Annotated in this window: 54 protein-coding genes (1 of these 54 cut by a window edge); 28 read left to right on the top strand and 26 right to left on the bottom strand. The window is 71.5% G+C overall.

The genetic code is table 11. The features are described 5' to 3' along the window. Together ligD (AC1DX8_RS14430) and ligD (AC1DX8_RS14425) are read right to left on the bottom strand one after the other, a co-directional pair. Positions 1-764 carry the 5' portion of a non-homologous end-joining DNA ligase gene (ligD, locus tag AC1DX8_RS14430; protein ID WP_477630623.1) on the bottom strand. The gene continues 118 nt to the left of window position 1, outside the view, so 764 of the gene's 882 nt are visible here — the first part of the coding sequence; the start codon lies at positions 762-764; the stop codon falls past the left edge of the window. Beyond that, positions 757-1,701: a non-homologous end-joining DNA ligase gene (ligD, locus tag AC1DX8_RS14425; RefSeq protein WP_477630622.1), complete on the bottom strand. Its 945-nt coding sequence runs from the start codon at positions 1,699-1,701 to the stop codon at positions 757-759. Before ligD (AC1DX8_RS14425) ends, ligD (AC1DX8_RS14430) begins: the two co-directional genes overlap by 8 nt. Before the next feature lie 104 nt (positions 1,702-1,805). On the opposite strand from ligD (AC1DX8_RS14425), the gene ku reads away from it, so the two are divergent. Then, positions 1,806-2,702 carry a non-homologous end joining protein Ku gene (gene ku, locus AC1DX8_RS14420; protein WP_477630621.1) on the top strand — a complete coding sequence of 299 codons (897 nt, stop codon included), beginning with the start codon at positions 1,806-1,808 and terminating at the stop codon, positions 2,700-2,702. A 60-nt stretch (positions 2,703-2,762) separates the two neighbouring features. On the opposite strand, the gene AC1DX8_RS14415 is transcribed toward ku, so the two are convergent. The 3 genes from AC1DX8_RS14415 to AC1DX8_RS14405 form a co-directional block, all read right to left on the bottom strand. Further along, positions 2,763-3,518: an ABC transporter permease gene (locus AC1DX8_RS14415; RefSeq protein ID WP_477630620.1), complete on the bottom strand. Its 756-nt coding sequence runs from the start codon at positions 3,516-3,518 to the stop codon at positions 2,763-2,765. Between the two features lies 1 nt (position 3,519). Next, the gene (locus tag AC1DX8_RS14410; protein ID WP_477630619.1) at positions 3,520-4,536 is read right to left on the bottom strand and encodes an ATP-binding cassette domain-containing protein; all 1,017 of its coding nucleotides are present in this window, start codon (positions 4,534-4,536) and stop codon (positions 3,520-3,522) included. Between the two features lie 171 nt (positions 4,537-4,707). Then, positions 4,708-5,352, bottom strand: a complete 645-nt coding sequence (locus AC1DX8_RS14405; RefSeq protein ID WP_477630618.1) for a PadR family transcriptional regulator — start codon at positions 5,350-5,352, stop codon at positions 4,708-4,710. Between the two features lie 50 nt (positions 5,353-5,402). Here AC1DX8_RS14405 and AC1DX8_RS14400 point away from each other — a divergent pair, with 50 nt between their 5' ends. Then, the gene (locus AC1DX8_RS14400) at positions 5,403-6,230 is read left to right on the top strand and encodes an Fpg/Nei family DNA glycosylase (protein WP_477630617.1); all 828 of its coding nucleotides are present in this window, start codon (positions 5,403-5,405) and stop codon (positions 6,228-6,230) included. Positions 6,231-6,235: 5 nt separating this feature from the next. Here the strand turns inward: AC1DX8_RS14400 and AC1DX8_RS14395 are convergent, their stop codons facing one another. The 5 genes from AC1DX8_RS14395 to AC1DX8_RS14375 all read right to left on the bottom strand — a co-directional run bounded on the left by AC1DX8_RS14395 (position 6,236) and on the right by AC1DX8_RS14375 (position 11,253). Beyond that, the gene (locus AC1DX8_RS14395; RefSeq protein WP_477630616.1) at positions 6,236-7,372 is read right to left on the bottom strand and encodes a VWA domain-containing protein; all 1,137 of its coding nucleotides are present in this window, start codon (positions 7,370-7,372) and stop codon (positions 6,236-6,238) included. Positions 7,373-7,374: 2 nt separating this feature from the next. Next, on the bottom strand, positions 7,375-8,361 hold the full coding sequence (locus AC1DX8_RS14390) for a vWA domain-containing protein (RefSeq protein WP_477630615.1): 987 nt from the start codon (positions 8,359-8,361) through the stop codon (positions 7,375-7,377). Then, positions 8,358-9,284: a DUF58 domain-containing protein gene (locus AC1DX8_RS14385; RefSeq protein WP_477630614.1), complete on the bottom strand. Its 927-nt coding sequence runs from the start codon at positions 9,282-9,284 to the stop codon at positions 8,358-8,360. The genes AC1DX8_RS14390 and AC1DX8_RS14385 overlap by 4 nt, the downstream gene beginning before the upstream one ends. After that, the gene (locus AC1DX8_RS14380; RefSeq protein WP_477630613.1) at positions 9,263-10,300 is read right to left on the bottom strand and encodes an AAA family ATPase; all 1,038 of its coding nucleotides are present in this window, start codon (positions 10,298-10,300) and stop codon (positions 9,263-9,265) included. The genes AC1DX8_RS14385 and AC1DX8_RS14380 overlap by 22 nt, the downstream gene beginning before the upstream one ends. An 80-nt stretch (positions 10,301-10,380) precedes the next feature. Beyond that, positions 10,381-11,253, bottom strand: a complete 873-nt coding sequence (locus AC1DX8_RS14375) for a S1C family serine protease (RefSeq protein ID WP_477630612.1) — start codon at positions 11,251-11,253, stop codon at positions 10,381-10,383. 198 nt (positions 11,254-11,451) lie between these two features. Between AC1DX8_RS14375 and paaK the strand changes: the two genes are divergently transcribed. From paaK to AC1DX8_RS14350, 5 genes are all read left to right on the top strand, one after another. Continuing rightward, positions 11,452-12,729, top strand: coding sequence for a phenylacetate--CoA ligase PaaK (gene paaK / locus AC1DX8_RS14370; RefSeq protein WP_477630611.1), 1,278 nt, complete (start codon positions 11,452-11,454; stop codon positions 12,727-12,729). A gap of 80 nt (positions 12,730-12,809) precedes the next feature. Then, positions 12,810-13,322, top strand: a complete 513-nt coding sequence (locus AC1DX8_RS14365; RefSeq protein WP_477630610.1) for a hypothetical protein — start codon at positions 12,810-12,812, stop codon at positions 13,320-13,322. Positions 13,323-13,607: 285 nt separating this feature from the next. Beyond that, positions 13,608-16,130, top strand: coding sequence for an ATP-dependent Clp protease ATP-binding subunit (locus tag AC1DX8_RS14360; protein WP_477630609.1), 2,523 nt, complete (start codon positions 13,608-13,610; stop codon positions 16,128-16,130). A 186-nt stretch (positions 16,131-16,316) separates the two neighbouring features. Further along, positions 16,317-17,489: an LCP family protein gene (locus AC1DX8_RS14355; RefSeq protein WP_477630608.1), complete on the top strand. Its 1,173-nt coding sequence runs from the start codon at positions 16,317-16,319 to the stop codon at positions 17,487-17,489. A gap of 91 nt (positions 17,490-17,580) precedes the next feature. Then, complete coding sequence (locus AC1DX8_RS14350) at positions 17,581-18,072, top strand: amino-acid N-acetyltransferase (protein ID WP_477630668.1); 492 nt, start codon at positions 17,581-17,583, stop codon at positions 18,070-18,072. 51 nt (positions 18,073-18,123) lie between these two features. Here the strand turns inward: AC1DX8_RS14350 and AC1DX8_RS14345 are convergent, their stop codons facing one another. From AC1DX8_RS14345 to AC1DX8_RS14300, 10 genes are all read right to left on the bottom strand, one after another. After that, on the bottom strand, positions 18,124-19,650 hold the full coding sequence (locus AC1DX8_RS14345) for an MFS transporter (protein WP_477630607.1): 1,527 nt from the start codon (positions 19,648-19,650) through the stop codon (positions 18,124-18,126). Positions 19,651-19,657: 7 nt separating this feature from the next. After that, entirely contained in the window at positions 19,658-20,560 is a 903-nt protein-coding gene (locus AC1DX8_RS14340; RefSeq protein ID WP_477630606.1) for an HhH-GPD family protein, read from the bottom strand. Continuing rightward, positions 20,557-21,633 carry a DNA integrity scanning diadenylate cyclase DisA gene (disA, locus tag AC1DX8_RS14335; RefSeq protein WP_477630605.1) on the bottom strand — a complete coding sequence of 359 codons (1,077 nt, stop codon included), beginning with the start codon at positions 21,631-21,633 and terminating at the stop codon, positions 20,557-20,559. Before disA ends, AC1DX8_RS14340 begins: the two co-directional genes overlap by 4 nt. A 43-nt stretch (positions 21,634-21,676) precedes the next feature. Beyond that, a complete protein-coding gene (gene radA / locus AC1DX8_RS14330; protein WP_477630604.1) occupies positions 21,677-23,062 on the bottom strand; it encodes a DNA repair protein RadA in 1,386 nt (461 codons plus the stop codon). Between the two features lie 130 nt (positions 23,063-23,192). Further along, the gene (locus tag AC1DX8_RS14325; protein WP_477630603.1) at positions 23,193-23,621 is read right to left on the bottom strand and encodes an SRPBCC family protein; all 429 of its coding nucleotides are present in this window, start codon (positions 23,619-23,621) and stop codon (positions 23,193-23,195) included. Positions 23,622-23,726: 105 nt separating this feature from the next. Then, positions 23,727-24,434, bottom strand: coding sequence for a class I SAM-dependent methyltransferase (locus AC1DX8_RS14320; protein WP_477630602.1), 708 nt, complete (start codon positions 24,432-24,434; stop codon positions 23,727-23,729). Next, the gene (locus AC1DX8_RS14315) at positions 24,431-25,231 is read right to left on the bottom strand and encodes a DUF3109 family protein (protein ID WP_477630601.1); all 801 of its coding nucleotides are present in this window, start codon (positions 25,229-25,231) and stop codon (positions 24,431-24,433) included. The genes AC1DX8_RS14320 and AC1DX8_RS14315 overlap by 4 nt, the downstream gene beginning before the upstream one ends. Before the next feature lie 177 nt (positions 25,232-25,408). After that, positions 25,409-26,449, bottom strand: a complete 1,041-nt coding sequence (locus AC1DX8_RS14310) for a hypothetical protein (protein WP_477630600.1) — start codon at positions 26,447-26,449, stop codon at positions 25,409-25,411. 8 nt (positions 26,450-26,457) lie between these two features. Next, on the bottom strand, positions 26,458-27,126 hold the full coding sequence (locus tag AC1DX8_RS14305) for a matrixin family metalloprotease (protein WP_477630599.1): 669 nt from the start codon (positions 27,124-27,126) through the stop codon (positions 26,458-26,460). 3 nt (positions 27,127-27,129) lie between these two features. Beyond that, positions 27,130-27,651 (bottom strand): hypothetical protein, encoded by a 522-nt coding sequence (locus AC1DX8_RS14300; protein ID WP_477630598.1) that lies wholly within the window; start codon positions 27,649-27,651, stop codon positions 27,130-27,132. A gap of 117 nt (positions 27,652-27,768) precedes the next feature. On the opposite strand from AC1DX8_RS14300, the gene AC1DX8_RS14295 reads away from it, so the two are divergent. The 10 genes from AC1DX8_RS14295 to AC1DX8_RS14250 all read left to right on the top strand — a co-directional run bounded on the left by AC1DX8_RS14295 (position 27,769) and on the right by AC1DX8_RS14250 (position 38,366). After that, the gene (locus AC1DX8_RS14295; protein WP_477630597.1) at positions 27,769-28,695 is read left to right on the top strand and encodes a Ppx/GppA phosphatase family protein; all 927 of its coding nucleotides are present in this window, start codon (positions 27,769-27,771) and stop codon (positions 28,693-28,695) included. 23 nt (positions 28,696-28,718) lie between these two features. After that, on the top strand, positions 28,719-29,537 hold the full coding sequence (locus AC1DX8_RS14290) for a sugar phosphate isomerase/epimerase family protein (RefSeq protein ID WP_477630596.1): 819 nt from the start codon (positions 28,719-28,721) through the stop codon (positions 29,535-29,537). Further along, entirely contained in the window at positions 29,534-30,127 is a 594-nt protein-coding gene (locus tag AC1DX8_RS14285; RefSeq protein ID WP_477630595.1) for a TetR/AcrR family transcriptional regulator, read from the top strand. Before AC1DX8_RS14290 ends, AC1DX8_RS14285 begins: the two co-directional genes overlap by 4 nt. Before the next feature lie 243 nt (positions 30,128-30,370). Next, positions 30,371-31,096 carry an ABC transporter ATP-binding protein gene (locus AC1DX8_RS14280; RefSeq protein ID WP_477630594.1) on the top strand — a complete coding sequence of 242 codons (726 nt, stop codon included), beginning with the start codon at positions 30,371-30,373 and terminating at the stop codon, positions 31,094-31,096. After that, positions 31,093-31,827 (top strand): ABC transporter permease, encoded by a 735-nt coding sequence (locus AC1DX8_RS14275; RefSeq protein ID WP_477630593.1) that lies wholly within the window; start codon positions 31,093-31,095, stop codon positions 31,825-31,827. Before AC1DX8_RS14280 ends, AC1DX8_RS14275 begins: the two co-directional genes overlap by 4 nt. A gap of 264 nt (positions 31,828-32,091) precedes the next feature. Next, on the top strand, positions 32,092-35,352 hold the full coding sequence (locus AC1DX8_RS14270) for a PKD domain-containing protein (protein WP_477630592.1): 3,261 nt from the start codon (positions 32,092-32,094) through the stop codon (positions 35,350-35,352). Between the two features lie 81 nt (positions 35,353-35,433). Beyond that, on the top strand, positions 35,434-36,384 hold the full coding sequence (locus AC1DX8_RS14265; protein WP_477630591.1) for a proline dehydrogenase family protein: 951 nt from the start codon (positions 35,434-35,436) through the stop codon (positions 36,382-36,384). Positions 36,385-36,440: 56 nt separating this feature from the next. After that, positions 36,441-37,247, top strand: a complete 807-nt coding sequence (proC, locus tag AC1DX8_RS14260; RefSeq protein ID WP_477630590.1) for a pyrroline-5-carboxylate reductase — start codon at positions 36,441-36,443, stop codon at positions 37,245-37,247. Further along, positions 37,240-37,776: a GNAT family N-acetyltransferase gene (locus AC1DX8_RS14255; protein ID WP_477630589.1), complete on the top strand. Its 537-nt coding sequence runs from the start codon at positions 37,240-37,242 to the stop codon at positions 37,774-37,776. Before proC ends, AC1DX8_RS14255 begins: the two co-directional genes overlap by 8 nt. Before the next feature lie 53 nt (positions 37,777-37,829). After that, positions 37,830-38,366 carry an N-acetyltransferase family protein gene (locus AC1DX8_RS14250; protein ID WP_477630588.1) on the top strand — a complete coding sequence of 179 codons (537 nt, stop codon included), beginning with the start codon at positions 37,830-37,832 and terminating at the stop codon, positions 38,364-38,366. Between the two features lie 118 nt (positions 38,367-38,484). Here the strand turns inward: AC1DX8_RS14250 and AC1DX8_RS14245 are convergent, their stop codons facing one another. After that, positions 38,485-39,168, bottom strand: coding sequence for a potassium channel family protein (locus AC1DX8_RS14245; RefSeq protein ID WP_477630587.1), 684 nt, complete (start codon positions 39,166-39,168; stop codon positions 38,485-38,487). A gap of 89 nt (positions 39,169-39,257) precedes the next feature. Here AC1DX8_RS14245 and AC1DX8_RS14240 point away from each other — a divergent pair, with 89 nt between their 5' ends. Both AC1DX8_RS14240 and AC1DX8_RS14235 read left to right on the top strand, forming a co-directional pair. Then, positions 39,258-40,454, top strand: coding sequence for an acetoin utilization protein AcuC (locus AC1DX8_RS14240; protein WP_477630586.1), 1,197 nt, complete (start codon positions 39,258-39,260; stop codon positions 40,452-40,454). 195 nt (positions 40,455-40,649) lie between these two features. After that, the gene (locus AC1DX8_RS14235; RefSeq protein WP_056915613.1) at positions 40,650-40,850 is read left to right on the top strand and encodes a helix-turn-helix domain-containing protein; all 201 of its coding nucleotides are present in this window, start codon (positions 40,650-40,652) and stop codon (positions 40,848-40,850) included. A gap of 107 nt (positions 40,851-40,957) precedes the next feature. Here AC1DX8_RS14235 and AC1DX8_RS14230 read toward each other — a convergent pair whose 3' ends face one another. Next, positions 40,958-44,194, bottom strand: coding sequence for a M36 family metallopeptidase (locus tag AC1DX8_RS14230; protein WP_477630585.1), 3,237 nt, complete (start codon positions 44,192-44,194; stop codon positions 40,958-40,960). A gap of 304 nt (positions 44,195-44,498) precedes the next feature. Here AC1DX8_RS14230 and AC1DX8_RS14225 point away from each other — a divergent pair, with 304 nt between their 5' ends. The 3 genes from AC1DX8_RS14225 (at position 44,499) to AC1DX8_RS14215 (ending at position 47,209) form a co-directional block, all read left to right on the top strand. Beyond that, positions 44,499-44,597 (top strand): 30S ribosomal protein bS22, encoded by a 99-nt coding sequence (locus tag AC1DX8_RS14225; RefSeq protein ID WP_003792170.1) that lies wholly within the window; start codon positions 44,499-44,501, stop codon positions 44,595-44,597. A gap of 123 nt (positions 44,598-44,720) precedes the next feature. Beyond that, positions 44,721-45,770, top strand: a complete 1,050-nt coding sequence (locus AC1DX8_RS14220; protein WP_477630584.1) for an NAD-dependent epimerase/dehydratase family protein — start codon at positions 44,721-44,723, stop codon at positions 45,768-45,770. After that, on the top strand, positions 45,770-47,209 hold the full coding sequence (locus AC1DX8_RS14215) for a lysophospholipid acyltransferase family protein (protein WP_477630583.1): 1,440 nt from the start codon (positions 45,770-45,772) through the stop codon (positions 47,207-47,209). Before AC1DX8_RS14220 ends, AC1DX8_RS14215 begins: the two co-directional genes overlap by 1 nt. 104 nt (positions 47,210-47,313) lie before the next feature. Here the strand turns inward: AC1DX8_RS14215 and AC1DX8_RS14210 are convergent, their stop codons facing one another. From AC1DX8_RS14210 to AC1DX8_RS14195, 4 genes are all read right to left on the bottom strand, one after another. Next, a complete protein-coding gene (locus tag AC1DX8_RS14210; RefSeq protein ID WP_477630582.1) occupies positions 47,314-48,477 on the bottom strand; it encodes a DUF5667 domain-containing protein in 1,164 nt (387 codons plus the stop codon). Beyond that, positions 48,465-48,737 (bottom strand): hypothetical protein, encoded by a 273-nt coding sequence (locus AC1DX8_RS14205; RefSeq protein WP_477630581.1) that lies wholly within the window; start codon positions 48,735-48,737, stop codon positions 48,465-48,467. The genes AC1DX8_RS14210 and AC1DX8_RS14205 overlap by 13 nt, the downstream gene beginning before the upstream one ends. Then, positions 48,724-49,503 carry an RNA polymerase sigma factor gene (locus tag AC1DX8_RS14200; RefSeq protein WP_477630580.1) on the bottom strand — a complete coding sequence of 260 codons (780 nt, stop codon included), beginning with the start codon at positions 49,501-49,503 and terminating at the stop codon, positions 48,724-48,726. Before AC1DX8_RS14200 ends, AC1DX8_RS14205 begins: the two co-directional genes overlap by 14 nt. A gap of 129 nt (positions 49,504-49,632) precedes the next feature. Then, positions 49,633-50,442, bottom strand: a complete 810-nt coding sequence (locus tag AC1DX8_RS14195) for an HAD family hydrolase (protein WP_477630579.1) — start codon at positions 50,440-50,442, stop codon at positions 49,633-49,635. Positions 50,443-50,610: 168 nt separating this feature from the next. On the opposite strand from AC1DX8_RS14195, the gene AC1DX8_RS14190 reads away from it, so the two are divergent. From AC1DX8_RS14190 to hemB, 6 genes are all read left to right on the top strand, one after another. Then, positions 50,611-50,874: a glutaredoxin family protein gene (locus AC1DX8_RS14190; RefSeq protein ID WP_477630578.1), complete on the top strand. Its 264-nt coding sequence runs from the start codon at positions 50,611-50,613 to the stop codon at positions 50,872-50,874. A gap of 133 nt (positions 50,875-51,007) precedes the next feature. Next, positions 51,008-51,730, top strand: a complete 723-nt coding sequence (locus AC1DX8_RS14185; protein ID WP_477630577.1) for a redox-sensing transcriptional repressor Rex — start codon at positions 51,008-51,010, stop codon at positions 51,728-51,730. Then, positions 51,727-53,037: a glutamyl-tRNA reductase gene (locus tag AC1DX8_RS14180; protein ID WP_477630576.1), complete on the top strand. Its 1,311-nt coding sequence runs from the start codon at positions 51,727-51,729 to the stop codon at positions 53,035-53,037. The genes AC1DX8_RS14185 and AC1DX8_RS14180 overlap by 4 nt, the downstream gene beginning before the upstream one ends. Further along, positions 53,034-54,101: a hydroxymethylbilane synthase gene (gene hemC, locus AC1DX8_RS14175; RefSeq protein ID WP_477630575.1), complete on the top strand. Its 1,068-nt coding sequence runs from the start codon at positions 53,034-53,036 to the stop codon at positions 54,099-54,101. Before AC1DX8_RS14180 ends, hemC begins: the two co-directional genes overlap by 4 nt. Further along, the gene (locus AC1DX8_RS14170; protein WP_477630574.1) at positions 54,098-55,762 is read left to right on the top strand and encodes a bifunctional uroporphyrinogen-III C-methyltransferase/uroporphyrinogen-III synthase; all 1,665 of its coding nucleotides are present in this window, start codon (positions 54,098-54,100) and stop codon (positions 55,760-55,762) included. Before hemC ends, AC1DX8_RS14170 begins: the two co-directional genes overlap by 4 nt. 5 nt (positions 55,763-55,767) lie before the next feature. Beyond that, on the top strand, positions 55,768-56,778 hold the full coding sequence (gene hemB, locus AC1DX8_RS14165) for a porphobilinogen synthase (protein WP_477630573.1): 1,011 nt from the start codon (positions 55,768-55,770) through the stop codon (positions 56,776-56,778). The last annotated feature ends 58 nt before the right edge of the window (positions 56,779-56,836 follow it).

Raw genomic sequence — 56,836 nt, 5'->3', positions numbered from 1 at the left:
CGGGGAGCCGCGACCGTCGGCGTCTCCTTGCCGCGCATCGAGTAGGGGCACACCGTGGTCTTGGCGGCGACGTTCTGGCTCCAGTCGAGGAAGATCTTGCCGGGGCGCAGCGACTTGGTCATCTTCCACACGATGAGGTCGGGGTGCTTCTTGGTGAGCTCCTGCGCGAGCTGCTGGGCGAGGTCCCTCGTCTGGTCCGAGGTCAGGTCGCCGGGCAGGCCGGCGTAGAGCTGCATCCCCTTGCTGCCGCTGGTGACCGGGAAGAGGTCGAGCCCCAGCGAGCCGAGGCGGTCACGCACCATCAGGGCCACCTGGGCGCATTCCTTCAGCCCCGCGGGCGAGCCGGGGTCGAGGTCGATGACCAGCCGGTCGGGGTGCTGGCGCTCGCCGTCGAGCACCCGCCACTGGGGGATGTGCAGCTCGATGGAGTTGAGGTTGATCAGGTAGGTCAGGTGCGCGAGGTCCTCGACCATCGGGTAGGTGACGTCGTCGATCTGGACGCGGGGCAGCCACGAGGGCGCTCCCGATGGCAGGTTCTTCTCGAAGAAGCTCTGGTCGCCGGTGCCGTGCGGCCAGCGCACCCGGGTCAGCGCCCGGTCGGCGAGGTGGGGGAGGAGCACGTCCGCCACCTGGGCGTAGTAGCTGAGCACCTCACCCTTGGTCGTCTCGGTGGACGGGAAGAGCAGCTTGTCGAGGCTGGTGAGCTTGAGGGTCCGTCCTGCGACCTCCACCCGGGTGGCCTGCGGGGTGTAGCGCTCAGGCACCGTCCACCTCCTGGAGGTCCTCGGGCCTCAGGTCGGCGCGCAGGCCGAGGTATGCCGGCTGGCGCAGCCTCCCGTCGCGCGTCACCTCCAGCGTGCGAGCCTCGACGACGACCACCGGGTCGACCCAGGTCGCGCCCACGCTGTCGAGCCGCGGCACCTCGTCGCTGAAGGGCGAGTCCGTCCTGGTGTGCGGCGCGAGCGCCTCGGCGAGCTGCGCTGCCGCCCGTCCGGCGATCCCGCTGCCCATCCGACCGGCGAACCGCCACCCGCCCGCGCCGTCGGGCACGCCGAGCAGCACGGCACCGAGCCGACCCGAGTCGTTGGTCTTCTCCGGCCGCCAGCCCCCGACCACGGCAGAGATCGTGGTGCGGTGGGGCGACTTGAGCCAGTCGCCCGAGCGCCGCCCCGGCAGGTACGGGGCCGACCGGCGCTTGCTCACGACGCCCTCCAGGCCCTGCTCGAGGGTCGCGGCGAAGAGCTCCCTGCCGTCCTCGTAGACCGGTGGCACCTGCCAGTGCCGTCCCGCCAGGTCGAGCCGCTCGAGCAGCTCCCGTCGCGCCGACAGCGGCTGGGCCGTGAGGTCGGAGCCGTAGAGCCGCAGCAGGTCGAACACCATCAGGGTCACCGGGCGCACCGCAGAGAGCCGCTCGGCCTTGCGTCGGTCACGTACGTRCATCCGGTCGGCGAGGGCCCCGAACGACGGCCGGCCGCCGTCAAGGGCGACGACCTCCCCGTCGAGGAGCATGTCGTCGTAGGCCTTCGCCAGCGGCTGCAGCTCGGGGAAGCTCACCGTCACGTCGTTCCCGATCCGCGACGTGAGGGTCAGGACCCCGTCGTGGACGTCGGCCAGCACCCGCATGCCGTCCCACTTGACCTCGTGCAGCCACTCGTCGCCGTCGGGAATGACGGTCGTGGGGCTGGCCAGCATGGGGCGCATGGGGCCATCCTGACGCATAGGCTGGTTCCCACGTGCGAGGCCGAGGGGTCTCGCCAGGGACGGGGGCCTGTCCACGGGCAGGCAGACGGGAAGGACGAGCAAGCATGCGAGCGATCTGGAAGGGCGCGGTGTCCTTCGGCCTGGTGAACGTGCCGATCCGTCTCTACTCCGCCACCGAGAACCACGACGTGCAGTTCCGCCAGGTGCACCGTGAGGACGGCGGTCGCATCAAGTACCAGCGGGTCTGCAGCATCGACGGCGAGATCGTGTCCTACGACGACATCGCCAAGGGCTACGAGACCGAGGACGGCGAGATGGTCGTCCTGACCGACGAGGACTTCAAGGACCTCCCGGCCAGCAGCAGCAAGGAGATCTCGGTCGAGAAGTTCGTCCCGGCCGAGCAGATCGACCCGATGCTCTACGACAAGTCCTACTACCTCGAGCCCGACAAGGCGTCCACCAAGCCCTACATCCTCCTGCGTGACGCGCTCGAGAAGGAGAACCGCGTCGCGGTGGTGACGGTCTCGATCCGCACCCGGATGACCATGGCCGTGCTCCGCGTGCACGAGGGAGTCATCCTCATGCAGACCATGTTGTGGCCCGACGAGATCCGCAAGCCCGACTTCGCGACGCTCGACGACGACGCCAAGGCCACCAAGCAGGAGCTCGCCATGGCCGACCTGCTCATCGAGCAGCTGGCCGGCGACTACCAGCCCGACGACTACGAGGACGACTACGCCGCGGCGCTCCAGTCCCTGGTGAAGGCCAAGGTCGAGGGTGGCGAGGTGCAGTTCACCCCCGAGTCGAAGGACGAGTCGGGCGAGGTCGTCGACCTGCTCGCAGCCCTCAAGAAGTCGGTCGACAAGGCCAAGGCCTCACGGGGCGAGTCGACCTCCGACAGCGCGCCGGCCGCGAAGAAGACCACCGCCACGAAGGCCGCTGCCACGAAGTCCGCCGCCAAGAAGACCACCGCGAAGAAGGCGGCCAAGAAGGCCAGCTGACGCCAACCGCCGGTATGCCGCGTGGCTGGGCCACGCGGCATACCCGGGTCGGGTGGACAGCTAGGCGTTCTCCTTGCGGAAGGTCGCGGTGCCCCACCAGAGGGCGATGGCGAAGAGCACGACCGCCCAGAGGCTGCCCCACATCACGCCGTTGGCTCCGAAGTCGCCGAGGAACGATCCGCGCACACCGTCGGTGATCCAGCGGAACGGCATGAAGTCGCTGGTGCGCTGCAGCCACTCGGGTCCGATGGTCATCGGCAGGAGGATGCCCGAGAGCAGCAGCACCGGCATCATCACGACGTTGATGACCGGCGCCATGACGTCCTCGCTCTTCGTGGTGAGCGCCAGGGCGTTCGAGGCCGCGGCGCAGGCGCCACCGACCAGCAGGGTGAGCAGGACCCCGAGCACGACCCCGCCCAGGGGGGCGTCCATGCCGACCCAGTAGCCGAGCCCGACCAGCACCAGTGCCTGCACCAGGAGCTGGAGCAGGTCGCGCCACAGCCGTCCCATCAGCAGGGCCGTGCGGCTGGCTGGGGTCACCCGCTCGGCCTCGATGACGCCGTCGCGCCACTCGGAGATCAGGCCGAAGCCGGCGAAGAAGGCCCCGAACATGCCGAGCTGGACGAGCATGCCGGGCACGAAGAAGGTCCAGGTGTTCTCGACGCCGAGCTGCTGGGCCATCGGCTTGAGCAGCGGCCCGAAGAGGAACAGGTAGAGGATCGGCTGCATCAGGCCGATCAGCACCCAGGCGGGGTTGCGCAGGTTCATCCGCAGCTGGCGGCGGAAGACGATGAAGGACTCACGCAGGAACTGCACGTCACTTCTCCTTCGAGGTCGGGTCGGCCGGGGCTGAGGACTCCGCGTCGCGCAGTGAGCGGCCGGTGAGGGTGAGGAAGACGTCGTCGAGGGTGGGGCGCAGCACCTCGATCGACTCGAGGTCGATGTCGGCTCCCCGCAGGTCCGCCAGCAGTCCGGGCACCGCCTTGCCGGCGCGTTGCACCCGCGCGCGGACGTGGTTGCCGTCGATCTCGACCGCGTCGCGGCCGGCGCGACCCGACTCGGCGATGGCGTCGAGTCGTTTGGCCGCCTCGGCCACGAGGTCGGGGTCGGCCACCTCGAGGTCGACCAGGTCGCCGGACACCTGCGCCTTGAGGTTGTCGCTCGTGTCGGCGGCGATGATCTTGCCGTGGTCGATGATGATGATCCGGTCGCTCAGCGCGTCGGCCTCGTCGAGGTAGTGGGTGGTGAGGAAGACCGTGGCCCCGCGTCGCTTGCGCAGGTCGGCGATGTGGGTCCAGAGGTTGGCCCGGGCCTGTGGGTCGAGCCCGGTCGTCGGCTCGTCGAGGAAGACGAGGGTCGGCTCGTGGATCAGCCCCATGACGATGTCGAGCCGACGGCGCTGGCCGCCCGACATGGTCTTGGGCTGACGCCCCCAGAGTCCTTCGAGGTCGAGCTGCCCGAACAGCTCCTGACCGCGGCGGCGGGCGTCCACGGCCGACATGCCGTAGAGCATCCCGTGGTCGACGACCTCGTCGCCCGCGCGCGCGAACTGGCCGGTGGCCCCGCTCTGGGAGACATAGCCGATCGACCGGCGGACCTTCTCGGACTCCTTGACGACGTCGAAGCCGGCCACCGTGGCGGTGCCCTCCGTCGGGCGCAGGAGCGTGGTCAGCATGCGCAGCGTCGTGGTCTTGCCGGCGCCGTTCGGCCCGAGGAACCCGACGACCTCGCCCTCGGCCACGTCGAGGTCGACGCCGTCGACGGCGCACACCTCGCCCTTCTTCCGGCCCTCGCGTGTCTGGAAGGTCTGCACCAGACCTCGTGCGTGGATCATCGTCCGCTCCCTTGCCTGCTCATCGTCGTGCCGTCTCGACCACTGTTGTTCAAGGTTGAACACCCCAAAGTGTTCAACATTGAACATGGGGGCGTCAAGCCATCGGCCAGCCGGGCGCCATCACGTGGTCAGCCCGGCGCCAACAACGTAGACCGGCGCACCGACACGGACTCATCGCTGACGGGCGATGAGCTCCACGTACCGCTGGCGGTCGGTGGCCATCTGCCAGCCGGGGTCGTCTGCCGGTGCCTGCCAGTCGGCGGGCTCCCCGCGCAGACCGAAGTCGCCGCGGTCCACCCGCGCGATGAGCTGCACCAGCCACTCGCGCTCGGTCTGCCCCATCCCCATCCAGAGGTCGGCGAGGGCGAGCACATGGGGCGGCACCGCGTCGGCGGGGACCTCGCGGGACAGCTGCTCGCGGGTCCTCGCGTCCAGGTTCGCCAGCCGGGTCTGCAGCGCCTCACGCACCGCGGTCCGGCTCATCAACGGCATCAGGGCCAGGCCCGTGTGGAAGGGCAGTGGCGACAGCAGGTCGGGCGCCTCGACCGCCGCGCGCCAGAGCTTCTCGAACTCGCGCCGCCCGAGCGGTGTGCTCGTGTAGACCGCGACCTCTCGGCTGCCGTCGACCAGGTCGTGCCGGTCGAGGTTGCCCTGCTTCGCCAAGGTGGCCAGTCCCGAGTAGATCGAGCCGGGGTTGACGTGCGCCCAGTCCTCGACCTGCCAGGACAGCAGCTCGCGACGCAGCTGGTAACCGTTGACCGGCTCGAACAACATGACGGCGCCGAGCAGCAGGAGTCTGGTCTCGGTGGCCGCCATGGGGTGCAGTGTAGGAGGCAGCCGGACCGACAACCCGTGATGATGGCCCCATGCCCGAAGGCCACACCCTGTTCGCGCTCGCCCGTGACCTCGACGCGGCATACCGCGGCACGCAGCCCACCGCGACGAGCCCGCAGGGCCGCTTCGCGGCCGGCGCGGCATTGATCGACGGCCGCACCTTCCTCCACGCCACCTCCTGGGGCAAGCACCTCTTCGCCGAGTTCGATGGCGACGCCTGGCTGCACGTGCACCTCGGCCTGATCGGCACCTTCACCATCGACGAGCACCGGTATGCCGGGGAGCCGCCGGTCGTGGGCCAGGTGCGGCTGCGGCTGGCCACCGACGACCACGTGGCCGACCTCCGCGGGCCCAACCTCTGCGCCGTGATCACRCCGGAACAGGTCGAGGCCGTGACCTCTCGCCTGGGGCCGGATCCGCTACGGCCAGAACCAGATCCGGAGCTCGCCTGGCGCCGGATCGCCCGCAGCAGCAAGTCGATCGCCGAGCTGCTCATGGACCAGTCGGTGCTGGCCGGGGTGGGCAACGTCTACCGCAGCGAGGTGCTCTTCCGGAAGCGCGTCGACCCGTTCCGCCCGGGTCGAGAGATCCGGCGCTCGACCTGGGACGCCATCTGGCTCGACCTCGTCGACCTGCTCCCGCTGGGGGTGGCGACCGGCAAGATCGTCACCGTGCAGGAGCAGGTCGACGAGGTCAGGGCGAGGCTGGCGGCGGGGTCGGTGGACCGCTTGACCGAACGCCGGTCGTACGTCTACAAGCGGCAGGGGGAGCGGTGCCTGGTCTGCGGCTCGAGGATCCGCACCATGGTCGTGGGAGGACGGAACCTGTTCTGGTGCGGTCGCTGTCAGCGCCGCCGCTGACCGTCCTACTGGGGGTGGGCGGCCCACCGACCGGCGAGCCAGAGCCCGAGGAGCAGCACCAGGGCCGCGAGCCCGGCGAAGGCGACGCTCACCTCGATGTCGCGCTCCTGCACGTCGACGTGCTTGGGCAGGTCGTTGRGCACCCCTTGGAGCTGGTCGGCGTCGCTGGCCTTGAAGTACTCGCCGCCCGTGGTGCTGGCGACGTTGCGCAACGCTGGCTCGTCGACCACGAGGAAGTTGCGGCCGCCCGGGCCGATCCCCCCACCGAAGCCACCGGGGGGACCGTCGAAGAGACCGCCGCCCAGCTGGTCGCTCGTGCAGACCATCTGCGTGGGCTCGGTGGTGCCGAAGCCGATGGGGAAGACCCGCACCCCGCGGGCGGCGGCCTGGATCGCGGCCTCCTGGGGGCTGACGCCGCGGGTGTTGGCCCCGTCGGTGAGGAGCACGACGATCTCCGGGACCGTCTTGGCCTTCTGGGGCTCGGGGGTGCCGGGGGTGCCGGAGCCGCCCGGCGTGGGTGACTGCGGGTCGGCTCCCTCGCCGGTGCCCGTGCCGGTGCCGCCTCCGGTGCCGTCCCCGGTGTCCGCCGGGGCGACCGCGGGGTTGATCTCCGAGATGGCGTCGATCGACTTGAGGATCGCCGCACCGATGGTGGTGCCACGACCGGTGGTCAGGCCGTCCACGGCCTTGCGCAGGTCATCCTTGTTCGTGGTCGGTGCCACGGCGACCTGCGCGAACCCCGAGAACACCACCAGCCCGATCCGGGTGCGGTCGTCCTGCGCGTCGATGAACTGCCGCACCGCCTCCTGCGCGGCCGCGAGCCGGTTCGGGGTGACGTCGGTGGCGCACATCGAGCCCGAGACGTCCACCGCCAGGATCACCGCCGAGCTCGACACCGGCACCTCGGCGCGCACCTGCGGTCGTCCGGCCGCCAGTCCCAGCAGGGCCAGGCTGCCCAGGACGAGGGCCAGCGGCACGTGACGGCGCCACCTCCGCTGGCGGGGGAGCACTGCGCGGATGAGGGCGACGTTGGAGAAGCGCACCGCGTTGCGGCGCCGCCGCCGCAGCTGCCACAGGTATGCCGCGACGAGGACGGGGATGGCCAGGAGGCCGAGCAGGGCGTAGGGGAGGGCGAACGTCATCGCTAGACCACCCTTCCCGAGCGGACGATCGAGACGCCGGCGCCCAGCAGGAGCAGCACCGCTGCCGCGGCCGCGAACCACGACGTGACCTCGCGGCGCTCCGTGCGGGCGGTCCAGGTGAGGTCGATGTCGTTGTAGACCTTGCTCAGGGCGGTCGCGTCGCTGGCGGCGTAGTAGGCGCCGTCCGTGGTGTCGGCGATCTGCTTGAGGGTGGCCTCGTCGAGGCGGGTGGCGATCTGGAAGCCGTCGACCTCGAGCACCGTGCCCTGTGGGCTGCCGAGTCCGATGGGGTAGATCCGGACGCCGGCGGTCGAGGCCAGCTGGGCGAGGACCAGCGGGTCGGGGTCGGTGGTGTTCTCGCCGTCGGACAGCAGGACCACGGCCGACGACCCGTAGTAGCCGAGGTCGTCGCCCCCGGCCGTGCCGTCCTGTCCGGTCTCGTCGACGCTGATCGGCTTGCCCGCGATGGCGCTGATCGACGAGACGATCCCGCGCCCCAGCGCGGTGCCTCCTTGGGGCGTGAGCCGGTCGATGGCAGCCAGCACCTCGGCGCGGTTGTCGGTCGGCTGCTGGGAGATCACCGCCGAGTCGCCGAACGCCACCACTCCCAGCCTGATCGTCGAGGGTTGCTTCGCGACGAAGGTGCGCGCCGCCGCCTTGGCGGCGTCGAGGCGGGTGGGGGACAGGTCCTTGGCGGCCATGCTGGTCGAGACGTCGAAGGCCAGGACCACCGTGCCCTCCCGGCGTGGCTCGGCCACCGTGGCGGCCGGCCGCGCCAGCGAGGTCAGCAGCAGGGTGAGCGCGGCGAGCAGGAGCAGCGGCGCCACGTGGCGCCACCGGTCGGGGGGGCCGGTCCCCGCGGCGACCAGCCCTTCGGCCGCGAGCCGGGCCCGCCCACGCTCGCGCCTCCGCAGCTGGCCGCGGTAGGCGGTCACCAGCAGGGGGACCGCGAGCAGGCTGAGCAGCAGCAGCGGCCACGTGAAGGTCATCGCCGCCTCCGACGCCGGAGCTCGGAGATGCGCGCCAGCGCGCGCACGAGGTCGTCGTCGGTCGCGACCGGGTGGATCTCGGTGCCCGCCCTGCGCGCCGCCGCGACCAGGGCCTCCTGGCGCTCGGCCGCGGCCGTCGCCAGCCGCTCGCGGAAGACGGGGTCGTTCGTGTCGACGAAGATCTGCTCGCCGGTCTCGGCGTCCTCCACGTAGACCATCCCGACGGCGGGCAGCTCGGACTCGCGGGGGTCGACCACCTGGATGGCGACGACGTCGTGCCGGCGGGTCAACAACGACAACGGCCGTTCCCAGCCCGGCTGGGTGATGAAGTCGGAGACGATGACCAGCAGCGAGCGGCGGCGGGCCAGGCCGAGCGCGGCCCGCAGCAACCGCGAGAGGTCGGTCGTGTCCTTGCCCGGGCTCGGGGTCGGCGGGCTGAGCAGCGCCTGGCTGATCCTCAGCACGTGCTTGCGACCCTGTCCCGGAGGGATCGTGGAGATGTCACCGTCGAACAACGCGGCGCCGACGTGGTTGCCACCACGGGTGAGGATGTGGGCGATGGTGGTGGCGATCTCGGCCAGCACCAACGACTTCTGGCGGTCGACGGGGCCGAACCCCATCGACGCCGAGCGGTCGAGCAGCAGCCACGCGGTGACCTCGCGGTCCTCCACGTACTCGCGGACGAAGGGCGTGTCCATGCGGGCCGTGACGTTCCAGTCGATGTGCCGCGGGTCGTCGCCCGGTTCGTACTCACGCAGGTCGGTGAAGTCGATCCCCGTCCCGCGGAAGAGGGTCCGGTAGTCGCCCTGCAGCCGCCCGTCGAGCCGGCGCACGACGCGCCACTCCAACCGCCGGAGCAGGCGCTCGGCGGTCAGTGGCCCGGACGGAGGTGGCCCGGTGCTCAGCGCGGTCCGGTCGTCCACGAGGTCTCGGTGCTCGTCTGGTGCTGTCGCCGGTCGCGCAGTGGCACGTCCGGCATGCTGACGGCGTCAAGGATCGGGGTGAGCAGGTCGTCAGGCCCGATCCCCTCGGCGAGGGCCTCGTAGGACAGCACCAGGCGGTGGCGCATCACGTCGCGGGCCAGGTCGCGCACGTCCTGTGGGCGCGCGAAGTCCCGACCGCGCAGGAACGACAGCGCCTTGCCTGCGAGGACCAGGTTGATCGACGCCCGCGGGCTCGCCCCGAACGAGAGGTAGCGGGCGAGGTCGGGCAGCCCGACCGTGCCCGGCGAGCGGGTCGCGGTCGCCAGCCGCACGGCATACTCGATCACCGCCGGGTCGACGTAGACGGCGTCGGCCTGCTTCTGGAACTCCACGAGCTGCCCGGGCTCGAGCACCCGCTGGGCTGCCTCGAAGGTCGTCGTCATCCGCTCGACGACGACGAACTCCTCTGAGGCCGTGGGGTATCCGATGAGGGTCTTGAGCATGAAGCGGTCGACCTGCGCCTCGGGCAGCGCATAGGTGCCCTCCGACTCGATCGGGTTCTGGGTGGCCATCACGAGGAACGGGTCGGGCGCCTTGAAGGTCTCGCGGCCGATCGTCACCTGGCGCTCCTGCATGACCTCGAGCAGCGCGCTCTGGACCTTGGCGGGTGCCCGGTTGATCTCGTCGGCGAGGACCAGGTTGGCGAACACCGGTCCGAGCGACACCTGGAACTCGCCGGCCTTCTGGTTGTAGATCCGGGTGCCGATGACGTCGGCGGGCACCAGGTCGGGCGTGAACTGGATGCGTTGGAACTCGCCTCCCACCGCCTGCTCGAGCGTCTTGATGGCCATGGTCTTGGCCAGCCCCGGCACGCCCTCGACCAGGAGGTGGCCCCGAGCCAGCAGCGCGACGAGCATGCGCTCGAGCAGGAGGTCCTGGCCGACGATGGTCTTCTTCACCTCGTAGAGCGCCTGCTCCAGCGGGTGCTGCCGACCGAGATCGGGGTGCGGTTCCATGCGCTCTCCTCGGGGTGCGATGTGCGTCTGCGGTGCGGCTGGTGCGGTGCGGCTATTGCGGTGCGGCTGGTGCGGTGCGGCTATTGCGGTGGGGTGCCGGCGACTCCACCGGCAGTGGCGATCGGTACCGCGAAACCGATCCCGACGAAGAAGTTCTGTTCCGAGGGGTTCGCCAGTCCGGTCACGATGCCGATCACCTGACCGCCCTTGTTGAGCAGCGGTCCGCCCGAGTTGCCGGGGTTGACGGCCGCGTCGAACTGGATCAGTCCCTCGAGGGTCTGGTTGTCGTTGACCCTGATCTTGCGGTCGAGTGCGGAGACCACTCCCGCCGAGAGAGATCCGTTGAGCCCCAACGGATGCCCGAGCGCGAACACCGGGTCGCCGACCTGCGCGCCGCCACCCAGCACGGCGGGGACGACCACCTGGGGGAGGCGCTCCGGTGTGAGGACGGCGATGTCGGTGGCCTTGTCCTGCTCCTTGACGCCAGCGGGTGACGAGGTGCCGTCCGAGAAGGTCACCTCGATGCTGCGATCGCCCTCGACGACGTGCAGGGCAGTCAGCACCGACCCGTCGGCGCTGACGACGACGCCCGCGCCGGTGCCGCGCTGGGCGCCGTTGGCACCGGTGCGCTGGGTCGCGATGGTGACGAGTGACGGCAGTGCTGCCCGGTATGCCGCGGCGGCGTCCGGAGGAGCCTTGGCCGCTTCCGCCTGGGCCCTGGCGATGCCGTCCTGCACCGCCTTGTTGACGTCGGTGGCGGTGATCGGGGGAGTCTCTGGCCCTCGAGTGAGGGCGTAGGCGCCGACGGCCAGCAGGGCCACGACGAGGAAGGTGGCCAGGAGCCACAGGCGCGGGGCCGGCACGAGGGCGACCCGCCGACCCGGGGCGCGCGGGTGCTCGTCGGCCACCCCCTGGGGCGGATCGACGACGAGGGGCGCGCCCAGCCGGTCCACCTTTGCGAGCGTACGTCCGATCCTCGTCCGGCGATACGGGAGTGCGGGATTCACGGACAACTCTCAGGTTCGCCCTCGCCGGCCGCCGCTAATGACCGCACGGCACCCGCGGCACACCGGCGGCACGCGGCATGCCCGCGGCACACCGCCACACCGCGGCATACCCGCGGAGGAGGCGTCGGCCGTAGATTGCCGCCCATGGACACCGTCGTCTCCACCGTCGAGGAACTGCGCGCGCTCCAGCTGGAGCGGATGCGCTGGAGCCTGTCGCACGCCTACCAGAACGTGCCCCACTACCGAGCGGCGTTCGACGCAGCCGGCGTGCGGCCCGCCGACCTCCAGTCCCTCGCCGACCTCGCCCGCTTTCCCTTCACCGCCAAGGCCGACCTGCGCGACAACTACCCGTTCGGGATGTTCGCGGTGCCGCGCGAGCAGGTGGTCCGGGTGCACGCCTCGAGCGGCACGACGGGCAAGCCCACCGTCGTCGGCTACACCCGCGACGACATCGACATGTGGGCGCAGGTGATGGCGCGGTCGATCGAGGCGGCCGGCGGGCGTCCCGGCGACCTGCTGCACGTCGTCTACGGGTACGGCCTCTTCACCGGAGGGCTCGGGGCCCACTACGGCGCAGAGCGACTCGGGTGCACGGTCGTGCCGGTCAGTGGCGGCATGACCGAGCGACAGGTGCAGCTCATCGAGGACTTCCGGCCCCGGATCATCATGGTGACGCCGTCCTACTTCCTCGGGATCCTCGACGCGATGGAAGCGCAGGGCATCGACCCGAAGTCGACCTCCCTCGAGATCGGCATCTTCGGCGCCGAGCCGTGGACCGAGCAGATGCGCGAAGAGGTGGAGCGCCGCAGCAACATCCGCGCGGTCGACATCTACGGGCTCTCCGAGGTGATCGGCCCGGGGGTGTCACAGGAGTCGGGTGAGACGCAGGACGGGCTGCACATCTGGGAGGACCACTTCTACCCCGAGGTGGTGGACCCGGTCACCGGGGAGGTGCTCCCCGACGGCCAGGAGGGCGAGCTCGTGTTCACCTCGCTCACCAAGCAGGCCATGCCCGTGGTCCGGTACCGCACCAGGGACCTCACCACCCTCATGCCCGGCACGGCCTTCCCGCAGTTCCGCAGGATGGCCAAGATCACCGGGCGCAGCGACGACATGATGATCGTGCGGGGCGTCAACGTCTTCCCGTCGCAGATCGAGGAGCACCTGCTCACCGTCGAGGGCCTGACCCCGCACTACCTGTGCGTGCTCACGCGACCCGGCCGGATGGACGAGCTCACCGTCCAGGTCGAGGCTGCCGCGGCCGACTCGACGCCCGAGCAGCGGGCCTCGATGGCCGCCGCCCTGCGCAAGCGGGTCAAGGACCGCGTGGGCGTGACCGTCCGGGTGGAGGTGCTCGAGCCGCACGCGCTCGAGCGTTCGCTGGGCAAGGCCAAGCGGATCTCCGACCAGCGACCCCGCTGAGGTCGGCCCGCGAGCAGCGGGCTGTTCGCCTGCAGCGGACAGCCAGCGCTCTTCGCCGGTAACCGTGTAATCATCATTACATGGCAACGAAGACAACGGCAGAAGCATGGCTGGCCGGCCGGCTTCCCACCGACTGGTTCACCGGCCCCGTCGAGGTCACCCGTGACCGCGACGAGCTCATCATCCGGGGGACCCTCGCCGAGCCTGAGCTCGGCGACGACTCCGACGACACCGACCGCACCATCGCGGCGCGCGGCCGGATCAAGTCCTTCCGCGAGGACACCCGCGAGCGGCGCATCGAGATCGCTCGTGAGCTCGAGCACCTCAGTGGCCGCAAGGTGTCCTGGGGGGTGCGGGTCGGCGAGACCGAGGCCCTCTTCACCCACCTGGCGGCTCCCGTCATGACGCGGCTGCGCCAGTCCGAGCGCCAGGTGCTCGACACCCTCGTCGAGGCGGGGGTCGCCAAGTCGCGGTCCGAGGCGCTGGCCTGGTGCGTCAAGCTCGTCGGGGAGAAGTCCGACACGTGGCTCGGTGAGCTCCGCGAGGCGATGGCGCAGGTCGACGAGGTCCGCAAGAAGGGGCCCACGGGCTGAACCATGCCCCCCGGCATACCCGTCTCATCTCTATCGGGCGAGAGAGCTGGGGTATGCCGCGCGGGCAGCCACGCGCGGCATACCTCGCGTCGCGTCCGCCCACGGCGAACATGAGCCGACCCGGCTCAGGTCGGGGAACAGGTGGGGGGCGCCCCGCGTTCCCCCAACGAGTCGTACGACAGGGGTTGAATTTCGTCCCGATCGGGTATCGGTCCACGGAAGGCACACGCCGGGTCCCCGTCGCACGGATAGCATCGAGGTGATCTCGATAGGCAGGAGCAGAAGATGTTTGAACGGTTCACCGACCGGGCCCGTCGGGTGGTCGTGCTCGCGCAGGAAGAAGCGCGCATGCTCAACCACAACTACATCGGCACGGAGCACATCCTGCTCGGTCTCATCCACGAGGGTGAAGGCGTCGCCTCCAAGGCTCTGGAGAGCCTCGGCATTTCGCTGGAGTCGGTCCGCGAGCAGGTGCAGGAGATCATCGGCCAGGGGCAGCAGGCCCCGAGCGGCCACATTCCCTTCACGCCGCGAGCGAAGAAGGTCCTCGAGCTGAGCCTGCGCGAGGCGCTGCAGCTCGGCCACAACTACATCGGCACCGAGCACATCCTGCTCGGCCTCATCCGCGAGGGCGAGGGTGTCGCCGCCCAGGTCCTCGTCAAGCTGGGCGCYGACCTCAACCGCGTGCGGCAGCAGGTCATCCAGCTGATCTCCGGCTACCAGGGCAAGGAGGGTGGCTCGGGCGCCGGTCTGTCCGGCAACGTCCAGCAGGAGGGCACCCCCGCGGGTTCGCTCGTGCTCGACCAGTTCGGCCGCAACCTCACCATGGCTGCCCGCGAGGGCAAGCTCGACCCGGTGATCGGGCGTGAGAAGGAGATCGAGCGGGTCATGCAGGTGCTGTCCCGCCGCACCAAGAACAACCCGGTCCTCATCGGTGAGCCCGGCGTCGGCAAGACCGCCGTCGTCGAGGGCCTGGCCCAGGACATCGTCAAGGGCGAGGTGCCCGAGACCCTCAAGGACAAGCAGCTCTACACCCTCGACCTCGGCGCCCTCGTCGCCGGCAGCCGCTACCGCGGCGACTTCGAGGAGCGGCTGAAGAAGGTCCTCAAGGAGATCCGCACCCGCGGCGACATCATCCTGTTCATCGACGAGATCCACACCCTCGTCGGTGCGGGTGCCGCCGAGGGCGCGATCGACGCCGCCAGCATCCTCAAGCCGATGCTGGCCCGCGGTGAGCTCCAGACCATCGGTGCCACGACGCTCGACGAGTACCGCAAGCACATCGAGAAGGACTCGGCCCTCGAGCGCCGGTTCCAGCCGATCCAGGTCGCCGAGCCGACGCTCAGCCACGCGATCGAGATCCTCAAGGGCCTGCGCGACCGCTACGAGGCGCACCACCGGGTGTCCATCACCGACGGCGCCCTCGTCTCCGCGGCCAACCTCGCCGACCGGTACATCAACGACCGGTTCCTGCCGGACAAGGCGATCGACCTCATCGACGAGGCGGGCGCGCGGTTGCGCATCCGCCGGATGACCGCACCGCCGGACCTGCGCGAGTTCGACGAGAAGATCGCGGCCGTGCGGCTGGAGAAGGAGTCGGCCATCGACGGCCAGGACTTCGAGAAGGCCGCCAGGCTGCGGGACGACGAGAAGAAGCTGCTCACCGCCAAGGCGGAGCGCGAGACGCAGTGGAAGTCCGGCGACATGGACGTCGTGGCCGAGGTCGACGAGGAGCTCATCGCCGAGGTCCTGGCCGCCAGCACCGGCATCCCGGTCTTCAAGCTCACCGAGGAGGAGTCGAGCCGACTGCTCCACATGGAGGACGAGCTGCACAAGCGCGTGGTCGGCATGGACGACGCCATCAAGGCGATGTCGCAGGCGATCCGTCGCACCCGCGCCGGTCTGAAGGACCCGCGTCGTCCCGGTGGCTCGTTCATCTTCGCCGGTCCGACCGGTGTCGGTAAGACCGAGCTCGCCAAGACGCTCGCCGAGTTCCTCTTCGGTGACGAGGACAGCCTCATCCAGCTCGACATGTCGGAGTTCTCCGAGAAGCACACGGTGTCGCGGCTCTTCGGCTCGCCCCCCGGCTACGTCGGCTACGAAGAGGGTGGCCAGCTCACCGAGAAGGTCCGGCGCAAGCCGTTCTCGGTCGTCCTCTTCGACGAGGTCGAGAAGGCCCACCCCGACATCTTCAACACGCTGTTGCAGGTGCTCGAGGACGGCCGCCTCACCGACTCCCAGGGTCGGATGGTCGACTTCAAGAACACCGTCATCATCATGACGACCAACCTCGGCACGCGTGACATCACCAAGGGTTCGCTCGGCTTCTCGGCCGGTGCGGACACCCGCAGCGACTACGACCGCATGAAGAACAAGGTCACGGACGAGCTCAAGCAGCACTTCCGTCCCGAGTTCCTCAACCGGGTCGACGACATCATCGTCTTCCCCCAGCTCACGCAGGAGGAGATCGTCGCCATCGTCGATCTCGAGATCGCCAAGCTGGACAAGCGGCTCAAGGACAAGGACATGGGCATCGAGCTCACCATCGAGGCCAAGAACGTGCTGGCCAAGAAGGGCTACGACCCCGTGCTCGGTGCGCGGCCGCTGCGTCGCACCATCCAGCGCGAGATCGAGGACGTCCTGTCCGAGAAGATCCTCTACGGCGAGCTCAAGGCCGGCGAGCTGGTGCTCGTCGGGGCCGAGGGCGAGGGCAAGAGCGCGACGTTCTCGTTCGTCGGTACCCCCCACCCGGGCAGCATCGAGCTCCCGGTCGTGGAGACGGTGGGCGACTCCGCCGACGCCGGCTGAGGCAGCACGCCCGACAGAGACGGGGTATGCCGCGTGGTCACCACGCGGCATACCCCGTCTTCGCGTGCGGCGCGGACCCGGGCACGACCCGGAGCCCTCGACGGTCGCAGCCACCTGACCAGCAGGTATGCCGTGAACACCGGACCGTTTCGCGCCGTGGGAGCGCCCCGGCATACGCTGGAGCCCGTGTCTGAGTCCTTCCTGCCCCGCCGCTCCGTCCTGGTCGGGCTGCTCGCAGCCCCCCTGACCGTCGCCGCCTGCTCGGGTGACAAGCCCAAGGCCTCCATCACGAGCAGCGCCGGCGCTCCGTCGACCACCACCACGACCACGGCCACGACCCCGCCGCCGACGGTGACCGGGCCCGGGTTGCCGGCCGACCTGCTCGCGGTGATGTCGTCGGTGTACGTCGGGGGCAAGGTGCGGGCGACCCCCGCCGCCACCGCCGTCCTGGCCAAGCGCACGCCGATCCCCGCAGGGGTGGCCGTCACCGGTGGCGTCGGCACGTGGCAGGGCACGCCGATCGCGGTAGTCGCGCACGAGGGTGACGTCACCCTCCTGGTGAAGGACTCCTCCTGGGCGGTCGTGGGTGGCTGGTGGCCCTCCCTCAAGGCCGCCGCAGTCCCCACCCCGACGACCCGGATCCTCGCCGTCGGATCGGACGCCCGGCCCGGCCAGTCCCCCGAGAAGTGTCGTGCCGACGCACTGCACATCATCGGCGTGGACGACAAGGGTGTCGGCGGGATGGTGGGCCTGCCCCGCGACGCGTACGTGCCCCTCTCGACCGGCGGCACCGACAAGATCAACGCCGCCCTCGTCTACGGCGGCACGAACGGCATCGTGAGCACGATCGAGCGGACCACCGGCGTGCAGATCGACGGCTACCTGCTGACCGGCTTCAAGGGGTTCCGCGCGATCATCGACGGCGTCGGGGGTATCCCCTACGTCTCCAAGGTGCTGCTCAAGAGCGACGGCGGCACCCTGCTCGTCAAGGTGGGCAAGAACATCCTCGACGGCTCGACCGGCCTCGGGCTCGCCCGCGAGCGCCACAGCCTGCCCAACGGCGACTTCGGTCGGTCGGCGAACCAGGGCTCGATCCTGCTGGCCGGCATGGCGGTCGCCAAGGCGAGGGGGCCGGCGGGGCTGCCCAAGCTGCTCACCGTCATCGGCGCCAACGTCAAGACCGACATCACCGCGCCGATGGCCCTCACCCTGGCCGCTTCGGTGTTCCGCTCCGGCAAGGTGGCCAACCAGGTGGCCCAGGGCGGTGTGGGGATGAAGGGCGGCGCCTCGGTCGTGCTCCTCAACAGCAGCGCCCGGGCGCTGTTCGCCGACATGAAGGACGGTCGGCTCGGTGCCTGAGAGCGCCGCCCCTGGCAGCGCGCCGTCGGGCAGCGCGCCGTCGGGCAGTGCCACGTCGGGCAGTGCGTCGTCGGGCAGCGCCACGTCCGAGGTGACGGTACGGGCGGCGCGGACCAGCGACATCCGCACGATCCGCGAGATCGTCCGGCCGCATGCCGACTCCCGGGTGCTGGTGTCCAAGGACGCCGTCACCTACTACGAGGCGCTCCAGCAGTTCCGCGTGGCGGAGAAGGACGGCGTGGTCGTGGGATGCGGCGCGCTGCACGTCATGTGGGAGGACCTGGCCGAGATCCGCACGCTCGCGGTCCGGCCCGAGGCGAAGGGGCACGGCGTCGGGTCGCGGCTGATGGAGGCGCTCGTCGCCGACGCGCGGTCGCTCGGGGTCGAGCGGCTGTTCTGCCTCACCTTCGAGGTGGACTTCTTCGCCCGCCACGGCTTCGAGGTGATCGAGGGGCAGGCCGTCGAGCCCGAGGTGTACGCCGAGCTGGTGCGCTCCTACGACGAGGGCGTTGCGGAGTTCCTCGACCTCGAGCGGGTCAAGCCGAACACGCTCGGCAACACCCGCATGCTCCGCACCCTCTGACCGTCTCCCTCGATTGGTTCGATGTGAACACGCCGGGATTCCCCGGCGTGTTCACATCGAATCGGCGAGGGGGGAGGGCTGCGAGTGTCGGCGACCCATCCTGATCCGCACGGAGGCGGCGAGCACCAGCAGCAGCAGGCCGGAGATGACCCCGAAGCCGAGCCGCGGGATGAGCGGCAGGGCGATCCCGATCCCGCCGCCGACCACCCAGGCGATCTGGAGCACCGTCTCCGACCAGGCGAACACCCGCGTGCGCACGGTCTCGTCGATGTCGCGCTGCACGACGGCGTCGCTGCCCAGCTTGATGAGCTGTGCCCCGAGGCCGGCCACGAGACCGAGGACCAGGAGCGTGGCGAGCGAGTAGAAGACGGCCGCGGCCAGTGCTGCGAGCACGTCGGCGATCAGCGCCACGGCGATGATGAGGTCCGGGCGGAGCCGGCGCAGGGCATTCCCGACGACCGTGCCCAGGGCGTTGCCCGCGCCGGCCGCCCCGACGACCAGGGCCAGGACGAAGGTGCCGCTGTGACCCGGTAGCGGGTGCTCACGCATGAGGAACGCCACGAACAGCGTGAGGAACCCGGTCAGCAACCGGGCGCCGACGGCACTGCAGAGGGCGGTCAGCACCGGGACCGGGAGGGCCGCGACCCGGGCGCGGAGCCGTTGGACGAGTCCGAGCCGCCGACCATCGCGGCGTGGCAGCGGCAGCGGACCGGTGTCCTCGATGTCCTGCTCGCCGGAGCTGGAGTCCACCCGGGCCGGGAGCCGGATCGCGAGCACGGTGCCGACGACGTAGATCAGGAAGGCCAGCCGCAGTGACCACTCCGGTCCCACCTTCGCCGCGGCCCCGGCGAGCCCGCCCCCGACAGCCATGCCCGCGACCCCGGCGAGGGCGTTGCGGGAGTTGGCGTTCACGAGGCTGAAGCCGGGTGGCAGGAGTCGCGGCACCGCGGACGCCCGGGTCACGCCGTAGGCCTTCGACGCGACGAGGCAGCCCAGCGCAGCCGGGAACAGCCACGGAGAGTCGTTCGTCACCGCCCCGGCCAGCACCCAGCAGAGGAAGGCCCGCAACGCCAGGGTCGTGCCGATCGCCCACCGCCGGCCGTGCCGGAACCGGTCGAGCAACGGGCCGATGAACGGGGCCAGCAGCGCGAACGGGGCCATCGTGAGGGCGAGGAACTGTGCGACGTGTCCACGGGCCTCGTCGGTCGGGATGGCGAAGATGGTGCCGGCGAGCGACACGGTGAGCGCGGCGTCGCCCATCAGGTTGACGAAGTGCAGCTCGACGAGCCGCGCCAGGCCGCTCTCACCGGCGCCGGCCGAGTGCGTGTAGGCGCGCGCGCGTCGGGCGCCGGCCCGGCTGCCGCGGCCGGCCAACCTGGCTCCCGCGAGCGTGCCCCGGCCCACCACCCGACCGGTGCGGGCGGCCCCGACRCGCAGCGCGTGGGCAGCGCGGCGGCCAGCAGTCGCACCGGACGGGCCGGGTGGCGTCGTGCCGGGTGGGGTGCTGCCGCGTGGGGTCGGGCCCGCTGGGACGTCGTCGGCCGCGCCCGGAGCGGGACGGCGCTGGTCGGGGGGCACGCCCGCCTCAGCTCGCGGCTCGGGAGACCGGCAGCCGGAACCGGTCGTCGGCGAGAGGCTCGACCAGCCCGTCGGCGACCAGCGAGTCGAGGCAGCGTTCGCGCTGGATCTCGTTGTCGGACAACGCCTCCAGAGCCGAGCGCGGCACGGGCGCGGTGCTGTCGCGGAGCACGGACAGGAGGGCGCCACGCAGCTGGCGGTCGGTGCCCTCCCACGCCTGGCCCTTGCGGGCCGGCCCTTGGTGAGCCGGCCGGCCGGCGAGCTGCCACGCGCAGAGGTCGGCCACCGGGCAGTCCGAGCACCGCGGAGCCCGAGCGGTGCAGACGATCGCACCCAGCTCCATGACCGCGACGCTCCAGGTGCGCGCCCGTGGAGGATCCGCCGGCACCAACCCAGCCGCGACGGTGAGCTCGGCGCGCGTCGGCGACGGCGCGGCGAACTCCTCGCCGACGACCACCCTGGCCAGCACCCGGCGGACGTTGGTGTCGACGACGGTCGTGCGCTCGCCGAAGGCGAAGGTGGCGACGGCAGCGGCGGTATAGGTGCCCACGCCGGGCAGCGTGAGCAGCTCAGCCTCCGTCGCGGGAACGGCGCCGTCGTGGTGCTCGGTCATGGCGACGGCGGCGGCGTGCAGCCGCAGGGCTCGGCGCGGGTAGCCGAGCCGGCCCCAGGCGCGCACCGCCTCACCGGGGGCGTCGGCGGCCAGTGCACCGGGCGTCGGCCACCGCGACATCCACTCGTGCCAGACCGGCTCGACCCTCGCGACCGGGGTCTGCTGGAGCATGACCTCCGACACGAAGATGCCCCAGGGTGTGGCCTCGGGCCGCCGCCAGGGCAGGTCGCGGGCGGACACGGCATACCACTCCAGCACCTCGTGGTGCAGACGTTCGGGTGCGGTGCCGGCGCTCACACGTAGCGTTCGAGGATGCTCGACTCGGCCAGCCGGGACAGGCCCTCGCGGACGGCCCGGGCGCGGCCCTCGCCGACGCCGTCGACGTCCATGAGCTCCTCGAGGTTGGCGGCGAGCAGCTTCTGCAGGCTCCCGAAGTGCTCGACCAGTCGGTCGACGATGGCGCCCGGCAGGCGGGGCACCTTGCTGAGCAGCCGGTAGCCGCAGGGGCTGACGGCCGAGTCGAGGGCGTCGCCACCGACCGCGAAGCCGACAGCCTTGGCCCCTGCGGCGAGGTCGAGCAGCTCGGTCGAGGTCAGCTCCTCGAGGGCGGCCATCGCCTCCTCGAGCGTGAGGTCGGCCTTGGTGACGGGGAGGTAGTCGCGGATGACCAGCTCGCGGTCGTTGCCGAGGCCTCCGGTCAGCTCCTCGAGCTGGAGGGTCAGCAGGCGACCGTCGACGCCGAGCTCGACGACGTAACCCGAGATCTCGTCGCGGATGCGCCGGACCATCTCGAGACGCTGGAGCACGCTCGCGACATCGCGCACGGTGACGAGGTCCTCGATCTCGAGCGCGGACAGCGTGCCGGTCACCTCGTCGAGGCGGGACTTGTAGCGCTCCAGGGTCTGCAGGGCCTGGTTGGCCCGCGACAGGATCGCGCTGGAGTCCTCGAGCACGTGGCGGCCGCCATCGACGTAGATCGCGACGATCCGCATCGACTGGCTCACCGAGATGACGGGGTAGCCGGTCTGCTTGGCCACGCGTTCCGCGGTGCGGTGCCGGGTGCCGGACTCGCTCGTCTCGATGGAGGGGTCGGGCACCAGCTGCGTGGCGGCCCGCAGGATCCGCGAGGCCTCGCGGTCGAGGACGATGCCACCGTCCATCTTGGCGAGCTCGCGCAGACGCGTCGCCGAGAACTCGACGTCGAGCGGGAACCCGCCGGTGGAGAGCTGCTCCACGGTGCGGTCGTGCCCGAGCACGATGAGCGCGCCAGTGCGCCCCCTGAGGATGCGTTCCAGACCGTCGCGCAGCTCGGTACCCGGTGCCACGGCGGCGAGGGTGGCGCGCAGCGCGTCGTCCTCGCGAAGATCCACTGGTCAAACCCCTTTGGTGCCGCCGGTCCGGTCTGGCGTGAGTCTAACCGTGCAGCGGCTGCAGGGCGGCGCGCACCGCGCCACGGATGTCCTCACACTCCACCACCTGCATGCCGTCCGGGGTCGGTCCGCTGCCCAGCACCCCCTGCGGGACGTACGCGGTGCGGAACCCGAGCCGGGCCGCCTCGGCGAGGCGTCGCGGCATACCCGAGACGGGGCGGATCTCACCGGCCAACCCGAGCTCGCCGAAGGCGATCGCGTGGTCGGGCAGGGGCTGGTCCTTGACCGCGCTGGCCACGGCGAGCGCGATCGCCAGGTCGGAGGCGGGCTCGGTGAGCCGCACGCCGCCGACGGTGGAGAGGTAGACGTCGGCGTTGCCGATCGGTGCCTGCGCGCGCTTGGCGAGGACGGCGATGATCATCGAGACCCGGGCGGAGTCGAGCCCACTCGTCGCGCGCCGCGGGGTGGGGATCTCGCTCTTGGCGACCAGCGCCTGCACCTCGGTCATGAGGGGCCGGCGGCCCTCGAGGGTCACCGTGACGCAGGTGCCGGGCACGGTCAGCGTGCCACGGGAGAGGAAGAGCCCGCTGGGGTCGGGGAGCCCGACGATGCCCACGTCGGAGAGGTCGAAGCAGCCCACCTCGTCGGTCGGGCCGTAGCGGTTCTTCACCGCCCGGACGAGGCGCAGCCGCGAGTGCCGGTCACCCTCGAACTGCACGACGACGTCGACGAGGTGCTCGAGCACGCGTGGCCCGGCGATCGAGCCGTCCTTGGTGACGTGACCCACGAGCAGGGTCGCGATGCCACGCGCCTTGGCCACCTGGATCAGCGAGGCGGCCACCTCGCGCACCTGGGTGACGTTGCCCGCGGAGCCCTCGACCTCGCCGCTCGCGATGGTCTGCACCGAGTCGACGATGACGAGGTCGGGCTGCACCTCGTCGATCTGGCCGAGCACGGTGGCGAGGTCGGTCTCGGCGGCGAGGAAGAGGGTCGCGGCCATCGCCTCGATCCGCTCGGCCCGCATCCGCACCTGGGCTGCTGACTCCTCGCCCGTGACGTAGAGGACGGTGCGCCCGGTGCCCGAGCGGGCGGCGCGGGCCGCGACGTCGAGCAGCAGGGTCGACTTGCCGATGCCGGGCTCGCCGGCGACGAGGACGACGGCCCCGGGGACCAGCCCGCCGCCCAGGACGCGGTCGAACTCGCCGACACCGGTGCTCTGGGCCTCGGCGCGGCGGGCGTCGACCTGGCCGATCGGCACGGCTGGACGCTCGACGCGGGTGGCGGCCGTCGTGCGCACGGTGACGGCGCCGATCTCGCTGACGCTGCCCCACGACTGGCACTCCCCGCATCGGCCGACCCACTTCACGGTGGTCCAGCCGCACTCGGAGCAGCGGAAACCACTCGACCTGGTCGACGTCTTCGCTGCCATGGGCGACAACCTACGGGGAGCCGCTGACAGGCGAAGGTTCGAGGTGACATCCCACCGACGGTTCGAGGTGACATCCCACCGGAATCCGGGTCGGTATCACCTCGAACCAGGACAGGCGGAGGCGTCGGGGTCAGTGCCCCTCGGCGACCTTCTTGAGGCCGTCGAGCATGCCCTGCCAGTTCTGCGAGAACTGTTCCGCCTGCTTGGCGCTGTCGCAGCCGCCCTGGGTCAGCTGCACCGTCGTGCCGTCACCCGAGGGGGAGAGCTCGTAACGGACCGTGTGGTAGTTCTCCGGCACGTCGTCGGCACCGGTCAGCGGGCTGTAGTGCGTCACCTCGAGCAGGCGGCCCGGCTCGGCCTGCAGCACCTCTCCCTTGTCCTGGTAGGGCTTGCCCTCCCACTCGCCGCTCCACGTGATGGGCGAGCCGGGCTGCCAGTCGCTGGCCACCCCGCTGCCCATCATGTACTCGGCGACGAGCTTGGGGTCGGTCATCGCCTGCCAGACCCGGTCGGGGTCGGCGTCGACGGTGGTGCTCGCAGTGGCGACGTGCTCGGTCATGGTGCCTCCTGTGGTCCGGGGTGTCCGGTTCGTTCCACCCTGTCCCGCGTCGACGTGGCTGTCCACCCCTGCCGTCAACCCGACTTCCACACCCCGCAGTCACCCTCAGTAGGTGCGCCACCACAGGTTCACGGCGTAGTCGACGCTGGTGCCGTCGTGCTCGGCGAGGATCCCCTCGGCGGCGGTCTCGGAGAACTCGATGCGCACGACCGCCTCGAAGTCCTCCCGGGAGTCGAGCTCCCAGGCGATCGTCAGGCGTTCGCGCGACCAGCCCTGCCGGGTCCAGAACCGTTCCACGGCAGCGGGGTCATAGGACGGGTTGGCGCGGGCGAACCAGCGACCGAACGTCGAGCGGGTCGCGTCGTTGTCGATCACGTATGCCGTGCCGCCGGGGCGCAGGACCCGCTCCAGCTCGCGTAGGCCGGGTTCGCACCCGGCGCCGAAGAAGTACGCCCACCGGGCGTGCGCGATGTCCACGGACGCGTCGGCGAGGGGCAGCGACTGGGCCACACCCTCCAGCACCCGCACCGACGGCATACCGGCGACGCGCCGCTCGGCGAGCGAGAGGAGCGGCGGGTGGGGTTCGACACCGATGACACTGGCGCACCCGAGCGAAGCGAAGCGGGGAAGGTGGAACCCGGTGCCGCAGCCGACGTCGACCAGGTCGGCCCCGTCGAACGGGTGGAGCGAGGCCATGGCCGACTCGAGGAGACCCGCCCGGTCAACGCCGCGGTTCTCCACCTCGTAGACGTCGGGGGAGTCCCAGATGTTCGGGCTGCGCGTCGGCTCGGGCCGACCCGACGGGTTGTTCATCGGCTCTTGCGGGCCTCTTGGGCGGCCAGCGTCGCAGGGTGCACGAGCAGGGGCAACATCTTGCGGGAGTAGGCGTTTCGTGCCGCCTTGACGCTCGCGAGGTGGGCTTCGCAGCGGATCTCCAGCTCGCCGTAGGCCTGCTCGCCCATCAGCTCGACGAGCTCGCCGCGGTTGCTCCTGAAGACCGGCTCGCGGCCGACGTGTGCCTCGGGGTTGCTGGAGCAGTACCAGTCGAGGTCGTGGCCACCGGGACCCCAGCCGCGTCGGTCGTACTCGGTGATGCTGACCTCCTGCCAGCTCGACCCGTCGGGGAGCTCGACCGTGCGGTAGGTGCGGCGGATCGGCAGCTGCCAGCAGACGTCGGGCTTGACCGCGTGGGGCTCCTTGCCGGTGAGGACGGCGTGCTGGTGCAGCGCGCAGCCGGCGCCCGCGGGGAAGCCGGGCCGGTTGAGGAAGATGCAGGCGCCGTCGACCACCTTGGTCTTGAGGGCGTCGTCCTCCTTCTCGGTCCAGGCGCCGACCTTGGTGGAGCCGGGGTGCAGCTGCCACTCGTCCTCGCCGAGCTCCTTGACCACCTTCTTGACCCGCTTGATGTCGTCGTCGTCGGTGAAGTGGGCGCCGAGGGTGCAGCAGCCGTCGTCCGGCCGGTCGGCGTAGATGCCCTGGCAGCCGCTGCCGAAGATGCAGGTCCAGCTCGAGGTGAGCCAGGTCAGGTCGCAGCGGAAGCGCTGACCCGAGTCGGCGGGGTCGGTGAACTCCACCCAGATGCGGGCGGTGTCGAGCGGGGTCTCTGGCACGTGCGTCACCCTACGTCGTGCGTTGCCACTCCTAGGGATTGGCCCGTATGCCGGTCTGTCGCCGACGACGCCGCCACACCAGCGCGGCCAGCACCACGAACAGGACGGCGGTCGGTGGCGGGCGGCATACCCCGAGTCTGCTCCCGGGAGGCGGCTCGCCGCCTCCCGGGAGCAGACTCAGCCGACCGGGACCGGCCCGGACGGGTCGAACTGCTGCGGGATCGGCACCGGCTGCCGGCGCGCAGAGGTGATGGTCCGCTCGCTGCGGCCGTCGACCTCGAGGGTGCCCCTCGACAGGGACGCGGTGACGTGCGCCGCCGTGGCACCCGGGTGGTCGACCGCGTCGACCGTCACAGAGAGGACGCCGTCGACGATCGTGCCGCGACCCACGAAGCCCACCTCCCCGGTCGGTCGGGCGACGGTGACGGCCAGGCCGTCGGCGTCGGGCCGCGTCAGCACCACCCAGCGCACGAAGGTCGTGCCCATCGACTCGTTGACCCCCAACAGCGTGCCGGCGATGCCCGGAGCGCTGGCGAGTGACTCCACGTCCTTGCCTGCGAGGACGACGTGGGTGCGGTCGCCGCAGCTGAAGGCACCCACGGCCGAGGCGCCCTCGGGCACCAGCGCCGCCCAGGGAAGGTCTGCGGTGGCGCGGCTCCTGGCCACCGGAAGGTCGACCGCCTTGATGCGGGTCTTGAGCCGACCCCCCACGGGCAGCACCGGCGCGTCCTCGCCCGGCAGCCGCAGGGTCGCGTCGTCCGGGTCGAGCGTGGCGCCGACCCGGTGGGCCAGCAGCCGCGCGGAGGCGGCCGCCTGGGCTGCGGCGAGCGGCCAGTCCGCCCGGACGGCTGCTCCCCGCAGGCGCTTGACGTCGGCACGACCGCCGAGGTTGGTGAGCCCAGCCGCGGCTGCGGCGAGGAGCTGGCCGTCCGCCCCCTTGTCGGCGACCCTGCGCAACGCGCGCACCGAGACGTCGGACTGCACGTGGCTGAGGCCCTTGGCGGCAGCGACGCGCACCTGCGGCTCGGTGTGGTCGGTGACGACCTTGGCCAGGGCGGTGGCGGCCCTGCGACCGGCGACCTTCTCCGGCCCGGCGGCAGCGGCCTCGGCCAGGATGGCGATCGCCGCCCCGGGCGTGAGCGTGGTGGGTTTGCCTGCGAGGGCAGCGATGGCCCCCGTCACGGTCCGGTCCTTGCTGGACCCGATGATGACTGACATGTCTGCTCCTAGCAGGGGTTCTTCATGCGGCAGTGGTCCCGCATGTTGTCGGCCTCGGAGGTCGTGATGACGCCTCCGTTGGGGACGCTCGGGTTCATCAGCGCCGTGGAGTCGTTCCGGTGGCTCAGGCCCAGGTAGTGGCCCAGCTCGTGCGCGGTGGCGAAGTCGGAGACCCCGCCGCCCGCGTTCATCTCGACGACGCTGCCGTCCATCCCCTTGGCGTCCTTGTCGCACGGACCGTCGACCCGCGACAGGCCCGCTGTGCTGCCGACGTACATGCGCACGAAGAACAGGTCGAGCGCGTCGTTGGGCACCGTCCACTCGTCGGTGAGGCTCTCGGCCTCGCCGTCGGAGTTGATGACGTCGCGGCCACCCGCGGCGGCCGTCGAGATGACGAAGTGCTGGATCCGACCGACCCCCATCGACTTCCCGGCGGCGGCATACAGGTCACGGGTCTTGGCCACCGCGCGGTCGATCTCGACGGCGTCGTTGAAGGTGAACTGGTCGGACCCGACCTGGATGCAGTTGACGTGGACGAACTTGCTGCCGAGCCGGTCGAGCTGGGTCTTCAGCGAGACGGGGACCGAGTTGGTCAGCTGCCCCATGAAGTCGCGCCGGACGGACAGCGGTGACGTGGCGATGCCGATGCAGGCGGCGCGCTGGCGGAGACTGGCCACCGCTCAGCCCTCGAGCTTCCGGGCCTCGAGCTTCTTGATCTTCGCGTCGAGGCCGTTGATCAGGTCGGTGTACCGCACGAGGGTCTCCTCGAGGCTCAGGCGCCCGAACGGGCTCTTCACCGTGAGCGACCCGTTGATGGTCACCGCGCCGTTGATCTTGAGCGGCCCGTTGATGGTCACGCCACCTGGGTAGTCGTGCGCCCAGTTGATCGTCAGGCCGTCGTCGAAGTCGTGGACCAGCGCGCGGCGCCACGGGTTGGAGTTCTTGCGGCGCGCGGCGTGGTCGAGCACGACGTCGGCCTGGTGACAGGTGAGCCGGAAGCCCTCGATGGTCACGCCGTTCGGGTAGTCCGAGTCCCAGTTGAGGGTCATGCCGTCGTTGAAGTCGTGGACGATGGCGCGGCGCTGGCCGGCCCCGTTGGAACGACGGCTCGGCGCGTCGATGACGACATCGGCGGCGGTCGTCTTGAAGACGTCGCCCTGGGCGGTCGTGGTGTTGCCGTCCAGGCGCAGGTCTGCATCCATGGTTGTTCTCCCCCTTGTCCGACGGGACCCCGACGGTCCCGCCCCCGACGAGAAGGAGGAGCGGGTYGCGGTGGTGATACCGCTCGCGCCGACCCCGCAGTGTCGTACCGTGCAGCCATGCGCCTCGGAGTCATCGACGTCGGCTCCAACACCGTCCACCTGCTCGTCGTGGACGCGCACCGCGGCGCGCAGCCCTTGCCGGCCACCTCGCACAAGATCGAGCTGCGGCTGTCCGAGCACGTGACCGACACCGGCGACATCGCCGAGACGGGCGAGGCCGCGCTCACCGGCTTCATCCACGAGTGCCTCGCCGTGGCGGAGGACCAAGGTGTCGAGGAGGTGATGGCGTTCGTCACCAGCGCCATCCGGGAGGCCCCCAACGGCGAGCAGGTGCTCGCCCGCGTGCGGTCGGCGACGGGGGTGGCGCTGCAGGTGTTGTCCGGCGAGGACGAGGCGCGGCTGACCTTCCTGGCCGCCCGTCGGTGGTTCGGGTGGTCGAGCGGCACCCTCCTGGTCGTCGACATCGGAGGTGGCTCCCTCGAGCTGGCGGCCGGCATGGACGAGGAGCCCGACGCCGCCGTGTCCCTGCCGCTGGGGGCCGGGCGGCTCACCCGCGACCTGCTGCCCGGCGACCCGCCCAGCGCCGACGTCGTGCGCGAGGCCCGCCGGGCCATCCGCCAGCGGCTCGCCGCAGCCATGCGCCCCCTGGCCAAGGCCGGCACCGCCGACCGCGCCGTGGGCACGTCCAAGACGATGCGCTCCCTGGCCCGCGTCACCGGCGCCGCGCCGAGCAGCGACGGCCCGTATGCCGCGCGCAGCCTGGAGCGAGCGGCGCTCGCCTCCCTGGTCACCGACCTGGGCACGATGACGTCACGGCAGCGTGCGGGACTGTCCGGCGTCTCGGCCAGCCGGTCGCACCAGCTGCTCGCCGGTGCGCTCGTCGCCGAGGCCGCGATGGACCTGCTCGACCTCGACCGCCTGGAGATCTGTCCGTGGGCCCTGCGCGAGGGAGTCATCCTCAGCAGGCTCGACACGATGGCCTGAGGTCTGCTCGCTAGGCTCGGGGCATGGCTGGAGCGGTGTCGATCCCTGGGGCCACGGTGGCTCTGTCGACCGCCTCGGTCTACCCCGACACGTGCGCAGCCGCCTTCGCCACCGCGGCCCGGCTCGGGTACGACGCCGTCGAGGTCATGGTCTGGACCGACCCGGTGTCGCAGGAGGCGGGGGCGCTCGCGGCGCTGTCCCAGCTGCACGGCATACCGGTGGTGTCGGTGCACGCACCCACGCTCCTGCTCACCCAGCGCATCTGGGGACCGGACCCGTGGACCAAGGTGGACAACTCGATCGCGCTGGCCCGGGAGGTCGGGGCATCGACCGTGGTGCTCCACCCACCGTTCCGTTGGCAGAAGGAGTACGCCGGCGAGTTCGTCGAGGGAGTGGCGTTGCGCGAGCACGAGACCGGCATCGCCCTGGCCGTCGAGAACATGTTCCCGTGGCGGGCTCGCCAGCGTGAGTTCGAGGCGTACCTGCCCCACTGGGACCCCGTGCCACAGGCCTACGACAACGTCACGCTCGACCTGTCCCACACCTCCACCGCCGGTTCCGACGCCATGGCCATGGCCGCTGCGCTGGGCCCCCGACTGCACCACGTCCACCTCGCCGACGGCCTCGGCTCCCTCAAGGACGAGCACCTCGTGCCCGGCCGCGGGAGCCAGCCCTGCGCGGAGTTCCTCGAGATGCTGGCGCTCAAGGGGTTCTCCGGGTCGGTGGTGGTCGAGGTCGGCACCCGCAAGCTCACCCCCGACCAGCGCGAGGTAGACCTGGCCGAGGCGCTCGCGTTTGCCCGCCTGCACCTCGCCACCGCCTCCACGGCCGACGTCACATGAGCCCCCGAGGACGGCGACCGGGCGGCGTCGACACCCGGCAGGCCATCGTCGAGGCGGCGCGGGTCGACTTCGCCGAGCAGGGCTACGACGGCACGTCGTTGCGCGGCATCGCCCGCCGTGCGGAGGTCGACCCGGCCCTCGTGCACCACTACTTCGGTGGCAAGCCGCAGCTGTTCGCCGCGGTGATGGACATCCCGGCCGACCCCGCGGCGCTGATCAGTGCGGTGGTCACGGGTCCGCGGGCGCAGGTGGGAGAGTCGCTCGTGCGCACCTTCCTCGCGGTCTGGGACTCCGAGGCCGGGCGTCAGCGCTTCCAGGCCCTCGTGCGCGCGGCAGTCACCCACGACGACGCCGCCCGGATGCTGCGCGAGTTCCTCACCCGTGAGGTCTTCGGGCGGGTGGTCCGCGACCTGTCGGCGGACGGTGCGCCGTCGGCCGGGATGGAGCTGCGGGCCGGGCTCGCGGCCGCGCAGATGGTCGGGCTGGCGATGATGCGCTACATCGTCGAGTTCCCGGCGGTCGTCGACGCCACCCACGACGAGCTGGCCGCGCTGGTCGGCCCCACCATCCAGCGCTACCTCGTCCCGTAGGCGAGCCCGCGGCATACCCCCCACCGCCGCCAGCCCCTCCAAGGAACCTTTGCTAGCAAAAGAAAGTGAATCGTGGACAGGCTGCAGCCTGTCCACGATCGAGGAACCCTTGCTAGCAAAGGTTCCTTGGGGAGGCGGGGAGGCGGGGAGGTGGGGAGGCGGGGAGGCGGGGAGGCGGGGAGGGGAGTGGAGGGGGCGCTCGGGGGTCTTGTCCGCGAGGGTGCGCGGGGGTATATTCATCGCATGATGAAAAACGTCATCGAGATCGCGAACCTCCGGGTGGTCCGGGGGAGTCGCGTCGTGCTGCCCGACCTGTCCGTGGTGGTGCCGGCCGGACAGGTCGTCGGCCTCCTCGGCCCGAGTGGCAGCGGCAAGTCCACGTTGATCCGCGCGGTGGTCGGGGTGCAGGTGGTCGAGTCCGGCGAGGTCACCGTGCTCGGGGAGCCGGCCGGCTCCCCCTCGCTGCGCCGCCGCGTCGGGTACGTCACGCAGAACCCGAGCGTCTACGACGACCTGTCTGTGCGGGCCAACGTCCGCTACTTCGCGAGCATCCTCGGCGTCCCGGTCGCGGCAGCCGACGAGGCGATCACGGCCGTGGACCTCACCAGCCACGCCGACGTGCTCGTGGGCAACCTCTCCGGTGGGCAGCGCTCCAGGGTCTCGCTCGCGTCCGCCCTCGTCGGCGACCCCGAGCTGCTGGTGCTCGACGAACCCACCGTCGGGCTCGACCCGGTCCTGCGCCGCGACCTGTGGGGCCTCTTCCATCGCCTTGCGGCCCAAGGGCGTTCGCTGCTCGTGTCCAGCCACGTGATGGACGAAGCGAGCCGCTGCGACCGGCTGCTGCTGCTCCGTGAGGGCGAGATCCTCGCCGACGACACCCTCCCCGCCCTGCTCACTCGCACCGGCACCGAGGACGCCGAGCAGGCGTTCCTGGCCCTGATCGACGGCGCCGCCCAGGAGGCACGATGAACGCCCACCGCACCCTCGTCACCGCGGGTCGTGTCCTGACCCAGCTGCGGTCCGACCACCGCACCATCGGGCTCATGCTCGTCGTGCCCTGCGTGCTGATCGGGCTGCTGGCCTGGATCTTCGAGGGCACCCCGGTGTTCGACGGTATCGGGGCGTCCCTGCTCGGGGTCTTCCCATTCATCGTGATGTTCATCGTGACCAGCGTGGCGACCTTGCGCGAGCGCACGTCCGGGACGCTCGAGCGGTTGCTCACCACCCCGATGGGCAAGGGCGACTTCATGTTCGGCTACGCCCTCGCGTTCGGCGTCATGGCGGTCCTGCAGGCCCTGATCGCGACCGCGTTCGCCGTCTACGTCTGCGGGCTCGACGTCGCCGGACCGCTCTGGCAGCTCGTGGCCGTCGCCGTGCTCGACGCCCTGCTCGGCACGGCCCTCGGCCTGCTGGCGAGCGGGTTCGCCCGCACGGAGTTCCAGGCTGTCCAGTTCATGCCTGCCTTCGCCCTGCCGCAGTTCCTGCTGTGTGGTCTCCTCGTGGCGCGCGACCGGCTGCCCGACGTGCTGCGGTGGGTGTCCGACGTGCTCCCACTGTCGTATGCCGTGGACGCGATGAAGTCGGTCACGGCCAGTTCCAGCCCTGGTGCGGACGTGGCCGCAGATGCCGCCGTGATCGGGTTGTGGGTGCTGGTGTCGCTGGTCCTCGGCAGCCTCACCCTGCGCCGCCGCACGGCCTGAACCGTCGCAGCCGCCGGGCCTGTCCGGGGTCGTCTACGTCCTTCGGCGGACCTCGTGCGATTCCCCCGGCGTTACCGTGAAAACGCCCGACAGAGGGGCTCCTGCAGGGGGGCACGTTGTGGCCGAGGTGGTTTGTCGGGCCGGTGACGGTGCGTCATGCCCCGCGACCGTGATTCGTGATGCGACAGCCACGCGTTCATCCCGTCGGTCCATCACCTGTGGTGGTCGGGGTGCGCCATGTCGCGAAGGAATGTCCTCAGGTCCGTGACCAGCGCGCTGACGGCGGTCGCCCTGTGCGGCGCCGCCCTGGTCGGCGCGATCACGTCCGCTTCGGCCGCCCCGGCGCCGGTTGTCCCCATGCCTGCCACCGGGGTGAGCGCCGACGCGCTCCCCACGGTGCAGATCAACGGGGTGGTCTGGTCGCAGGTGGTCATCGGCGACATCGTGTATGCCGGCGGCTCGTTCAGCACCGCCCGCCCGGCCGGCGCCGCGCCCGGCACCAACACGGTGCCACGCACCAACCTGCTCGCGTACGACATCAGGACCGGGGTGCTCGTCCCGGGGTTCGCCCCGCAGCTCAACGGCCAGGTCCTCTCGGTCGCCGCCTCACCCGACGGCACCCGGCTCTACGCCGCGGGTGACTTCACCACGGTCAACGGGATCGTCCGCTACCGCGTGGCGGCCCTCGACCCGACGACCGGCGCGGTCATCACGGCGTTCAACACCCCGGGCGTGACCTCGCAGGCCCGGGCCGTCATCGCCACCGCGACCACCGTCTACGTCGGCGGCGGCTTCCAGGCCACCGGCAACGGCGCGTCGCGCAGGAACCTTGCCGCCTTCAACGCCTCGAACGGCGCAGTGCTGCCCTGGAACCCCGACGCCGACTACAACGTGTGGGCGATCGCCGTCTCGGGGGACGGGCGCTGGGTCTTCGCCGGGGGTTCCTTCCAGTACGTCAACGGGCTCCCGGCAGTCGGGCTGGCCAAGATCGACTCCGTCACAGGGGTCCTGCAGACCGCCTGGGACCCGGCGGTCAACAACTATGGGCCCAGCACCGGGATCAGCAGCCTGAGGGTGCAGGGCAACTACGTCTACGGCACGTCATGGGCCTACGCCAACCCCGCGAACCTGGAAGGCGCGTTCAAGATCCCGGTGGGCACGGACGGCTCACCCGCGACGCTGGAGTGGATCACCGAGTGCCACGGCGACAACTACTCGGTCTTCATGACCGGCGGGTTCGTCTACACCGCCGGGCACGCGCACTTCTGCGGCTCGATGGGAGGCGGTTTCCCGCAGCCTCCCTCCTGGCGGTACCAGTACGCGCAGGCGTGGACGGACGCCGCTGGTGGCGAGATCCTCAATGACGTCCTCAAGGCCCAGTTCAACTGGCACGGCAAGGCCAACGGACCGTCCCTCGTGGCCTGGAACCCCGACATGACGCTGGGCACCTACACCGGGCAGTACCAAGCCGGGTGGAACGTCGCAGGGAACAACGACTACGTCGTCTACGGCGGGGAGTTCCCGACGGTCAACGGAGTCGGCCAGCAGGGCCTCGTCCGGTTCGCCCGTCGGGGTCTGGCGCCCAACAAGGAGGGCCCGCGCTTCCCCGGCGGCACCTTCGTGCCCCGCCTCGTGCCGACCTCGTCCTCGACGGTGCGGGTGAGCTGGGTCGCCGGCTACGACCGCGACGACTACACGCTGACCTACCGCGTGATCCGCAATGGCGCCACCGGCTCACCGCGCTTCACCACGACGGCGAACTCGATGTGGTGGACACTCCCAGCGGTCGGGTTCGTCGACACCGGACTGACCCCCGGCGCGACCTACAGCTACCAGCTGATCGCCAACGACCAGTACGGCAACACCGTGTACGGCGCCGTCACGAACGTCACCATGCCGGGGTCGTCGAGCCCCAGCAACGGGTACGCGCAGTCGGTGCGCGCCAACGGTGCCCGCATCTACTGGCCGATGAACGAGACCTCCGGGCTGACCGTCAACGACCGCGCGGCGGGCACCGCCGCCACGAGCGGCATCGGCGTGACCGACGGCCGCGGCGACACCGGCGTCACCTGGAACCAGCCCGGCGCGATCGCCGGCGACACGTCAGCAGCGCTGACCGACAACGACTGGAGCAGGGTCTACGCCCTGGGGTCCGAGACCGCGCCCGACACCTTCACGATCCAGGCCTGGGTGCGCACGAGCAACGCGCGAGGCGGCCGCATCTTCGGCTTCGGCGACCTCCAGAACGGCGCCTCGGGCCACCGCGACCGCCAGCTGTACATGGACACCTCGGGCCGGATCGTCTTCGGCATGCGCGCCCAGGACTTCTCCTACCGCACCGTGACGAGCGGGTCGTCGTACCGCGACAACGGCTGGCACATGGTGACCGCGACGATGAGCTCGGCGGGCATGCGGCTGTACGTCGACGGCGGCCTCGTCGGCTCCCGCACCGACACCACGGCCGGTGAGGCCTACCTCGGGTACTGGCGGCTCGGTGGCGACTCCCTCGTCGGGTGGCCGGGCGCGCCGTCGAACCCCAACCTGATCGGGTGGGTCGACGAGATCGCCGTGTACCCGACTGCCCTCGCGCAGGCGACGATCCAGGCCCAGTATGCCCTCCGCAACGGCGGGGGCGGCGGCGGCAACCAGCCACCCTCGGCCTCCTTCACCTGGGGTGCCACGGGGCTCACCGCGTCGTTCGACGGCACTGGCTCCAGCGACCCGGACGGCTCCGTGAGCAGCTACGCCTGGTCCTTCGGCGACGGCACCACGGGCAGCGGCTCCACGCCGAGCCACACGTATGCCGCGCCGGGCACCTACTCGGTGCAGCTCACCGTGACCGACAACCAGGGCGCCGTCGGCAGCACCACCCGCCAGGTGACCGTCAGCGCCCCGGGGGTCATCGCGACCGACACCTTCGAACGGACCGTTGTCGACGGCTGGGGCCAGGCCGACACCGGTGGCACCTGGACCCTGACCACGGCAGCGAGCAACTTCGCGGTGGCGGGTGGCATGGGCACGATGAAGCTGGCGGCCTCGTCCGGACCCTCGGCGTACCTCGCCTCCACCTCGGCGCGGGACGTCGACCTGCGCACCACGCTCGGCTTCGACAAGGCGGCCACCGGCGGCGGCGTCTACACCGCGGCCGTGGTCCGCAGGATCGGCACCTCCGACTACCGCCTCAAGGTGCGGGTGACGGGCACCGACACCACGGCATACCTCGCTCGCACGGTGGGCGGCGTCGAGACCGTCCTGACGACGGCATCCCTCCCGGGAGTGGTCGTCGCGGGTGGCGGCGCCCTGTCCATGCGCATCCAGGCCGTGGGCGCCGGGACGACGACGCTGAACGCCAAGGTGTGGCCCGCCGGCACCGCCGAGCCGGGTGCGTGGACCACCACGACGACCGACTCGACGGCCGGGTTGCAGGCCGCGGGCGCCGTCGGCCTCTACGCGTACCTGTCGGGTTCGGCGACGAACGCGCCGATCACGGTCTCGGTCCCGGACCTCAGCGCCGTCACGCCCTGACCCGCGCGGCGAGCGGGAGGGTCGGCGGTTAGCCTTGACGCCGCGCCGCGACCTCCGCGGCAACCGGTCGGAAGGACAGCCGTGGACGCCAGTGACCTGCTGCGCAACAGCCTGCTCCAGCTCTCCAAGAGTGGTGCTGTGCGACAGACGATCGAGAAGGCGCCGGTGAGCCGCAGCGTGGTCCGGCGGTTCGTCCCCGGGGACCGCACCGAGGACGCGGTGTCGGCGACCGCGGAGCTCAGGGCCACCAACCGGCTCGCGACGATCGACTACCTCGGCGAGGACACCACCGACCTCACGCAGGCGATCCGCACCCGTGACCACTACATCGAGCTGCTCAAGGCCCTGGCCGACGCCGACCTGTCCCAGCACGGGATGGGTGAGGTGAGCCTCAAGCTCTCCGCGCTCGGCCAGTACCTGCCCGGCGACGGCGACAAGATCGCGCTCGAGCACGCCCGCGAGATCTGCCAGGCCGCCGCCAACGCCGGCACGACCGTCACGCTCGACATGGAGGACCACACCACCACCGACGCCACCCTGGAGTCCTTGCGTGAGCTGCGCCAGGACTTCCCGTGGGTGGGCGCGGTGATCCAGTCCTACCTGCGACGCAGCGAGGCGGACTGCCGCGACCTCGCCCACGAGGGCAGCCGGGTGCGGCTCTGCAAGGGCGCCTACAAGGAGCCCGAGTCGGTGGCCTTCCAGAGCAGCTCCGACGTCGACCAGAACTACGTGCGGTGCCTGAAGATCCTGATGGGCGGCCAGGGCTACCCGATGGTCGCCAGCCACGACCCGCGGCTGGTCGAGATCGCCGGTGCCCTCGCCGTGCACCATCGGCGCGACCCCGACAGCTACGAGTTCCAGATGCTCTACGGCATCCGCCCGGAGGAGCAGAAGCGGATCGCCGACCGGGGCAACCAGATGCGGGTCTACATCCCGTACGGCGAGGAGTGGTACGGCTACCTCATGCGCCGCATGGCCGAGCGTCCGGCCAACACGATGTTCTTCCTCCGGGGACTCGCCACCAAGAACTGACCCGCCCCGGCGGATATGGCGCGCACCGGGACCGCCGCGACTGGAAGACTGCCGCCATGGGAACTGTGGCAATACTCGGGGCCGGGGTGATGGGCGAGACGCTGCTGTCAGGGCTGATCCGCTCCGGGCGAAGCGCCGACGAGCTGATCGTGACGGCTCGCCGACCCGACCGTGCCGACGAGCTGGCGCAGCGGTACGGCGTGCGGGCGATGTCGAACATCGACGCGGCCGAGGCCGCCGACACCCTCGTGCTCGTCGTCAAGCCGCAGGACATGGCCGGCCTGGTCGAGGAGATCCGCGGCCACGTGAGCGCGGGCAACCTCGTGGTGAGCCTGGCCGCCGGGATCCCGACCCAGTTCCTCGAGAGCCGGCTGCCCGATGGCGTCGCCGTCGTCCGCGTCATGCCGAACACTCCCGCGCTGGTCGACCAGGGCATGGCCGCGGTCAGCCCCGGGCGCAGCGCCGATGCCGCCCACCTCGAGGAGGCCGCCGAGCTGCTGCGGTCCTGCGGCCGGGTGGTGCAGGTCGCCGAGAAGCACCAGGACGCCGTCACCGCGATCAGTGGCAGCGGCCCGGCCTACATCTTCTACGTCGTCGAGGCGATGATCGAGGCCGGAGTGGTGCTCGGCCTGCCCCGCCCGACCGCCACCGAGCTGGTCGTCCAGACGCTCTTCGGAGCGGCGACCATGATGCGCGAGACGGGCCAGCACCCGACCGTCCTGCGCGAGCAGGTCACGTCGCCGGGCGGGACCACCGCCGCGGCGCTGCGGCAGCTCGACGACCACAAGGTGCGCGCGGCCTTCATCACGGCCATGGAGGCCGCGGCCAACCGCTCGCACGAGCTCGCGTCGGGCAATGACTGAGCGGGCGCCCGAGCTGAGCGTGGTCCCCGTCGACGAGGGCAACTGGACGGCATACCGGGRGGTGCGCCTCGATGCCCTGCGGGGCGCCCCACGGGCGTACTGGACGACCTACGCCGAGGCGGCGGCGCGAAGCGACGACCAGTGGCGTGAGCTGGTCAGTCAGCCACCCGATCGGTCGCGGACCTGGCTCGCCCAGTGGGGCGAGCGGCCGGTGGGGACGGTCGGCGCGTTCCGACTGCCTGACCTGCCGGTCGACGAATGCGTCCTGGTGGGGATGTGGGTCGACCCCGCGGCGCGGGGACTCGGCGTCGGCGAGCTCCTGGTGCGGACGGTGCTCGAGGCCGCGGCCGAGCAGGGGATGCGCCGCGTGGTCCTCGAGGTCGCCCACGAGAACGGGCCGGCCCGGGCGCTGTACGAGCGGCTGGGATTCGAGCCCACCGGACGCACCGGCGCGATGCCCCACGACCCGTCGATCACGGAGTTCGAGATGGAGCTCGTGCTCAGCGAGCGGCCAGTCGGCTCTGGGTGAACACTCAGCAACCCACGTGACAGAAGGGCCCTCGATCGTGCGACAGTGGGGGCATGAGCGACATCACGGTGCGCAGCCTGGGTGAGGACGAGTGGGACCAGTACCGGTCGGTGCGGCTGAGCGCGCTCGAGGACTCACCGGACGCCTTCGTGGCGACCGCCGAGGAGGAACGCGCCTATGACGAGGCCTTCTGGCGCACCCGGATGCGTCGCAGCCAGCGCCTGCTCGCCGAGCAGGAGGGCGCACCGGTCGGGGTCGCCAGCGTGGGACAGGCCCGCCAGGACGGCGAGAAGGACAACGAGAAGGTGGCCGAGCTGTTCGGCCTGTGGGTCGCACCGGCCGCTCGGGGTACCGGGGTCGCCACCCAGCTCGTGCAGGCCGGCGCGGACGCCGCGAGGAAGCAGGGCCGCAGCCACCTCGCCTACTGGGTCGGCGCGGACAACGGCCGGGCGGTCGCCTTCGCGAGCGGGTTCGGGTTCCGTCCCACCGACAGCCGACGACCCATGCGGGTCAGGGGCGACGATGACGACCACGACGAGGTCGCCATGGTGCTCCCGCTCGGCGAGGACCGCGGCACCCCCACTCTGTGACTTTGGCTCGGCTCCTCCCCTGACACCCTCGTTCCTCGGGCGTCAGACGGGGGTGCCGCGACGACTCCGGCTCTGCGGCCCGAGGAACGAGGGCTGCAGGGAGGAGCGGCACCCAGAGTTATGGCCGGGAGGCCAGCCGGTCGAGGAGGTCCGTCGGGCCGCTGACGATGAGGGTGTCGTGAGCGGTCACCTTGGTCTCGGGCACGGCATACGTGAAGTCGCTGTTGGGTGATTTCACGCCCACCACCGTGACGCCGTACTTGCTGCGGATCGCGCTCTGCTTCAACGTGAAACCGATGGCCTCCTGCGGCGGCTTCATCTTCACGATGGCGAACCCGTCGTCGAACTCGATGTAGTCCATCAGCTTGCCGTTGAGGAGGTGGGCGACTCGGCGCCCGCTGTCGACCTCGGGGGAGATGACGTGGTGGACGCCGATCCGGTCCAGGATGCGGGCGTGCTCCGGGGAGAGCGCCTTGGCCCAGATGGTGGGGATGCCGGCGTCCACGAGGTTCATGGCGCAGAGCACCGAGGCCTCGACGGAGGAGCCGATGCCCACGACGGCGATCTGGAAGCTGCGGGCCTTGAGGTTGGCGACCGACTGCGGCAGGGCGGCATCGGCCTGCACGATGCGGCCGACCTTCCCCAGGAACGACTCGGCGAGGTGGGGGTCGCGCTCGACGGCCACCACGTGGTGACCGAGCTTCTGCAGCTCGATCGCGACCGCGCTGCCGAACCGTCCGAGACCGATCACGAGGACGTCGTCCTCGTAGAGCTTCTTCGCCACTGCGGTCCTCCGCGGCATCGGGGATGGTGAGACCTCCCACGCTAGCGCGTCCCTGCAGGTGGGACCGTGCTGTCCGGAATCGTCGGGCTCCGGGTAGCGTCGGGGCCATGCCCTCACAGGTGCGGGTGGTCTGGGACCCAGGCTTCACCGCCTACGACTTCGGGCCGGGTCATCCGATGAACCCGGTCCGCCTCGACCTCACCGCCCGGCTGTGTGAGGCGATGGGGGTCTTCGACCACGCGGGCGTCGAGGTGTTCTCCCCCCCGGTACCGGCGGACGAGGTGCTGACGACGGTCCACACCCCGGACTACGTCGCCGCGGTGCGGGCCGCGTCACTGGACCCGAGCTCCGCCGACCCGGCCTACGGGCTGGGCACCGAAGACGACCCCGGGTTCGCCGGCATGCACGACGCGAGCGCGCGAGTGGTCGAGGGGACCCGCCAGGTGTGCGCCGACGTCTGGGAGGGGCGCACCCAGCACGGCGTGAACTTCTGTGGTGGGTTGCACCACGCGATGGCGGGCAACGCCGCAGGCTTCTGCGTCTACAACGACATCGCCGTCGGCATCCAGTGGCTGCTCGACCACGGTGCCCAGCGGGTGGCCTACGTCGACGTCGACGTCCACCACGGCGACGGGGTGGAGCGCATCTTCTGGGACGACCCCCGGGTCCTCACCATCTCGCTGCACGAGTCCGGGCGGGCGCTGTTCCCGGGCACCGGTTTCGCTGGTGACATCGGTGGGGCACAGGCGCAGGGTGAGGCGGTCAACGTCGCGCTCCCGCCGGGCACGGGTGACTCGGCCTGGTTGCGGGCGCTGCACGCGACCGCCCTTCCGCTGGTGCGGGCGTTCAAGCCGGACGTGCTGGTGACCCAGCACGGCTGTGACACCCATGCCCAGGACCCGCTCGCCCACCTGGCGATGTCGGTGGACGCGCAGCGGGTGGCGGCCGACTCCTTGCACCGGTTGTCGCACGAGGTCTGCGACGGCCGCTGGGTCGCCCTGGGGGGAGGGGGCTACGAGCTGGTGCAGGTGGTGCCCCGGAGCTGGACCCACCTGACCGCCATCGCGGCCCACCAGCCGATCGCCCTGACCGAGCCGGTGCCGCAGGACTGGCTGGACCACGTGCGGCAGGCGTTCGGGCGGGAGGGGCCGCGCCGGATGGGCGACCTCGACCCGGCCGACGGACCGATCTGGCACCAGCCCTGGGACATGGGTTACAACCCCCACGACGAGGTGGATCGAGCCATCATGGCGACCCGTCAGGCGGTCTTCGGACTGCACGGTCTGGACGTCTGGTTCGACTGACGGCCTGACCGGCCAGGAGTGACACGGTTGTGATTCCGACGCCCCTCACGGCGTGTCGACTGGACAACGGGAAAGAAGTTTTTCCATTGGCTTCCCCATGAGTCACATCAGCCCCTACAGTTCCTTCTGCACGCGAGTAGAGGTCCGCCGGAGGGGAAGCCGGCGATGCGCGCGTGTAGAAGATCGAGGTAACACATGTCCAACGAGCGACAGCTCGCCGAGGTGCGGTTCTTGACCGTTGCCGAGGTGGCCTCGATCATGCGCGTGTCGAAGATGACGGTGTACCGCATGGTGCACGCAGGAGAGCTTCCCGCCATCCGCGTGGGGCGGTCCTTCCGGGTTCCGGAGGACGCCGTGCACAAGTACCTGCGTACGTCGTACGTCGACACCGCCTGATTGGTGCTGACCGCACGACGACAGGGTGGGCCGGGACGACAGTCCCGGCCCACCCTGTCCGTTGCGGGCCTCAGCCGCCCGTGTCAGCGGGCTGGCTCAGCGCTGGCTCAGCGGTTGTCGACCGCGGTGACCTGCACCGCGACGTTCGCACCCGTGTAGAGCTGGGTCACGAGGTAGACCGAGCCCGGCGGGATGACCGCCGACTCGTCGGCCGCGGCCGTGGCGACCGAGCCGGTGAGCTGGCACGCGCTGTCGAGGAAGTACAGGTCCAGGTCGTGGCCCACCGTCGCGTCGGCGTCGCTGGTGCCCTTGACCGAGACCGAGTGCAGCCCGTCGGAGAACCCGGAGGGGAACTTCGTCACCCAACCGTCCGCGCCCTGGCTGGCCGGCGGGAAGGTGCACGCGGTGTTCATCTCGGTGCCGGTCACCCCGAACACGTTCTGCAGCCCGGTCGGGTCACCGGCGGCAGGGTTGGGCGCGACGATCGTGCCGGAGTCGGTGTACGCCGGGTCGGGCGTGACCGAGCCGTTGGCCACGGTGGCACCCGCCCCGAAGACCTCGATGTCCGCGACTTGGGCGGAGGTCGTCGTGTCACCCTGCACCGAGTCGATGAAGAACCGCAGGTAGGCCGCCTTGACCGGCTTCGCCAGCGCGAACGTCGCGAAGTTGAGGTCGGGCGCGGTCGGTCGCGGCGCGGCATACGCGAAGCCTCCGGTGCGGGCCGTGGTCCAGCTGACGCCGTCGGTCGAGGTCTGCACGGTGAAGTCCTTGAGCGCCACGAACCGTGAGGCGTTGGTGGCCTTGTACGCGCTGACGCGCAGGCTGCTCACCGTCGCGGGCGCCGCGAGCTTCACGGTCACGCGCTGGTCCGGACCGGCGTTGTATGCCGTGGTGCCGGGCTTCGTGGACCACACCGAGGCGGCGGTGTCGTCGAAGGCGAACTTCGCGGGCGCGCCGTCGTCCTCGCTGGAGACGCTGACGACCTGGGCGCCGGCTGCCGTGGAGGCCAGGTTGGGGGCGAGCTTGATCGTCTTGGCGGTGTTGCGCCCGGCGGTCACGGCGAAGGCGTCGATGGTCTGGACGCCGAACCCCGGTGCCTGGATGGTGAGCGGGTAGGTGCCCGCGAGCGCCTTGATGCTGGCGCCGCCGGACGAGCCGGTGCGGACGAGCGGGGTCACCCGCGCCTCGAAGCGGCCGAGGATCACCTTGGCGTTGCTGATCGGCTGACCCGTGGTCGCGTTGACGAGCGTCAGGGCCACCGTGCCGTTCCTGGCGGCCACCGGGTGGTCGAACGCGGGTGTCGGGTCGGTGTCGTCCCCGGTGTTCGAGTGGGCACTGGCGCCCGCGCCGCGCTTGGCGAAGACCGACCAGATGAGGTCGGTGTTGTCGCCGTGGTAGCGGTCGAGGTCGGCGGAGAGGATGCCGTCACGCGCGTCGAGGAAGCTGGGGTCCGGGGCGGTCAGCGGCATCCCGTCGGTGACCAGGCGGGCAGCCACCTCGGCCCCCTGCGTGGCGCCGTAGCGGGCGACCAGGGCCTTGCGCAGGTCCCACAGGGTCGCGGTCCAGATCTCGCCGTCGGCGTGCACCTCCGGGCCGGTCAGGTCGTAGCCGATGTCGCCGAAGGTCGTGGGGTTCTGGTCGTAGTTCCAGTTGCGGATGCCGCGGGTGGGGTTGCCGGTGACGTAGTCGCCGACGATGGGCTGGGTGAGCAGCCCGGCGTTGAAGCCGTGGTTGAGGGCGTACCAGTCGGACCAGCCCTCACCCATCGAGCCGGCCTGGTGCGAGCCGAGCGCGCTGCCGCCCGCGACGTACCGGGTGGACAGGCCGTGGGTGTACTCGTGCTGGATGACGCTCATGTCGAACGAGCCGTCGCGGTAGGGGCCCTCGAAGGCGTCGTCGATGGGCTCCCACAGGAACATGCCGCTCCACGGCGGGATGCCGTCGTCGAGGGTGAGCATGTAGGCGTTGTCGCGGCCGGTGTAGGTCGGGTTGCCGCCGCTGGCCGCCCCGGCCTGGACGAGCCCGCGGATCGGGTCGCCGCCCATGCCGCCGTTGCTGCCGTTGTCGAGCTGGAAGTTGCCGGCCGTCTCGGTGAACCCGAGGGCGTAGTACTCGTCGTGGATCCGGTTGTGCTGGAAGAACAGGTTGGTCGCGGCCGGGTCGAGGTCCTGGGCGTAGGACGGCGGGACCGTCTGGCCCTTGGTGGCCGCCCACTGGTTCGTGTAGGTGTAGCTGAAGTTGCCGGTCGGGGCGACGGGACGCGGGGCGTTGTCCACGGGTCCGAGGTAGTTGGACCAGTTGGCGTACGTGTCGGCGTTGTTGCCGTAGGTCGTGACCCCGGTGCCCACCAGCCCGGTCGGGTCGACCCAGCCCTGGGGCGACTGCGCCGTCGGGCCGAAGGACTGCTGACGGGGCTGGCCCCCGTGGGCGGCCCCGGGGTAGTTGTCGTAGACGGTGCCCTGCGGGTCGCCCTCGAAGTCGACGACGGACGTCCGGTAGAGGGTGCGCCCCGTGGTGCCGTCGACGACGACCTCCCAGGCCTCCTGCGGGCTCTTGATGAAGTACACCTTGTATGCCGCGACGGGGCCGGCCTTGGTCCCGAAGGTCACCTTCTTCACGTACGACGGTCCACCGAAGGGCCCGCTCGCGTAGGTGGTGTAGCCGGCCTGCGTGCCAGTCGCCGTGGGGGCGTAGGCCACGCCCGGTGCGAGCGCGCCGGCGACCTTCACCAGCGCGGTCGCCTCGCCGAGCAACCACCCGCCGGTGAGGTCCGCCCCGGGCGTGGGGTCACCGGCATACGAGAGGATCCTGCCGTCCTTGGTCACGGCGACGTTGAGGCGCCCGCCGCGGGCGGCGGCGACCCCGCTGGTGGTCTGGACGAAGTCCACGACGTGCGTGTCGGTGGTGGGCAGCGCGTGGTCGCGGACCACGGCGAGCGCGTCGACCTGGGCGGCGCTGAGCCCGAAGGCCGCCGCGTTGGCGCGCAGCCAGCCCCGGGCGACGTCGACGGCCGAGCCGCTGGTCGCCGCGGTGAGGTAGCCGTCAGTGCGCACCGATCGCAGCGTGCCGAACCGCTCGTCCCAGGTGGCGCGGGTGCCGCTGCCGGCCTTGGCGAGCAACGCGGACGCCGCGGTGCGGGCGGCCGTCGTGGGCACGACGGCGTCCTTGACCGCCCGGGTGTCGAGGGTCGTCGTGAGCGCGTCGACGGTGTCGCCGAGGGCGGGGAGCACCGGGGCGGTGGTCAGGGCGGCCGACGCGGTGGACAGGGGGAGCGCGGTGGCGGCTGCGGTCAGCAGGCACACCCCGATTCCCAGTGGTCGGACAGCGGGGTGCTTACGGGACATGGTCGACGTCTCCTGCGCTCTGCGGGCTCTCACCGGCCCGGGTGGCGTGACAACGAGACGTCGGGGCACGGGGTTACTGGCCAGTTCTGGCGGCGTCGCGACGTGGGCGTGACGGATCGCCGCCAGGGGGCGCCGCCCTGCTCACCGCACCCGCCTCCGCAGGACGCTCGGCACCGCCCTTCGGCCCGCTCGCGAGGCAGTGGGTTTGGGTCGCGGGGTCGCAGGCCGCTAGAGTGACGTCCACAGTTCGGCGTGGTGCGTTCGTTGCCCCGTCCGGCAACACGACCACGACCAAGAGGACATCATGGGCTCTGTCATCAAGAAGCGCCGCAAGCGCATGGCGAAGAAGAAGCACCGCAAGCTGCTTCGCAAGACGCGCCACCAGCGTCGCAACAAGAAGTGACCGAAGGCCCCTGCAGCGCGGGGGCCTTTGTTCTGCCCGCAGGCGGGGGCGTTCCTGCCTGCGCGCGGCTGCTGGATGGACGTCCCGCTCACGCCGGTGAGCCCGGTCGGTAGGGTCTGCACTGTGGCTGACGTCGTGCTGGTGACGGGCGTCTCGAGGTATCTCGGGGGGCAGTTCGCCCGCGCCCTGACGGCCGACCCGTCGGTCAAGCGCGTCATCGGGGTCGACGTGATTCCCCCGCCCGGCGACATCGGTCGCGCCGAGTTCGTGCGCGCCGACATCCGGAACCCGATGATCGGCAAGATCATCGCGCAGTCCGAGGTCGACACGGTCGTGCACATGAACGTCATCGCGACCCCGACCCACGCGGGGGGTCGGACCTCCCAGAAGGAGATCAACGTCATCGGCACGATGCAGCTGCTCGCTGCGTGCCAGAAGGCGACCAGCATCAAACGCCTGGTCGTGAAGTCGTCGGCCGCGGTCTACGGGTCCAGCCCGCGCGACCCCGCGATGTTCACCGAGGACATGGGCCCGAAGTCGTTGCCCCGTGCGGGTTTCGGCAAGGACTCGGTCGAGGTGGAGGGTTACGTGCGAGGCTTCTCGCGCCGTCGCCCCGACGTCGAGATCTCCATGCTGCGCTTCGCGAACATCATCGGCCGCGGCATCCGCACGTCCCTGACCGACTACTTCGCGCTCCCGGTCGTGCCCGTTCCCTTCGGCTACGACGCCCGGCTCCAGTTCGTCCACGAGAGCGATGCCATCGCCTCGCTGCTGCTCGCCACGACCGGCCCCAGCAGCGGCATCACCAACATCGCCGGCGACGGGGTGATCACGGTCGGGCAGGCGGCGGGAATGGTCGGTCGACCGATCGTGCCCGTGCCGATGCCCGCTGCCGGGATCTTCGGCAACCTGGTCAAGCGCTCCGGCCTCGCCGACTTCAGCAGCGACCAGATCCAGTTCCTGGCCTACGGCCGCGGCCTGGACACCCGACGGATGCGTGAGGTGCTGGGCTTCGAACCCGCGTACACGACCCGCGCCGCCTTCCAGGACTACGCCCAAGGCGTCGGCTCGGCGATCCCCGGTGTCGGGATGTTCGGCGCGGCCGTCACCGGCGCGGCGGGAAGCGCCGCCAGCGCGATCAGCCACGTGTGGGCTGCAGGGAGGAACGACTGATGGCCTCGACGTCCGGCGCCAAGGCGCCGAAGAAGCCGACGGCGCGCAAGGGTGCCCTCGCGGCAGGCGCCGCCCGCGCCTCGGGGGAGCGGGCCAAGCGACGCAGCACACCGCTCATCGCCGCGGCCGACGCGACCGCGACCCGTTCCGACCCTGCGTCAGCCGCGACCGAGGTCAGCGCTGACGCGGGTCGGTCCGACACCGCGGCTGCGGCGACCGAGGCCGCCGTTCCCGCGACCACGGCGCGCGCCACGACGGCGGGGAGCGGCAAGCACCGTCCACGCCCGGTGGCCAAGGCGGTGCCGACCCGCAATGCGCTGGCCCGGTCGGGGGCGCGCACGAAGCCCGGCAAGGCGATGAAACCGCGGTCCACTGCCGCTGCACCGGAGGCTGCGGCCGGGCCGAAGCCGGCCGCGCGGCATACCCAGGGTCCGAGGGTGCGCGCGCTCAAGGCCGTCAGCGACGACGTCGTGCTCCCCGAGGTCGTCGACGCAGCCTCGGGTGCGGGCTCGCGCAGCGTCGCGCCCGGGGTCGAGGAGCTGCTCACGGCTGGCATCGGGGCCGTGCGGGTGGCGGCRGAGGCTGCCGGCATCTCGCCCGACGACGTCGAGCGCCACATCGCCTCGCTGCTGTCGTTCGTGCGGCGACGGGTGACCGGCGACTACACCGTCGACGAGTTCGGCTTCGACGAGGACTTCACCCGGCACTTCTACCTGCCCGTCCTCCGCCCGCTCTACCGGTCGTGGTTCCGCGTCGAGGTGCGCGGCATCGAGAACATCCCCTCGGAGGGCGGCGGGCTGGTCGTGGCCAACCACTCCGGCACCATCGCGATGGACTCGCTGATGACCCAGGTGGCGGTGCACGACGAGCACCCGGCCCACCGTCACCTGCGCATGCTGGGGGCAGACCTGGTCTTCCAGACCCCGGTGGTCGGGCAGATCGCCCGCAAGTCGGGGTCGACCCTGGCCGCCAACCCCGACGCCGAGCGGCTGCTGTCGAGCGGCGAGCTCTGTGGCGTGTGGCCGGAAGGCTTCAAGGGAGTCGGCAAACCCTTCAGCGAGCGCTACAAGCTGCAGCGCTTCGGGCGCGGGGGCTTCGTGTCGGCTGCGCTGCGCACGGGCGTCCCGATCATCCCGTGCTCGATCGTCGGGGCCGAGGAGATCTACCCGATCATCGGCAACATGAAGACGGTGGCGCGGCTGCTGGGGGCGCCCTACGCGCCGATCACCCCGACCTGGCCCCTGCTCGGTCCGCTCGGCCTGATCCCGTTGCCCAGCAAGTGGATCATCGAGTTCGGGTCACCGGTGGAGACGGCCGACCTCGGCCCGAACGCCGCCGACGACCCGATGCTCGTCTTCGACCTCACCGACCAGGTGCGCGAGACGATCCAGCAGACGTTGTACTCGTTGCTGATGCAGCGTCGTTCCGTCTTCTTCTGACCGGCCTTCCTGTGGACCGTCGGGTCCGTCCGGCCCCTGCGGCCGAGGAGGCGCGTCGGGAGACGGGCCAGCGGACGGCTTGGGGGACGGCCGCCCAGGGACGGTCAGGGGAGGGTCAGCGTCACGCCGGGCAGGGTGACCGGCCCGAGCGTGCTGCTGGGGACGGTCGCGGCCACGCTGCTCGTGCCCACGCTCACGGTGGGGAGCGGCACCGTGCCCGTCGCGGACGGGACGATCGGCACCGACACGCTCAGGGTCGGCAGCCCGACGCTCGCACCGCCGGTGCCCACGGTCGAACCGCCCCCGCCGCCGCCGAGGACCGGGCCGGTGCTGCCCGAGCCGCCCGGCACCGGCACCCCGCCGGGCACGGTCACGGCCGTGTCGGGGACGGTCACGCCGCCGGATGCCGTGGGCGACCCCGAGGGCGCGGTGGTGGCCGAGCCCGGCAGCGATGTCGGCCCGAGCGTCGACGAGAGCGCAGCGCTGCAGTCGCTCCCACACGCTGCGATCCGTCGGGCCGTGCTCTCCTCGGTGTCGCGCAGGAGTGCTTCGAGGGCCGCGAGCTTCGGCAGCGACTCGGCGGGCACCTCGGTGCGCAGCGCCTCGAGCTGGGGCAGGGTGCGGGCGGTGAAGTCGCGCATCGCGATCAGCGCCTGCGGGTTGCCCGTGGTCGCGTAGGCCGTGTCGAGCGCCTGGCTGCCCTTGCGCACGGCGTCGGTCGCAGCCACCAGGGCGGTGTCGATGTCGCCGGCGTCCTTGCTGTCGCGCTCGGCGAGGTCGCGGGCGTCGGAGACGTGGTCCTGGGCCTGCGAGAGGTAGGTCTGGCCGCGTTCGAGGTCGGAGTCGGCCAGTCGCACCGCGACGCCGTCGAGCCAGCTCTTGACGGGGTACAGCGCCTGACCGGGAACGGCGCCCCGGGAGACGGCGCCGACGACCCCACCCACGAGGAGGGCCGAGGCGGCGGCACCGGCCAGCAGCCGAGGCAGGCCACGACCCACGACCACGACCACCGGGGTGGTGCGCGACGCCGCCCGACGGGCGGCGGCCGCCTTGGCGGCGACCGGGCTCGGTGCGGGCATCCGGGCAGCTTCGACCATCAGCCGCTCGCGCAGGGTCGCGACGAACGCGGGATCGGCGGCGGGCACGCTCGAGGTGAGTCCCCCGAGGTGGCGGCTCGTCGCCACGAGCTCGGCGAGCCCCGCGTCGGTGACGCGCTCGCCCTCCAGGGCGCGCTGGAAGCGGTCCGCCGAACGGTTCAGTACTGGCATGCCGGCTTCTCCCTCCCCAGCCCTGCGGCGACGCGTTCGGGATCCGCTGACGTGGTCCACGAGGTGTCGATGATGGTCTCTCGTGCTGAGAACGAGCGACGCCCGCGGAAGTTACGCGTCGACACGTAGCGAAACTCGACGAGCCCGGACCGGGTCTGCGGGCGCTCGGAGGGCCGCACGGCGGAGCGCACGGCGGAGCGCACGGCGGAGGGCGCGGCGGGGCGCAGGGCGGGGGGCACGACCGACTCAGAGCTCGACATCGGCGAGCTCCCGGTGGAGGGCGCGGACGGCGCGCAGCTGGAGCTGCTTGACCGCTCCCTCGGACTTGCCGAGGACCTTGGCCGTCTCGGCGAGGGTGAGCCCCTGGAGGAACCGCAGCACCACGCACTCGGCCTGCTCGGGCTTGAGCCCCTTCACGGCGTCGAGCAGGCGCTCGTTGCGCAGTCGTTCGAGCACCTCGTGGTCGGGGGCGGCCTCCACCCGCGGGTCGGCGTCGAGCATGTCGGCGGTCGAGACCTCCATGCGGAACCGCGCGGACTTGGCGTTGTCGGTGATGAGGTTGCGGGCGATGGTGATGAACCATGCCGCGATGTCGCGGCCCTGCCAGGAGAAGGTGTCCATGCGCCGCAGGGCCCGCAGGAACGTCTCGGAGGTGATGTCCTCGGCGAGCTGCCGCCCACCCACGCGCACGTAGACGTAGCGGAAGACCACGTCGACATAGCGCTCGTAGAGGAGGCCGAACGCCTCGCTGTCACCGCGTTGCGCCAGCTCCACCAGCGCCGAGACGCGCTCGAAGTCCTGGGGCGCCTCGCCGGGCCCGAAGCCCGCCCTGGCCGCCGAGCCGCCCGGGTGCCCCGACCCGCCCCCCGACAGCGTGCCTGCGTCTCCGGCGAGGGTGAGCAGCACCCGGAGGCTGGCGAGGAAGTCCGCGGTCGCCGGTCCCATTCCGTGGTCGCGGGTGCCCGCGTAACCCAGGGCCGGGATGCTCGTTGCCCAGGCCGGACCGCTTCGGGCAGGACGGAGCACCGCGAGTCGGCTCGCGGCGCTGCGACGTGCACGGATCCGGATGGGGGCCTCCTGACCGGGACAGTTTCCCCGATATCTGACTGTTTGTCAGGAGACCTGCACCACAGTGCGAGAGTCCAGGTCCTGGCGCTAGCGGGACCGGCGTCGGGACGCGGCGGCAGCCAGGGCCCCCGCGAGTGCCGTGGCCACGACGGCCTGGGCGCCCACCTTCGCGGCGCGGCGCCCGGTGCGGTAGTCACGGATGGTCCACCCGTTTGCCTTGGCGTGGTCGTGCAGGGCCCCGTCGGGGTTGATGGCGCAGGGGTGCCCGACGAGGGAGAGCATCGGGATGTCGTTGGCCGAGTCCGAGTAGGCCGAGCAGCGGCTGAGGTCGAACCCGCGCTCGCGGGCCAGGGTCTCGATCGCCGCGGCCTTGGCCGCGCCGTGCAGCGGCTCGCCGGCGAGCCTGCCGGTGTAGATGCCGTCGACGGACTCGGCCACGGTGCCCAGCGCGCCGGTGAGCCCGAGGCGGTCGGCGATCACCTGCGCGACCTCCACGGGGGTCGCGGTGACGAGCCAGACCTCCTGGCCCTCGTCGAGGTGCATGCGGGTCAGGGCGCGGGTGCCGGGCCAGATCTTGTCCTGCATGACCTCGTCGAAGATCTCCTCGCCGATCACGCCGATCTCGGCCACCGAGTGCCCGGCGATGAAGCCGAGCGCCTGCTCGCGGATCTTCTCGACGTGCGCGAGGCTCTCGCCCAGGGCCGCGAAGCGCAGCTGCTTCCAGGCCATCGCGCCCACGTCACGGGCGGTGAAGAAGTCGCGGCGATAGAGCCCGAGGGCGAGGTGCCAGATGCTTGCGCCCCGCATCACGGTGTTGTCGACGTCGAAGAAGGCTGCTGCCGTCGGGTCGCGCGGCACGGCGATGGCCTGGTCCAGGTCGCTCGCCCGATCGGTCATGGCGGCCAGCCTAGGACCGTGCCCGGCCGGCTCTGCAGTGCCCCTGAGGGTGGGGCACGGCACAGCGCCTCCATCCGCGCCCTTCCCCCTCCCCCACCTCGCGCCGCGGCCGAGCACAGCGCGCGGGGACGTGTTCGGTGTGCCGCGGACACGGCATACGCTCGGGGGGTGCCTGAAGCCCCCGCTCCCGCCGTGCGCATCACGCTGGTCAGCAAGCCGGGCTGCCACCTGTGCGAGGACGCCCGCGACGTCATCGTCCGGGTGGCCGCCGAGCTCGGCGTGGGCTGGGAGGAGCTCTCGATCGAGGACGACCCGGCCCTGAAGGAGCAGTACTGGGAGCAGATCCCGGTGACCTTCGTCGACGGGCGCCAGCACGACTACTGGCGGGTCGACGAAGCCCGCCTGCGGGCGGCCCTGGCACGCTCGAAGTGACGCGGCTCACGCCCCCGACGAGACGGCTGCTTGTGACTTTGTGCATCCGTTCACAAAAGCGTAATCTGCAGAGGCTCCCGTCCGCCCCAGCCAGGCGCGGACTGCCAGTGATGAGAAGGAGCCGGAAAAGACTGTGTCTGCCGACCCGAGCGCCCGTCGGGGTATTCCCGACGCCACGGTCGCACGGCTACCCGAGTACCTCCGTGCCCTGACCGGCCTGGCGGAACGCGGGATCACGTCGGTGTCCTCCGAGGAGCTGGCCTCCGCGGCAGGGGTGCGCAGCGCGAAGCTCCGCAAGGACCTGTCCCACCTCGGCTCCTACGGCGTACGGGGGGTGGGCTACGAGGTGGACCACCTCGCCTACCAGATCAGCCGTGAGCTCGGCCTGACCCAGGACTGGCCCGTCGCCATCGTCGGCATGGGGAACCTCGGTCACGCGCTCGCGGCCTACAGCGGGTTCGCCACGCGGGGGTTCCGTGTCGTGGCGCTCCTCGACCAGGACGCCGGCCTGCTCGGCCAGGAGATCGCCGGCATCACCGTGCAGCCCATGACCGTCCTCGACGAGCTGGTCGCCGAGCAGGGGCTGGCCATCGGCGTGATCGCCACCCCGGCCGCCTCCGCCCAGGACGTGTGCGACCAGCTCGTGGCCGCCGGGGTCCGCTCCATCCTCAACTTCGCCCCGTGCGTGCTCGTCGTGCCCGACGACGTCGACGTCCGCAAGGTCGACCTCTCCACCGAGCTGCAGATCCTCGCCTTCCACGAGCAGCGCAAGGCGCTCGCGGCCGGTGGCGCGCTCGGCGCCGTCGGGCTCGATGCCGTCGACCCCCAGCCCATCGACAGCGTGGTGGGTCGATGAGCCTGGTGATCCTGGGCCTGTCCCACCACACGGCGCCGCTGCCGCTCCTCGAGGCGATGACCCTCGACGCCGCCGGCCGCCGCGCCTTGTCGGCCAGCCTGACCGGTCGCGAGAACCTCACCGAGGCGATCGTCGTCTCCACGTGCAACCGCACCGAGGTCTACGCCGAGTCGGCGACCTTCCACGGCGCCGTCACCGACATCGCCGACGCGCTCACCGAGGTGACCGGCGTCTCCCGTGACGAGCTGCGGGAGCACCTGTACGTCCACTACGAGGACCGCGCCATCGCCCACGCCTTCACGGTCGCCTGCGGGCTCGACTCGATGGCGGTGGGGGAGGCCCAGATCCTCGGCCAGATGCGCACCGCGCTGCGCGAGTCGCAGAAGTCCGGGCACGCCGGGCCGGCCCTCAACACCCTCTTCCAGCAAGCGCTCCGGGTGGGCAAGCGGGCCCACACCGAGACCGGCATCGACGCCGTCAGCGTCTCGCTGGTCGAGGCCGGGCTGGCCCGGGCCGAGCGCGAGCTGGGCCCCTTGGCCGACCTCCAGGTGCTCGTCGTCGGTGCGGGAGGCATGAGCTCGCTCGCCGCGACCACCGTGGCCCGCCGCGGCGCTGCCGGCCTCACCATCCTCAACCGCACCCTCGCCAAGGCGGCGCGGCTGGCCGAGCGCACCGGCGCCACCGCCCGCCCCCTCCACGACCTGCCCGCCGCCCTCGCGGGCGCCGACGTGGTGATCTCCTGCACCGGGTCGACCGGCGTGGTCGTCGACCTCACGACCGCCGGTGACGCGCAGGTGGCCCGGGCCGGTCGCCCGCAGGCGTACATCGACCTCGCCCTGCCCCACGACGTCGCCCCCGAGGTCGCCTCCCTCAGCGGGGTGACCCTCGCCGGCCTGGGTGCCCTCGGGGAGGAGCTGTCCGGTGGGCAGACCCCGCCGCAGGTGAGCGAGGTGGCCGACCTCGTCATCGGTGAGGTCGCGGCATACCTCACCTCCCGCGCCGCGGAGAGCGTCGCGCCGACGGTCGCAGCCCTGCGCTCGCACGCCGCCGACGTCGTCGCCGGCGAGCTGACCCGCCTCGACCAGCGGCTGCCCGACCTCGACGACGTCGCGCGCGCCGAGGTGCAGCTCGCGGTGCACCGCATCGTCGAGAAGCTGCTGCACACCCCGACCATCCGGGTGAAGGAGCGCGCCGTGGGCGGCCAGGGGGCCGACTACGCCGAGGCCCTGCGCGAGCTGTTCGACCTGCGCCCCGGCGAGGCCGCCACGGCATCCGTCCCGCCGCCCGAGCGGGGAGGTATGCCGTGAACGCCCCTGCCGCCACCCCGCTGAGCCTGCGCCTGGGCACCCGGCGCAGTGCGCTCGCGACCACCCAGTCGACCTGGGTGGCCGACCTGCTTCGCGCTCGGGGTCACGCCGTCGAGCTCGTGGAGATCGTCACCGAGGGCGACACCTCGACCGCCTCGCTGGCGTCCATCGGTGGCACCGGCGTCTTCGCGGCCGCGCTGCGCCGGGCGCTGCTCGCCGGGGAGGTCGACGTCGCCGTGCACTCCCTCAAGGACCTGCCCACGACCCCCGAGCCCGGGCTCGTCGTCGCGGCCGTGCCGGTCCGCGAGGACCCCCGTGACGTCCTGGTCGCCTCCGGCGGACGCACCCTGGGTGAGCTCGGCGAGGGCGCGGTCGTCGGCACCGGCTCCCCACGTCGGGTGGCCCAGCTCGCCGCTCTCGGCCTCGGGCTGTCGTTCAAGGACATCCGCGGCAACGTCGACACCCGCATCGCCCTGGTGAAGGACGGCGCCCTCGACGGTGTCGTGCTCGCGCGGGCCGGGCTGGCCCGCCTCGGACGGCTCGACGACGTGGCCGAGGTCATCGACCCGCTCCAGATGCTCCCAGCGCCGGGTCAGGGTGCCCTCGCGGTCGAGTGCCGCGCCGACGACGTGGCCACCCTGGCGGCGCTGGCAGTGCTCGACGACCCCGACACCCGCGCCTGCGTCACCGCTGAGCGCGCCGTCCTCGCCGCCCTCGAAGCCGGCTGCTCCGCTCCCGTGGGGGCGCTCGCCGAGGTCGTCGAGGGTGAGGACGGCCTCGAGCTGTCGCTGCGGGCGTTCGTCGGCGCTGTCGACGGTTCGTTCGACCTGCGGCGCTCCCTCGTGGGTGGCGCCGACGACGCGGAGGCGCTGGGCCGACGGCTCGCCGTGCTCCTGCTCGAGGACGGCGGCGACCTGCTCTTCCCGCAACCTGAGCACCCCGGAGGGCGCCCAGGTTGCAGGACCCCAGACCCACCCGGGGCGACCGGACCCGATCCGCTCGCCGGCCCCGACAGCAGCACCGACCGCATACCCGAACACGACAGCACGGAGCGTGCACTGTGAGCCCCACGCGCTCGACCACCCCCACCACCGCCACCTCGACCACCACCTCGACGGGCTCGACCGCTCGCCCGAGCCGGCTGCCGGGTCGCGTCGCCTTCGTCGGCGCCGGCCCCGGCGACGCCGGCCTCATGACGGTCCGGTCCCTGGAGTTCCTCGCGGCGGCCGACGTGGTCGTCATCGACCAGGTCGCTCGCGAAGCCGTCGTGAACCGCCACTGCCGTGAGGACGTGGAGGTCATCGATGCCGGTCACGGCGACCACGGGCAGCCGCTGACCCACGCCATGCGGGCCAAGCTGGTCGTCAAGGCCGCGAAGTCCGCCTCGGGCGGGCTGGTCGTCCGTCTCATGGACGGCGACCCGGCCATGTTCAACGGCCTCGCCGAGGAAGCCCTCGCCTGCCAGAAGGCCGGCATCGGGTTCGACATCGTCCCCGGGGTCAGCGCCGTCTCGGCGGTGCCCGCGTATGCCGGCATCCCGCTCACGTCGAGCAGCTCGCCGGCCGTCCACGTGATCTCGGCGAACGACCGGCACGTCGACTGGGCCGCTTCGGTGGCCGAGTCGGTCACCGTCGTGCTCCTGGGCCAGCCCGACGACCTCGGCACTGCCCTCGGCAAGCTCCTCGCTGCCGGTCGGCCCGCGGACAGCCCGGTCGCCCTCACCGAGCGCGGGACCACCATCCGCCAGGCCACCCGGGTCACGACCCTGGGTGGGGTCGCCAAGGTCATGAAGACCCTGGAGTTCCCGGCCCTCGCCGTGGTTGGCTCGACCGTGGCCCTCCGCGAGAACCTCTCCTGGTTCGAGACCAAGCCGCTCTTCGGCTGGAACGTCCTGGTGCCCCGCACCAAGGAGCAGTCCGGCTCCACCATCGCCCGGCTCGAGTCGTTCGGTGCCACCGCCGAGGTCGTCCCGACGATCTCGGTCGAGCCGCCCCGCACGCCCCAGCAGATGGAGCGGGCGGTCAAGGGCCTGGTCACCGGGCGCTACGAGTGGATCGGCTTCACCTCGGTCAACGCCGTGAAGGCGGTGCGGGAGAAGTTCGAGGAGTTCGGTCTCGACGCCCGGGCGTTCGCCGGCCTGAAGATCGCCGCCGTGGGGGGCGTCACCGCGGCCGCCCTGCGCGAGTGGGGCATCGTGCCCGACCTCGTGCCGTCGGGTGAGCAGTCCGCCCACGGGCTGCTCGCGGACTGGCCGCCGTTCGACGAGGTGCTGGACCCGATCAACCGGGTCTTCCTGCCGCGGGCCGACATCGCCACCGACACCCTGGTCGCAGGTCTGCAGGAGATGGGCTGGGAGGTGGACGACGTCACCGCCTACCGCACCGTGCGCGCAGCCCCCCCGGCTGCCCACATCCGCGAGGCCATCAAGGGCGGGCAGTTCGACGCCGCCGTGTTCACGTCCTCCTCGACGGTGCGCAACCTCGTCGGCATCGCCGGCAAGCCGCACCCGTCGACGGTGATCGCGTGCATCGGTCCGGCCACCGCCAAGACGGCCGAGGAGCACGGCCTGCGGGTCGACGTCCTGGCCCCCGAGGCGTCGTCCGACTCGCTGGTCGACGCCCTGGCCGACTACGGCCTGGGCCTCGCTGCGGCTGCGGCCGAGGCCGGGGAGCCGGTGCTGCGCCCGAGCGCCAAGAAGTCCGCGTCGCGCCGTCGGGCCAAGTAGCCCCGGTGGCCGATCAAGCGCAGGCTGACCACTCGCAGCCGGTGGGACCGGTGATCCGGCCCCGCCGGCTGCGGCAGTCCGTGGCGATGCGCAGGCTGGTCGCCGAGACCCGGCTCGACCCGGCCGAGCTGGTGCTGCCGGTGTTCGTCCGCGAGGGCATCGACGAGCCCCAACCGATCTCGGCCATGCCCGGCGTCGTCCAACACACCCTCGAGTCGCTCGTGGCGACCGCCCGTGAGGCGGCTGACGCGGGCCTCGGCGGGATCATGCTCTTCGGCGTACCGGTCGACAAGGACGCCGTCGGCTCCGGCGCCGACGACCCCGACGGCATACTCAATGTCGCCCTGCGGGCGGTCGCCGACGCCGTGGGGAGTCGGATCGTCGTGATGGCCGACCTGTGCCTCGACGAGTTCACCGACCACGGCCACTGCGGGGTCCTCACCGAGGACGGGCGGGTGGACAACGACGCCACGCTCGAGCGGTATGCCGCGATGGGCCTGGCGCAGGCCCGCGCGGGAGCCCACGTGCTGGGGCTCTCGGGGATGATGGACGGCCAGGTGGCCCACGTCCGTGCCGCCCTGGATGCCGAGGGGTTCACCGACACCGTGCTCCTGGCGTATGCCGCGAAGTACACCTCTGGTCTCTACGGTCCGTTCCGCGAGGCAGTGCAGTCCTCGCTCGAGGGAGACCGGGCGACCTACCAGCAGGACCCGGCCAACGCGACCGAGGCGCTGCGCGAGCTCGAGCTCGACATCGCCGAGGGCGCCGACATCGTCATGGTCAAGCCCGCCATGCCCCACCTCGACGTCGTCGCGGCGGCTGCGGCCGTGTCGACGGTCCCGGTGGCGGCCTACCAGATCTCGGGCGAGTACTCGATGATCGAGGCGGCGTCGGCCAACGGCTGGATCGACCGGGAGCGGGCGATGATGGAGTCGCTGCTCAACATCCGTCGGGCCGGCGCGCAGATCATCCTCACCTACTACGCCCTCGAGGCCGCCCGCCTGCTTCGCCCCTGACCTCCCCTGACCTGTCCTGCAACGTGAGCGCCCCCTGGGGCGCTCAGGTTGCAGGAGG

The organism is Pedococcus sp. P2_A3, from assembly GCF_056405035.1.
Note: the sequence above shows the minus strand (reverse complement) of the source record. Positions and strands in the feature narration are given on the sequence as shown.

Coding starts and splice junctions, on each gene's coding strand:
- ku (WP_477630621.1), top strand. CDS start 1,806: ATGCGAGCGATCTGGAAGGGCGCGGTGTCCTTCGGCCTGGTGAACGTG.
- AC1DX8_RS14410 (WP_477630619.1), bottom strand. CDS start 4,536: ATGATCCACGCACGAGGTCTGGTGCAGACCTTCCAGACACGCGAGGGC.
- AC1DX8_RS14405 (WP_477630618.1), bottom strand. CDS start 5,352: ATGGCGGCCACCGAGACCAGACTCCTGCTGCTCGGCGCCGTCATGTTG.
- AC1DX8_RS14390 (WP_477630615.1), bottom strand. CDS start 8,361: ATGACCTTCACGTGGCCGCTGCTGCTGCTCAGCCTGCTCGCGGTCCCC.
- AC1DX8_RS14380 (WP_477630613.1), bottom strand. CDS start 10,300: ATGGAACCGCACCCCGATCTCGGTCGGCAGCACCCGCTGGAGCAGGCG.
- paaK (WP_477630611.1), top strand. CDS start 11,452: ATGGACACCGTCGTCTCCACCGTCGAGGAACTGCGCGCGCTCCAGCTG.
- AC1DX8_RS14365 (WP_477630610.1), top strand. CDS start 12,810: ATGGCAACGAAGACAACGGCAGAAGCATGGCTGGCCGGCCGGCTTCCC.
- radA (WP_477630604.1), bottom strand. CDS start 23,062: ATGGCAGCGAAGACGTCGACCAGGTCGAGTGGTTTCCGCTGCTCCGAG.
- AC1DX8_RS14325 (WP_477630603.1), bottom strand. CDS start 23,621: ATGACCGAGCACGTCGCCACTGCGAGCACCACCGTCGACGCCGACCCC.
- AC1DX8_RS14320 (WP_477630602.1), bottom strand. CDS start 24,434: ATGAACAACCCGTCGGGTCGGCCCGAGCCGACGCGCAGCCCGAACATC.
- AC1DX8_RS14310 (WP_477630600.1), bottom strand. CDS start 26,449: ATGTCAGTCATCATCGGGTCCAGCAAGGACCGGACCGTGACGGGGGCC.
- AC1DX8_RS14300 (WP_477630598.1), bottom strand. CDS start 27,651: ATGGATGCAGACCTGCGCCTGGACGGCAACACCACGACCGCCCAGGGC.
- AC1DX8_RS14295 (WP_477630597.1), top strand. CDS start 27,769: ATGCGCCTCGGAGTCATCGACGTCGGCTCCAACACCGTCCACCTGCTC.
- AC1DX8_RS14290 (WP_477630596.1), top strand. CDS start 28,719: ATGGCTGGAGCGGTGTCGATCCCTGGGGCCACGGTGGCTCTGTCGACC.
- AC1DX8_RS14285 (WP_477630595.1), top strand. CDS start 29,534: ATGAGCCCCCGAGGACGGCGACCGGGCGGCGTCGACACCCGGCAGGCC.
- AC1DX8_RS14280 (WP_477630594.1), top strand. CDS start 30,371: ATGATGAAAAACGTCATCGAGATCGCGAACCTCCGGGTGGTCCGGGGG.
- AC1DX8_RS14275 (WP_477630593.1), top strand. CDS start 31,093: ATGAACGCCCACCGCACCCTCGTCACCGCGGGTCGTGTCCTGACCCAG.
- proC (WP_477630590.1), top strand. CDS start 36,441: ATGGGAACTGTGGCAATACTCGGGGCCGGGGTGATGGGCGAGACGCTG.
- AC1DX8_RS14250 (WP_477630588.1), top strand. CDS start 37,830: ATGAGCGACATCACGGTGCGCAGCCTGGGTGAGGACGAGTGGGACCAG.
- AC1DX8_RS14245 (WP_477630587.1), bottom strand. CDS start 39,168: ATGCCGCGGAGGACCGCAGTGGCGAAGAAGCTCTACGAGGACGACGTC.
- AC1DX8_RS14240 (WP_477630586.1), top strand. CDS start 39,258: ATGCCCTCACAGGTGCGGGTGGTCTGGGACCCAGGCTTCACCGCCTAC.
- AC1DX8_RS14235 (WP_056915613.1), top strand. CDS start 40,650: ATGTCCAACGAGCGACAGCTCGCCGAGGTGCGGTTCTTGACCGTTGCC.
- AC1DX8_RS14230 (WP_477630585.1), bottom strand. CDS start 44,194: ATGTCCCGTAAGCACCCCGCTGTCCGACCACTGGGAATCGGGGTGTGC.
- AC1DX8_RS14225 (WP_003792170.1), top strand. CDS start 44,499: ATGGGCTCTGTCATCAAGAAGCGCCGCAAGCGCATGGCGAAGAAGAAG.
- AC1DX8_RS14210 (WP_477630582.1), bottom strand. CDS start 48,477: ATGCCAGTACTGAACCGTTCGGCGGACCGCTTCCAGCGCGCCCTGGAG.
- AC1DX8_RS14205 (WP_477630581.1), bottom strand. CDS start 48,737: ATGTCGAGCTCTGAGTCGGTCGTGCCCCCCGCCCTGCGCCCCGCCGCG.
- AC1DX8_RS14195 (WP_477630579.1), bottom strand. CDS start 50,442: ATGACCGATCGGGCGAGCGACCTGGACCAGGCCATCGCCGTGCCGCGC.
- AC1DX8_RS14180 (WP_477630576.1), top strand. CDS start 51,727: ATGAGCCTGGTGATCCTGGGCCTGTCCCACCACACGGCGCCGCTGCCG.